Below are 57,671 nucleotides of genomic sequence, written 5' to 3'. Positions count from 1 at the left end.
CCTAAACGATGACCTGAAGTTTTATCAAATAAATGAATGGCTTGTGGTTTTACAGCCAGTTTAACTTTATCTGAAACTTTCACTTCATAATCTGAATCAATTAAGCAACGAATTTTTTGTCCTTCAACTTCAACTGTCATTAAAGTATCACGTCCAATAACCTCTACCATCGTTACCGTCGCATCCATTCCTTCATGCTCTGATAAACGCCATGATTCTGGGCGCACCCCAATGATTACTTCACCATCTGCAGCCTCCATTTCACTTAAAACAGATGAACCAATCATAATTTTATGATTTTCAACTTTACCTGTTAAAAATCCCATCGGTGGCGTTCCCATAAATGAAGCGACGAACTGATTAGCTGGTTTACGGTACATCTCTTGAGGCGCCTCTTTTTGTTGTAATACCCCGTCCTTCATTAAAACGATTGTATCCGTAATACTCATAGCTTCTTCTTGATCATGAGTTACGAAAATAGTAGTAATACCCGTTTCTTGTTGGATACGGCGAATTTCTTCTCGCGTCTCTAAACGTAAGCGAGCATCAAGATTTGATAATGGTTCGTCTAATAACAATACGCGTGGTTTTTTAGCAATAGCACGAGCAATTGCCACACGTTGTTGCTGTCCTCCTGATAATTCTCCCGGCTTTCTATCCATAAGGTGACCAATTTGAACTAAATCAGCCATTTCTTGGGCAGTCTTTAATGCTTCCGCTTTAGGAACTTTAGCATTTTCTAAAGGAAACATAATGTTTTGACGGACTGTCATATGTGGATATAATGCGTAGTTTTGGAATACCAGTCCAATTCCACGTTTTTCTGGTGGTAAATCCGTTACATCTTCATCACCAAAATAAATACGTCCACTTGTTGGTTTTTCTAATCCTGCAATCATGTACAGTGTTGTCGATTTCCCACAACCCGATGGGCCTAAAAGTCCTGCTAATGTTCCATCGTCAATTGTGACATTCAAGTTGTTAACTGCGGTAAAATCGCCAAAGCTCTTTGTAATGCCCTCTAATCTTACTTCCATTGAACTAACCTCCAAAAATATGCATCCGTTTACGACTCAACTTATAGGGATACTTTTATAATTTTTTTGCATTCATTTAGTATTCTAAAGAATAATGGTAGTTTAAGTCAACAAAATTCCCTAAAAAAATAGAGATATCCTTCAATAACTGTCGAACTATGCAGATTGTTTTTTCACTCTCTTACAATTATGCCCAATAATAAAATTATTATAATAAACAAATATTTTTTTATTAATTCTTTACGATTAATCACACTTTCGCCCACTCCTTAATAAACTATCTTAGACCGAGAAATAATGTGTCGGTAATAAGGAGGATATTATGAAAAATTTCAAATGTTTTCTATCGTTCTTTATATTATTATTTGTATTTACAGGTCTCTTAGCCGGTTGTCAAAAGGATACAAGTTCATTAACAAAAATTAAGGTAGCAGAAGTAACTCACTCTGTCTTTTATGCCCCTAGTTATGTAGCCATGAGCGAAGGATTTTTCGAGGAAGAAGGCTTAGAGGTAGAATTAACAAATGCTGGTGGAGCTGACAAAGCAATGGCAGCCCTCATTTCTGGTGAAGTTCAGGTTGGGTTTATGGGACCTGAAGCAACCATCTATGTTTATAACGAAGGTGGAAAGGATATTCCAATCAACTTTGCTCAATTAACACAACGCGATGGAAGTTTCTTAGTATCTAAAAATCCTAATCCTAATTTTACATTCGATAGTCTAAAAGGATCTGAAATCATTGGTGGACGTAAAGGTGGCGTTCCTGAAATGACGCTTGAATATGTCCTTAAATCAAAAGGTTTAGATGCACGCCCTGATGATAAAAATGCAGAAGTCAATGTCCGAACAGATATTGCCTTTGATGCAATGGCAGGCGCATTTACTGGACTAGATGCGGATTATGTAACCTTATTTGAACCTTTAGCAACTTCTATGGAAAATGAAGGGAAAGGTTATATTGTAGCTTCTATTGGGGAACAAGTGGATAACATCCCTTACACTTGCTACAGTACGACAGCTTCTTATATGAACGAAAATGGTGATCAAATCCAGGCCTTTACAAATGCCATCTACAAAGCGCAACAATGGGTCGCTTCACACAGTAGTGAAGAAATCGCAACCTCAATCCATGGATTCTTTAGCGAAATGGAGTATGACGATTTAGTCACTGTTGTTAATCGATATAAATCAATTGATGCATGGGCAGAAACCCCTATTTTAAAAGAGGAAAGTCTAAATAACCTCATGACAGTCATGGAGGAAGCTGGACAACTTGATCAACGTGCACCTTACGATGTTATCGTGGATACAAGTTATGCTGAACATGCAGTTGAATCTATAAAATAACGTCATAAAAAAGGATTTAACCTCGATGATTCGGAGTTAAATCCTTTTTTAGGTACAAACCGCTTTATTTTTAATATGATATAGTATGACATATGCGCAAAATGGAGGTGTCATTATATGTCAAACATACTCGATGTGAATCATATCTACAAAGATTTCTACTCCTTAGATGAAGAACGTCAAATTCTCAAAGATATCAACTTTTCTGTAAAGGAAGGCGAAATTTTAGTGTTACTCGGGCCTTCAGGATGCGGAAAATCAACTATCTTAAATATAATTGCCGGACTTTTAGAACCTACTGCAGGATCTATCGATACCCACGGAAAAAAAATTGGCTATATGTTTCAAAAAGATCAACTTTTTGAGTGGCGAACCATTATGAAAAATATTACACTTGGTCTGGAAATTCAACATAAGCTAGATGATAAAACGAAAGTAGAAATACAAAGGCTATTACAAATTTATGATTTATGGGAATTCAGAAATAATTTTCCACGGGAACTTTCAGGGGGAATGAAACAACGTGCCGCTCTAATTCGAACGCTTGCCCTCAATCCTGATATCCTATTGTTAGATGAATCTTTCTCAGGGCTTGATTTTCAAACGAGACTAACCGTTACAGACGATATCTATAAAATCATTAAGAAAGAAAATAAAACTGCTATTCTTGTTACCCACGACATTTCAGAAGCTATTTCACTCGCTGATACTGTTGCTGTTTTGAGTCACCGTCCAACAACTATTCAGAGTGTTCACCAAATTCACTTAACATTAGATGGTGAAAAAACGCCATTCAATGCACGAACGGCTCCCGAATTCCAACATTACTTCGATTTATTCTGGAAGGAGTTGCAAAATGATGAAAAAAGACAGTAAAGGCTCAGCTGGTTACCTTAGCTATTTAAAAAATATCAAAAAAGAGGCCCGGCATATTTTATGGATTCAACTTTTATCGTGTCTCATTTTCTTAATTCTTTGGGAAGTTGCAGCCACGATTGGATGGATTGATGACTTCTTTGTGAGTAAACCTTCTGCCATTTGGTTCTTATTAATTAAATATATTGAAACGGGAGAAATATTTAGACATATTGGAATTTCCCTCTTTGAAACCTTAATTGGTTTAGTCATCGGAACAATTGGGGGGTTATTTATTGCGATTTGTTTATGGTGGTCAGATAAACTCGCTAAAATCTTTGACCCTTTCCTCGTTGTCCTAAATGCGCTTCCTAAAACAGCACTTGCCCCTATTTTAATTGTTTGGGTCGGCGCTAGCATGAAAGGAATTATTGTCATTGCTGTGATTACCTCAATTACCGTCACGATTATGTCTGCTTATAATTATTTCGTAACGGTGGATCCCGATAAAATCAAGCTCATGCAAAGTTTCGGGGCAAATAAATGGCAAATTCTCACCAAACTCATTTTACCCGCTAACGGAATTAATATGATTAATCTTTTAAAAATTAATATCGGTATGACCTGGGTCGGTGTCATCGTCGGAGAATTCATCGCCTCTAAAGCGGGAATTGGATATCTTATCGTTTACGGGGGACAAGTTTTCAAATTAAATGTTGTCATGATGGGCGTCTTCGTTCTATCCATCCTTACCCTTATTATGTATCAAGGGGTCAACCTTCTTGAAACCTATTTAAGAAAAAAACAAAGTACAAAAAAATAAGTGCCCGTTGACGACTACCCTCTCATGAACCTCTCCTCGTTTATAGTCATGAAGGAAAGAAAACGAGTCTTAATCTTACTCAATAGATTTTTCTATATCCGAATTTATTTGATAAAAGGAAGGAGGAACACAAATTGTTCCTTCTTCCTTTTTTAATGATAGGCCTTTAACTTTTTAATCGTAGAATCTGTTCCAAAGCTCGATAAATTATATAAAAATAATGCCTGAGTAAATTCATGTTCTCTTATATAATCATACGGATTTAAATTAAAATAGCGTAAATCGATTAAATGTATTTCCTCAAAATGCATGGCGAGAAATGGGACAAAATTATGGGCATAAGAGTCCTTAAACATCACTAATTTTTGACCATTTTCAACATTACTCTTAATCACCGTCAAAGCTTGATTCCCGTTGATAAACAGAGAATATTTGTCTCGCTGATCTAAATAATCATAATTATATAATCCATCTAATGACTCCCCTGTTCCCGGAAAAGTTAGTGAAAAGTCAACGGGGTGATTCGGATAGTACACATGAATCTCATCCGGTTTTAAGCGATGATCATTTGCTTTAAAATAGTGCGTCCCATAAAAATTGTGCGTAACAGTCTCTACGTGATAATCCAAATAAGGATTAATTCCCCATTCTTTCAACAATTGTTGATACGCATAAAAGGCACCTAGCGTGGTCCAATGATGATCCGTCCTATAATAAATAGCTTCTTCTTTATGCTCCATTAAAATAGGCATGACATCGACCAGGTGAACCTTCAATTCATCCTGCGCCTGGGACAACATTTTTTCCTGATCATATGTTGGGGCAAAAAGAGGGAGTTTATCCTCATAAATCTTAACTGCTGTTGGAACAAGCATCACCGTTGTATTTAGTTGCTCCATTTTGTTGTGAAAAGAATTAATGGCCTGTAAATTAATATCAAAATACTCTCCTTTATCAGAAAACTTTTCTAATAAATAACCATCCTTTCCAAAGTACACACCATTATTCTCACTTTTGTGGACGAATTGTTCAAAATCCGATTTTAAACCAACCCAGTGGTCTTTTAAAACAAATTGATCCGTCATGTATTTATCAAAATCCCTTGTATAATCCCCTGACAATAGACGATCTAAAGAAAAGTGCGGAAATTGCTGAAGCAATCGATTCTCTGATTCTGACTTTTCGCGATCTGGCGTCAATAAATTAAGGAGGGAAAATCCAAAAATAAAGATTAAAAAAGTAAAACTGATTAATCGGTTCGTTAATTTGTTCATATAGCTATCCTTCCTTAAAACCTAAAATATAAAAATGGATTATAAGATGAGTCGACTAAATAGGCCGTTGAGGCAATTAAAATCAATAAACAAATCATAGGAACGATGAATGCTTTAATTACTGAACCATATGGGCTATTAAATAGTTTTTGCCCAATTAGACGAATCATAGGAGTAGAAGCGATCGTTAAGAGAACGAAAAGAATGATATTTTGGCTTAAATAATAGAGTGTTTCCTGGTTAACCCATGTCGCGTTCCTTAATCCAAAAAGCACCGTAAAATAATTGATTAATTGATGAAAGTCCTCAAACGCAAAAAGTCCCCATCCAATCAGTAATAAAATAATTGTATAGACATGCCGCATCCAGCGAGGAGCACGTGATAACCAAAAGAGCAAAAAGGCCTTTTCTATGATGATTAAGATTCCAAAGTATAAGCCCCATAACACAAAATTCCAACTTGCCCCATGCCACAATCCCGTTAACATCCAAACAATAAACAAATTCAAATACATTCTTTTTTTACCCTTACGATTTCCGCCTAATGGAATATACACATAGTCTCTAAACCATGATCCTAACGAAATATGCCATCGTCGCCAAAACTCGGTAATACTTTGTGAGATGTAGGGATAATTAAAGTTTTCTAATAATTCGAATCCAAATAAGTAGCCAAGACCAATAGCCATATCAGAATATCCACTGAAATCAAAGTAAATTTGAAATCCAAAAGCCACTAATCCAAGCCATGCCATTACAATTGATAAATCACTCATCTCTGTTAATTGTATTTGATTCCATAGTAATCCTATATTATTAGCCAATAACACCTTTTTACCTAACCCAATGGTAAAACGCCAAATTCCTTTGGCAAAGAGATCTTCACTCTCTACTCGATGATCTAACTGATTTGCAATCGTTTGATATCGAACGATTGGTCCCGCGATAAGCTGTGGAAACATGGTGACATAGGCTCCTAAATCAATCATATTTTTCTTTGCCTTAGCTTCCTGTCTGAACACATCAATCGTATAGGACATCGTTTGAAAGGTATAAAAGGAAATTCCTATCGGTAAGGACATTTGGGGAATATAAAAATTTGTGTGAAATAATAAGTTAATATTAGTTAATAAGAACGTAGAATATTTAAAAAACACTAATAACCCTAAATTAATAGTAATCGAAGACAACACCACAAGCTTAGCTTTTTTAGGTTGATTCCTGTACCTCTCTACTAATAGGCCGTGTACAAAGTCTGTCACCGTAGAGAAAAGCATTAAAATAATATAAATTGGCTCTCCCCAGGCATAAAAAATAAGACTCACGATTAATAAAATAGTATTTCTTAACCTTCGAGGCACACTGAAGTAGAGAAGTAGCGTAAGGGGTAAAAAAACAAATAGAAAAACTAAACTACTAAAAACCATTCATTATCATCTCCTTTCATATAAAAAGAAGATTGGGTTATCCCCAATCTAACTCTTTATTTTATTTAACAGCCTTTTCAAAAAGTTTAATAATTTTTTCAGACTCTTCACTTGTTACATATAAAATATAATTTCCTTTTGTTTTTATTTTATTGTTTTTTACCAATTCATATTGATCAGGTAAATAAGTTGACCATGTAGCTTCTTGATTTGATAAAACTTTTTCATAAGATGATTTAATACTTTCTGTCGCTTTCGCATCTTTTCCTTCAGCAACCATAATTAATTCTGATCTAACATTCATTAAGTTTTGTAAAATATATCCTGACTTAATATCTTCTGGATTAAAAATTCCTTCATACATCGCCATTTCATCTTGATTTGTCATATCGATTAACGCATATCCTGGTAAAACCCCATCTTCTAAACTTACATCGTATGCTTTTGCAAGTTCGGCTTGGATTTGATTAATAACTTCCTTAGGCGATACTTCACCCGAAGAAGGTGTTTCTTGTTTGTCCTTACTACATCCGACAGTTAATACAATCATTAATAAGGCCACTAACATTAACTTTAAGTTTTTCATCTTTGATTCCTCCATGAAGTGATTCGATTTGATTAACAAATTTCTATTCGTTTAATTAGACGATTTATTCATTAATAGTGTTCCATTATTTAAATAAATAATAACATTATTTCCACCCTTTTTTTATTTCTCAATCAAGAATGATCCTTTATCGCTTGTGGATATTCCTTAAACGTCCATCAGTATCTATTAAAGTCCCTTATTGGGTTTACGTAAAAACCTTATAAACAAACACCTTGATTTTATAAATGGAACCCGTAGGGACTTCTTTCTTTGCTAATAAATTTCTCGCACTAGCCTCGTCTATCATTTGATTTATCCTCCGAATAAGTACGATTATTTCATTAAAACGATTACCTTGATCACTTAATCTATAAAAGGAGCAGATAAAAAAAGATCCTTCTCAATGAAACAGGACCTTTTTTGGGGATCATTAAATTTGATAATTTTTTAGGGCAACAGCCAATCTTATTGGATTAACACTTTGCTCCTCCCCTTCAACATCATACTCATAGTTTTTAAATAACCTTAACAAATTAAAAAATAAGTCTAAATCATCATCTAAAACATAAGTTGAGTAGATGTTTTCATCAACCTTCACCACAATCTTTTGACGGACTAAATTTGTTACCTTTGCGTCTGCAACCTGATAGACCAATTCAACCGTTTCAAATTGTTCGGGTAAACTCTTAAGAAAACTAATTAAATTTAAGGCATCTTCATCATAAGGTTTCGGCTCATTCGAATGAATGACAATAGTATATCTAATCAAAACTGGTTTCTTAAACTGACCATTATTAAACTCGATGATGTTAAGTGTTTCAGTTTTTAACATATTCTCCCCCCTTATTCTCTGACGATGCCTACTCCTATAGGCACTACCTCAAACATTATATGCCCCTTCATTTATAAATATGTATCTTACTTATAATTAATAACTATCCACCATATAACCTCTCCTTCTGTAATACATCGCTATCATCCGCTATAACTTTCGTATCCTTAAAGTTTCTCTCCTACTCTCCCGTCCATCAGGGAATTAAGCCTCTTTTCAAATATATGATTTTCTGTTTAATCGATCAATCTAACAACCCTTTAAGTGAAAATATAGTTAACTGATTGGTCTACTATTTATGATAACTATAAAATTCAAATGCCGCTACTAATCTATAAAAAAAGTCAGCATTTCATTCTTAAAAAGAAATACTGACTTTTTTAATTTTAATACTTTTGTCGATCACGTAAGGCCTTTTCGATTTGACGATTAGCGTCCTTTGCTTTAAGGTCTTGACGTTTATCATAATTTTTCTTACCTTTAGCAACTCCAAACAATAATTTAGCATAGCCATCCTTGATATATAACTTTAAAGGAATTAATGAGTATCCTCCCATTTTTTGAACGCCAATTAAACGATCAATTTCCTTTTTATGTAACAATAACTTTCGGGTACGTAACGGATCATGATTAAAACGATTACCTTGCTCATAATGCGAAATATGCATGTTGTGAACAAATGCCTCATTACGATCGATCCTAACAAATGAATCCCGTAAATTAACCTTTCCAGCACGGATAGATTTAATTTCTGTCCCTTGTAGTACAAGTCCCGCTTCAAACGTATCTTCAATAAAATAATCATGCCCCGCTTTTTTATTCTGTGCTATTGTTGATCCCACGCCTTTTGGCATTATTACACCACCTTATAAAAACTTTATTGCTCTACCTTATCATAAGTAATATACTCTACTACTTCAACTGTTGATGAATAAGTCTCCATTAACGCCCTTACTGTCTCAAAGTACTCTGCCTGATCGGAATCAATCAATGGAATAACATCGTATTCTTGTCCAGCTTGTTTTGCATAATTATAAGTTGGCATTAACTGAGGGTGTTCAATCTCAATCGTCGTTACATTTCCAATTGTCGTCTTTTTAATATTAAATTTTAAAATAGCACCGACTAAGCGATCTAAACCTTTTTGTCCAGAAACAAAATTTCCAAGCGAATAAGCAACCAATGTCTTGTTTCCGTGTTGCCCTGTTAATAAATCCACAGGTTGTAAAACATGAGGATGAGTCCCTAAAATAATATGAACGCCTTGATCGGCTAACCATTGAGCCTGTTCTTTTTGCATCTCACTCGGAATATTTGAATATTCAACTCCCCAGTGCATCGATACGACAATAGAATCGGCCACACTTTTCGCTTTTTCTATATCAGAACGTGCAATTTCATAATCAAATTCATTGGCCAAGTATGGTTTATCCTCTGGTAGACGATGTCCATTAAACCCATAGGAATAAGATAATAAAGCAACTTTAATTCCATTTTGTTCAATAACAGGAATCTGTTCTCTTTTTTCTGCAGAATCCGTCGATCCAGACGTAATAATTCCTTCAAAGGTTTCCCAGTGTTTTTGAGCTGCTAAAACTCCGTCTTCACCTTTATCTAACGTATGGTTATTTGCACGTGAAAACATATTAAATCCAATATTAATTAAATCCCTTGCAATTTCATAAGGGCTATTAAAATTAGGATAACTCGATAGACCAATCTCAACCCCACCAATGTTTGTTTCTTGATTAACAAAGGCAAAATCAGCTGGATCAATATAAGGTTTGACATGTTCAAAAAGTGGCGCAAAGTCAAATGCCTCTCCTTCTACACGGAAATCATTATAAACCGTGTCATGTAACAAAATATCACCAATACCTACCATGCTTGCCTCATAAACATGAATCTCAGGTCCCTTAGAAAAGGTAATTCTAATTTTTTCTTCATAAGGTTCGGCATCATAACTAATAGGATACCCCTGATTTACCTCATTTGAGTATTCTGGTTCATTATATACAACTTGTTTAGAATCAATCAATTGACTAGCGATTAACTCATCTATATATGCTTTAACCTCTTCCTCAGACTGACTCGACACATCTTTTCCTTTAGAAAAGGTTAAAATGACATCGCATTTTTGTTCTTTACCGCACTTTTCTTGTTCGGTAACAGTCCCATAGGCAACTGTATCCGAATAAACAGAGCGGTAATCAATCGTTATATCATTACCCGATTCATAGTGTTTCACACGTTCAACATCCCAACCAACCATGTCTGGTAAGACGAACGATTGGGCTAATACTAATAAACCAACCATGACGAATAAAAATAAGATAACATTACGCCAATTAATTGATTTCAATTTCTTCATCATGACTTTCCTTGCTCCCTTTCAATCGATAACCTATTACTTCTTTTTCAACTTGCCATTTGAAGTAGCATTCGTTTTTTTACGTTTTGGTTTTGGATTTTTAAAGTTAGTATCCGTTGATTTATTCGTTTTACGCGAACGAACAGGACGATAATCACGGTTACCTCCTTTTCTATCACGTGAACGATCCTTTGAGCGCCCTTTACGTGACACTTCCCGTGTATCAATTCGTTTAAATCCGCGTTTTTGACGGCTTTTACTCATTCCTACTAACTGGAAGTCAATCGTACGTTCTTCTTTACTAGCTGCTAAAACGATAACTTTAACTTTATCCCCTATTTTGTACACCGTTTTAGTTCGACGCCCAATTAGAGCCAAATTATCCTCATCAAACTCATAGTAATCATCTGTTAAATCATTCACATGAACAAGACCCTCTACGGTATTTGGCAACTCCACATACATTCCCCACTTAGTGACTGAAGAAATAATCCCTTCAAACTCTTCATCAATAAATTGAGTCATGTATTCCGCCTTTTTCATATCCTCTACTTCGCGCTCTGCATCAATTGCATCCCGTTCACGCTTAGATGTCTGTTCACCAATTTCAGGCATGACCGCTGAATAATAAGCAAGGGTTTCTTTCGATAAATCTTGGTCAAATAAATAACGTCGAATTAATCGATGAACAACTAAGTCCGGATAACGTCGAATTGGGGAAGTGAAATGTGTGTAAAACTCGGCCGCCAATCCGAAATGGCCCAGACTCTCCTCACTGTACCGTGCCTTTTGTAACGAACGAAGCATCATCGTATTAATGGCTGCATGTTCTGGTTTACCATGTACCGCTTCTGTAATCATCTGTAAAGCTTTTGGATGAACATGTTCCTTCGTTCCCTTAATCTCATAACCTAATGCACGTGCTAATTTATAGAAACGTTCTAACTTTTCTGGTTTTGGATGTTCATGCACACGATAAATAAACGGAACATCCATCCAGTGAAAATGTTCTGCCACTGTCTCATTTGCCGCTAGCATAAAATCTTCGATAATTCGTTCCGCGATTTCTCGTTCACGAAGAACCACGTCAACTGGGAATCCATATTCATCCACAATAATTTTTGACTCTTCTAAATCGAAATCGATTGATCCTCGATCATGACGACGTTGACGTAAAATTTGAGAAAGTTCATACATCATTTTAAAAGTCGGAACTAACTCCTTGTAGCGCTCGCATAATTGTGGATCTTCATCAATTAAAATGCGATTAACGTGATTATAAGTCATCCGTTCAGTTGTCTTTATAATAGAAGGGAAAATTTCGTGGTTAACGACTTCACCTTTTGGAGAAATTTCCATCTCACACGTGATTGTTAAACGATCAACCTGTGGATTTAATGAACAAATTCCATTTGATAAACGATGTGGAATCATAGGAATCACACGGTCAACCAAGTAGACACTCGTTCCTCTAAAGAAGGCTTCTCGATCAAGAGGTGATCCCTCAGTCACATAGTAAGAAACATCGGCAATTGAGACTCCTAATAAATAATTCCCATTTTCAAGCATACGAACATGGACAGCATCATCTAAATCCTTCGCGTCATCCCCATCGATTGTAACGATCGTTTCCCCTCGTAAATCACGGCGTCCTTTATAACTATCATAATCAGGTTCACTCGGAATTTGCTCCGCCTGTTCTAATGCCTCTTTACTAAATTCGGGAACAATATCATACTTATACACAACCGATAAAATATCAATTCCCGGATCATTTTTATGTCCTAAAATTTCAGTGACTTCTGCTTTCACCACATTATTCTCTAAATAGTCTATAATACGAACACGCACCTTATGGTCTTTAACAGCACCCTTCGTTTTATTTTTAGGAATTGCCACAACAGCCTGATAGCGTGAATTGTCCGGTTTAACATAGCCAACCTGTTTGATTTCATAATACGTCCCAATAAAATCCGTCATTCCTCGTTCAAGAACCTGAGTAATTTCACCTTCTAAACTATCACCTTTTGAACTTGGTAAAATTTTTACGAGTACCGTATCCTTGTGTAACGCCCCGTTTAAATCCTCACTTCGAACATAAACGTCATCCATATCTTCAATTTCAACAAACCCAAATCCTTTGGGGTGAATAGAAATAATTCCTTTATAATAACCTAACTCACGCGCCAAATCATATCGATCATTTTTTGAACGCACCACGATCCCTTCATCTTCAAGAGATACCATCAATTTAACAAATTCCTTAAAAGACTTTGAATCATCAATCTGTAAATAATCCACTAATTCATCAATCGTCATTGCCTCATAGTGACTCGATCCTAATAACTCTAATACTGTATTGCGCAAATAGCACACCTCCAACTCATAACTTATATTCTATCATAACTCCATAAACATTTAACCATTTTTTACTACGAATAGATAAACTAACCAAACCTATCCTATCACTAGTTTATACAAATAGGTCTATTTTATATCACTATTATTCCCTACTCTAAAAAATTTACCCAATTTTTATAAAAAGGGCTCATCCATTACCTCTATTCCCCTCAAGCTCTACCTTACGAAAAAGAGTTTAACCGCATCCTTAACTTTTAAATCCTATTCATATCCTACTTCATTCAATAAAAAAACTCATATTCATTTTGAATATGAGCCCACAATTATTTCATAAAAACCATTAATCCTAAAACTAAAAAGGCAATTGAACAAATATATGTTGCTCGAACAACGTATACCTCTGCTCCGCGTTCCTTTTGATTTTTAAATAACTCGCTATTACCACCTGAAAGAGAATCACTTAACCCCTGTTTAGAACTTTGTAAGGCTACCAAAATAATTAGGATTACAGAAACAATCATAAATAGAATATCTACTACGCCATATTGAAACATCCTAAACCCTCCTTATACTATAACAAAACTTTATCATATCCAGTATACAATTTCAACCATTATTTAAGGAGAGTCTTAGATAATAAAAATAAATAAAAATAATCATTAAAGAGGGTAAAACATATAACAACAAATTTTTCACTTCTTTTCTTAATAACATATAAGTTAACAAAATAGACTCTAATAAACCGACAATAACTAACAATCGATTCGATGTATCTAAAAATTCAAAAATACTCCCTGATACATAACAAATATCCGACAATGCTATAATAACGAAATTAAATAGGTTACTTCCTACAATATTTCCTACCGCTAAATCATAATTTTTTAGGCGCACAAGACTTACCAAACTTGCCATCTCCGGTAGAGAAGTTGCTACCCCTAAAAACATGGCCCCAATAAAGGAAGACCCAATTCCACTTATTCGAGCAATCTTGTCTGTAACAACAGAAATAAGTAAACTTGAAACAACAATTACAATAGCAGATAAAATAAATTGATAGACGAGAACCCTGAGCCGGCACGTAACCTTTGGATTTAACAATTCCTGCTCCTCGCCATCAGCAACTAGGCGAATATTGATATAATATAAAATTAAAATAAAAAATGATGTAATTCCAATATGACCTATTCGTCCGGTTAAAAACCCATATAAGTTCAAGAAAATAAAAAAATAAACGAACGTACTCAGCACATTTGTCTTTACATTCAACTGCTTTGTCCAATTAAATAGACGCGATTTAATAAATATTAAATTTCCTACCGCTAAAATAAAAATATTAAAAGCGTTGCTCCCTAAAATATCACCCATTGCTAAATCAGCATTATTTAACACAATGGTAGAAGAAAGACTTGTAATTAATTCCGGAAGGGAAGTCACCCCTGCTAATACGATACCTGAAATAAAGGCTCCACCAATTTTAGTCCGTTTTGTAAACTCATCTACACAAGAAGAAATACGTATGGATGATACAACAACAATGATTGATAATATAAAGTACTGAGTTAATAGCATCCCCATCAAAAGCTCCTCCTACGACCATAACCAAACTCATACATCTAACCGTATGTTATAATAAACTAAAATATGCAGTAAGAGCATTTCCTTGCAACAACAGACAAAAAAAAGTTCGCTAAGCGCGAACTTTTTCTTTTTTCTCTTTCATTAATTCCCACATATATCTTCCGATAATTTTCAAAATACCTGCGATTGGAATAATTAATATCATTCCAATAACCCCAAAAAACTGTCCACCAATCATAATCAACGTAAATACAATAATCGGATGAAAATCAATCGATTTAGAAAAAACAAACGGTTTAACTAAATTTCCCTCAATCACATTCAAGGCTGCAACTCCTAAAATAACATAAATCGGGGTTAACGGCGAAACCATCAAACCAAAAATCGCAGCAGGTATCGTCCCAATAACCTGTCCCACATAGGGGATAATATTTAAAAATCCAATGAGAGTCCCAAAAACAATCGCATTATCTAATCCAATAATTGAAAAATAGATAGAGGCTATAATAGACAGAACAACAGAAACCAATAATGTTCCCGAAACATATGCGGTCACGACAGACTCACATTCTTTAAGCATTTTGAATAGTCGGTCCTGATGATGTATAAGTAATGCCTGGCGAATTCCTCCCCTTATTTCATGAAAATGGCTCAAAATATAGTACAACGCTACCGGTACCAAAAAAACCATTCCTAACACCAAGGTAAAACTACTACTAAATGAAGATAGCCACGGTCCTAAACGTGATAGAAACGATGAGAAAATTTTAATCACCTCAGAGTTTTGAGAAAACAACTTTGTAAAATCATAATGATAAAAATCGATATCGCTTAATTGCCACTTATCAACTAAAAATTGAAGTCTTTCTAATAGGGCAGGAATTCTTCCCATCACCTGCTGGATATTTACAACAAAATAGGGAATAAGGCTAAAAATAGCATAAAAAACAGTTCCTATAATCGTTAAGAATGTTAACCAGACGGAATAACTTCGCTTAATTTTAAATCGGCAAAACAATTCAACGACTGGATTTAATAAATAAGCAAGACAAATTGCAATCAAAAATGGTGACAAAATAAAATTCATGATAGCAAGAGCTGGAGTTAAAATCGGAAAAACTAATTTAATGATATGGATCAATACCAAAATACCGATTAAAATAAGAACCCCATTCAAACAAGCGTAATTGATTGATCCCTTGAAAAACTTCACTGACAATCCCCCTTTTTAAATATATAGCGAGAAGAATAATCTACGCACGCTAATTTCGGCATAAATAATCCACTTTATCCTTTGTAGAGTGTCCTCACCCTTAATCCAATTACAGTATATCCTTTAACACCTACTTGTAGACCTAGCTCCTGCAATAAGCGTTAACCTATCATTCAGATGATAAACTAAAAACCCCCTCTCTTTGTCGGAGAAAGAGAGGGGGCATAAAGTTAATCTAAACTAAAATAATTAAATTATTTTTTTAAGTTATAGAATGATTTAACTCCGTTGTAAACAGCTTGTTCACCTAATTCGTCTTCGATACGTAATAATTGGTTGTATTTTGCAATACGGTCAGTACGAGACATTGAACCTGTTTTGATTTGTCCAGCATTTGTAGCAACTGCGATGTCAGCGATTGTAGCATCTTCAGTTTCTCCTGAACGGTGAGATACAACTGCAGTGTATCCAGCTTTCTTAGCCATTTCAATAGCTTCGAAAGTTTCAGTTAATGTACCGATTTGGTTAACTTTGATTAAGATAGAGTTTGCAACGTTTTTCTCGATACCTTCAGCTAAACGCTCAGTGTTAGTTACGAAGAAATCGTCTCCAACTAATTGCACTTTATCTCCGATTTTTTTAGTTAAATAATCCCATCCAGCCCAGTCGTCTTGGTCTAAACCGTCTTCGATTGAGATGATTGGATATTTAGAGCATAATTCAGCGTAGAAATCACATAATTCTTCAGAAGTGAATACTTTTCCACCTTCTCCAGCTAAAACGTATTTTCCATCTTTGTAGAACTCAGATGAAGCAACGTCCATAGCGATCATTACGTCTTTACCTGGAACATATCCAGCTTTTTCGATAGCTTCTAAGATAACTTTGATAGCAGCTTCGTTTGATTCTAAGTTTGGAGCGAATCCACCTTCATCACCAACTGCAGTGTTTAATCCCATACCGTGTAATACTGATTTTAATGCATGGAATACTTCAGCTCCCATACGGATAGCTTCTTTAAATGTTGGAGCTCCAACAGGCATAATCATGAACTCTTGGAAGTCGATGTTGTTGTCTGCATGTTCTCCACCATTGATGATGTTCATCATTGGAGTTGGTAATTCTTTAGAGTTGAATCCACCTAAGTAACGGTATAATGGTAATCCAACAAAGTCAGCAGCAGCATGAGCAACAGCCATAGATACACCTAAGATTGCGTTAGCTCCTAATTTTCCTTTGTTTTTAGTTCCGTCTAATTCGATCATTAAACGGTCAATTCCACATTGGTCAGTAACGTCCATACCAACTAAAGCAGGAGCGATAACTTCGTTAACGTTTTTAACAGCGTTTAAAACACCTTTTCCTAAGTAACGTGATTTATCTCCATCACGTAATTCAACTGCTTCATAAATTCCAGTAGAAGCTCCAGATGGTACTAAAGCACGTCCGAATGATCCACTTTCAGTTGTTACTTCTACTTCAACAGTAGGATTTCCGCGAGAATCTAATACTTCGCGAGCATATACATCAGCAATATAAGGCATTTAAGACACTCCTTTTTCTAATTTTTTCACACTTCTTATTATAATACATTTTTTTGCATATTAAAGATATTTTTAAATTGAAAACGCTATTTTTTATATTTTTATTCATTCCTACCATAATACTAAAAAAAACGACAAACTCCTTAATTCCCCTTTTCCAAATCAGGTAATTACTTATTATTTCTAAATATCCTCCATTTATACACTTTATTATATCTCTATTAGATATCCTTTATTAAAAATAAAAGTGTCATCTTTAACCAATTAATCCCTCGCTATAAACAACTGATGCGGTAATGTAGAAAAAATCTAAATCTTCTCCTAAAGTAAAGAAATCCATTTTAATGACGATAAAAGCCTTTCAAAAATGAAAACTTAATCATCAACCTGCCGCTCCCTCTTCCCATCCCCTTATTTAATAACCATTGTGGATGAAACAATCGATAAATTCTACAAACCTCGAGATTTTTATTTTAAGTGAAGATATAAAAATTGGCGAAAAAAGCAAAAAAAAATCAGCTTCATCAAGCTGAATCAATCTTTTCATAAACTGGTGCCGGGTGCGAGAATCGAACTCGCGGCTACGCATTACCATTGCGTTGTTTTACCACTAAACTAACCTGGCCATTCACACTATTATTCTAACATATATTTCTAAAATTTCAATCCCCTATCCCATCATTTAGGAGTATTTCATAAAAAACTAAATTTCTTCAACGATCTCATTTATAATAACCTTACTCAATAATAAACCTATCAACCCATTTTGAAAAGGAGACGTCTTAAATGAAAAAAATTATCATCTCACTCCTAATGATTGGAATTCCTCTTAGTCTATACCTCCCTATTACCTTATCGTTTGTTTCAGAAGAATCCGATCCTTTTTCTTCACCTGAAGAAAATCCTTTAGTAAGGGAAGTTTCCCCACCTAGTTCAACGATCACCGAAAATGATCAAGTTTCTGAAACATCATCAGTTCCCGAGTTCACGGTAGATGACTTTTTTACCATTCAAACTCTACAAGAAAAATACGGAGACTCTCTCGCTTCCTTAATCCCAATCGATCCACAATACATTGAATATGATGACCTACGGTACCTAGAAATTCTTCATGTTGGTTTTGATGGTGAGATACACCAAGGAGAACTCATTGTAAATCAGGCGATTGCCGAAGAGGTACTACAAATCTTTAAAGAACTTTATACAATTTCTTTTCCAATTGAAAAAATGAAGGCCATCCATCATTACGATAACTCTGATGAATTATCCATGGAAGATAATAATACAAGCGCCTTTAATTTCAGGATGATTACAAATGGATCTACTCCTTCAAATCACGCCTACGGATTAGCGATTGACATTAATCCTAAAATAAATCCTTATGTGTACGCAAATAAAGTGTTACCCGCAAACGGCGAAGACTATACGGACCGGGGACAGGAGATTCCTGGTATGATTACTGCGGAAAGTGAAGTATGTGAAATTTTCAAAAAATATGGTTGGAGTTGGGGTGGTGATTGGAACCAACCAAAAGATTATCAACATTTCGAAAAAAATATATCTTAAAAGAGCATCGCGAGAAGCGATGCCCTTTTCATAAAAATTATTATTTAATAATTGATTTTCCTGTCATTTCTTCAGGTTGTTTAACATTTAATAATTGTAACATTGTTGGTGCTAAGTCTCCTAAGTTTCCACCATCACGTAACTCAATTCCTTCTTTTGTTACGATGACTGGAACTGGATTTGATGTATGAGCTGTATATGCTCCACCATTTTCGTCCACTAATTTTTCAGCATTTCCGTGGTCAGCTGTAATAATAGCGACTCCACCTTTAGCGATAATCGCATCAACTACTTTACCTAAACACTCATCAACTGCTTCTAAAGCTTTAACTGTTGCATCAAATACCCCTGTATGTCCTACCATATCTGGGTTAGCAAAGTTTAAGATAATTGTATCGTGAATATCCTTATTAATTTCAGCCACACAAGCATCTGCAACTTCGTATGCTGACATTTCAGGTTTTAAATCATATGTTGCAACTTTTGGTGAGTTAATTAATACACGTGTTGCTCCTTCGATTTCTTTGTCTACCCCACCGTCAAAGAAGAATGTAACGTGAGCATATTTTTCAGTTTCAGCGATACGTAATTGTTTTAATCCGTTTGCTGAGATAACTTCTCCGTAAGTATTAGCTAAATCCTGTAATCCAAAAACAACTGGTCCTTTTACAGCATCCCCGTAAGACATCATTGAGATGAAGTAAACATCTTTAGGTCCTTTTGAAGGATCTAATGCTTCTTTACCTTCTTTAGCAAAGCTTGCTACATTTTCAGGGTTAGATAATGCAATTGCAATTTGTTGTGCACGGTCAGGACGGAAGTTAGCGAAAATTACTGTATCTCCATCTTGAATTAATCCGTTTGCATCAACTACAAATGGAACAACGAATTCATCTAAGATATCGTTTTTATATGAAGCTTCAACCCCAGCTTTCGCTGATTCGAATTTTTCACCTGTTCCTTGAGTCATTGCATCATATGTTAATTGAGTACGGTCATAGTTTTTATCGCGGTCCATTGCATAATAACGCCCTGATACAGTCGCAATTTTTCCAATTCCGATTTCTGTTAATTTATTTTCTAATGCTTCTACATACTCTAATGCTGATTTAGGAGCAGTATCGCGTCCATCTAAGAAAATATGTACATACACTTCTTTTGCACCTTGAGCTTTAGCTGCTTCTACTAACGCGTAAATATGCTCATTATGTGAGTGAATTCCACCTGGTGATAATAATCCCATAACATGCACTTTTTTGTTATTTTCTAATGCGTGTGCACATCCTTTTTCAATAACAGGATCATTTTTTAAGTCTCCATTTTTCACAGCTAAGTTAATACGAGTTAATGATTGATAAACGATACGTCCTGCACCTAAGTTTAAGTGTCCTACCTCTGAGTTCCCCATTTGTCCATCAGGTAATCCAACTCCTAATCCAGATGCCTCTAACGTATTATGAGGATATTTATGGAATAAACGATCTAAGTTTGGCATTTTAGCTGCTTGAACTGCATTTCCAGCAGTTTCATCACGTAAACCAAAACCATCTAAAATAATTAATGCTACAGGTTTTTTAGTCATAGTATTTCCTCCTTCGTTCTTATAATAATAGTATACTAAACTTTAATTCACAAGTATACGGATATCAATTTGTAAGCGGTTGTAATTTTTTTCAGACAAAAACATTTTTTATTATCTCTAATTAAATATTTTTTATCCAAGCTTTTCTTATATTCTACTATTAATGTGCAATTTTTAAGAAAAATTTTCCAAGGAATGAAAATACACTTACCCTATGCAATTTTCAACTCTTCAAAAATGGTTTTTAATTCCACACCTTTTTGAGCTTTATGATAAATTAATTTCACTAATTCTTGTTTTTGCTTTCGTTGACACTGGCGTAAACTGTCACCCAAACAACGATTATTTAACGTTATTCGTTTTAAATAAAGGTAAACGAATTGAATCATTAACATCAATCGTTTAATCCCTTGTAAAGTTCGAATTTGATAGTTCCCCATTCCGAAATTTTGCTTCACTTCTCGGAAGAAAATTTCAATAGGCCAACGTTTAGTATAGTGTTTAAGTAGTTGTTTGGCAGACATTTTCAAATCATGACTCATAAAACAACGTAAAGCTTTTTCTTCCAAAGGAGCCGTTTGGCGAACTTAAAATGATTTGGACGACATGTCCCCCTCTTATTCGTCCCTTATATAGATACGTATAATAACGCTCAGATCCGACGGTCACTAAGTCGAGATCATGAAGGGATAATGTTTTCGCAAATTGTTTCAGTTGAATTCCGTTGGGACGGTAACCTTTAGGAAGAATGATTCGATTCGTTTTAATCGCTCCTAAATAATGAAACCCGACTTGCTTAGCCGTTTGAAGGAGAGCTTCACACGTATACCAACTATCCGCTAAGACATAGCCTTTATAGGGAGGTTTGGGTAATTCCATCAGAGCTCTTCGAACGAGTTCGATTTTACTCTGTTTCTCTTTTTCATAGGGAATGATTTGATAAGGAAGAATTAAATCCTCACATTGAAGCATCAAGGCGACAAATTGATGACCATAAACGTGTTGATGATGAAGATGAGAAAAGTGCCAGCTACATCCTTGAATAGGATGTGTTGCCCGTGACGAAGGTTTAGTTTTAACACAAGTCGTATCATCAACCATCACGTAAATAGGTTGTTGAGTTTGATAAGAACGCTGATAGATACAGGATAAAACATAGGTTTGAATCTGGTGACTGATCGCCTCCTCATCCCAAGGACTATCCGTTAAAAATCGTCCAAAACTTGTCCGATGACAGTGTTTAACGGCAGAGATTTTCCCCTGATAATTTTCCTGAATCATCAAGTTTAGAAACTGGTTAACATGATTAAACTGAGGTTTAGATAAGAATAAATCTAAATCAAGTTGTTTTAAAAATTTGAAAATTGAATTTGAATCTGATATAATACTATCCATGAACATTAACTTAATTCCCCCTCGTTAATTGGTTGTAGGAGACTTAATTATACAGGGATTTAAGTTAATGTTTTTTCTTTTTTTACTGGTATTTTATAGCTGGAAATTAATTGGAAGTAGTTTTGCACATTAATAGTATTCTAAAAAAACCTTATTCATACACATTGTACATGAATAAGGTTTAACTTTTTGTTTCTAATTGGAAACAACTAATAAGAATCATCTCACTTTAGTTTAATTTTGTTCAGCTCGTTTTTGCTGATTTTCACGAATTTCTTCGGCCATTTCTGTTAACTTTCTCATTCGATGATTAATTCCTGATTTTGTCAATTTCATCCCGCGTTGCGTTGCAACTTCACTTAAATACGTTAAATTCTCCTCAGGAAATTCTAGTCTGAGTCTAGCAACATATTGCAAACGTTCCGGCAATGAATTAATTCCGTAAACAAAGTCTATTAGTTCAATATTATCAATTTGGCGCTTTGCAGCAGCAATTGTCTTCGTTTCATTAGCAATCTCGCAATTATTCAAACGATTCTCTGAATTTCTAATATCCCTAAAAATACGAACATCCTCAAAGTTTAGTACGGCATTATATGCTTCAATCGCTCTTAAAAAATCGCTAATTTTCTCGGCCTCTTTAATATAAGTAATATAACCCTTCTTTCTTTGAAGAACACGAGCATTTAAGTCAAAAACATTAAGCAGATCCTTTAAATCCTCTGCATGCTCTTCATCAAGCGTACAAATTTCAAAATGATAAGAGGAGGTCTCCGGATTATTTACTGATCCACCTGCTAAAAAAGCTCCACGTAAATAAGCTCTTTTACAGCAATCATATTCTATTAAATGTTTAGCAATTCCTAAAACAAAGCCGGTATCTGACATAATCCCTAACTCCGTCGCAATTTCGCGGGCATTTTTCTTAATACGAATAATATAAACATTATTTTTCTTAAGTTGCATTTTTTTTCGAGATAGTAAATCTACCTCTGTATCAAACAATTGCTTAATTAATTGTAAAGTTCTCCTGGCAATCGCAGCATTTTCGGTCGCAAAGTCCAAAACTAAACCTTTACTCGATAACGAAATCACACCGTTCATCCGAATCAATGCCGATAATTCAGACTTTGCACAACAATCATCTGATTGTATTTGAACTAATTCTTTTTTTGTTTCAGAAGCGAATGACATGGTATCACCCCTCCCTTTTTTCCTCGATATCTAATAGTAGCGAAAAGATAGTTGCCGCTACTTTTTTAGCGTTATGGCGTACCTCCCCTACACTGTTATATGAAACTAAACGACTTTTAATAATCTCAATATTCATTTCTTGAAGATTACATTCATCGATTATAACAATATCCGATTTTTGATCATAATAACGCTCATATGTCTCAGTATCAAGTTCCTCATCGTTCACAATAATCTTATCAACAAAGCTTGCACCTGCATGTTCATGAAGCGCACGCACATGATCAGAAGCCGTATATCCATTTGTTTCACCGGGTTGAGTCATAATATTGCAACAATAGACACATTCAGCAGATGTTTTAACCAAAGCATCAGAAATCTCACTAAATAATAAATTAGGAATAATACTTGTATATAAACTTCCTGGACCAAGTAGAACTAAATCGGCCTCCATAATAGCTTCAACAGCCTCTTCAAGTGCCCTTGCATCCTTTTTAGTATAATAAACCCGTTTAATTTTTTTATCAACAGTCGGGATAAGTGATTCGCCTTGAATGATTGTACCATCATCATACTCCGCACACAAGCATAACGGAGTGTTACATACTGGTAATACGCATCCTCGAACTTTTAATACTTCGCTCAACTTTTGAATAGCAGATGCAAAATCTCCAGTAATATTGGTCATCGCTGCGATTAATAAATTTCCGGTAGGATGTCCCGCCAAATCGGTTTGACCAGTAAATCGATATTGAAATAACTCCTGCACAAGAGGCTCTACCTCTGATAAAGCTACGAGTACATTTCTAATATCCCCCGGAGGGGGAACATCGAAATCCGTTCTCAAACTTCCCGAACTCCCCCCATCGTCGGCTACTGTTACAATAGCAGTTAAATCAATAGGATATCGTTTTAGTCCCCTTAATATCGTTGAAAGGCCCGTTCCCCCTCCAATAACCGCTACTTTTAAATCATATTCTGCCATAATGCTTCCCCCTACTTTTTATACGCACGATGAATATCCCGATGTGTGGCATTCGTCGCATAGTCATGTTCAAATGCGTGAGATAAATACTCCGCAATTGCCACTGATCGGTGTTGTCCACCCGTGCACCCAATTCCTATAATAACTTGAGATTTTCCTTCCGCTTTATATTTTGGAATTAAAAATTGCAATAAATCAGTCAATTTCGATAAAAATGTTGTGGTCTCCTCAAACCCCATGACATACTCATAAACACTTTCATCAAGCCCGGTTTGTGGACGCATCTCCTCAATATAAAATGGATTAGGTAAAAATCGAACATCGAACATAATATCTGTGTCAATCGGTGTCCCATGTTTAAATCCAAACGACATAAATGTTACGCTAAAATAATCCTTATCGATATTCCCATACTTCGTAATGATTTGTTTCTTTAATTCTTTTGCTGGTAAACCCGTCGTATCAATTTTAAAATCAGAAATATCAAAAATAGGTTTTAGTAATTTACGTTCCTTATGAATTCCATCTAATAAGTTGGTATCTCTTGATAACGGATGTGTTCGACGTGTTTCCTTATATCGCTTCACTAACGTCTCATCATTCGCATCTAAGTATAGAACATGAACATTCACATAGTGACTATCTTGTAAAAAGTATAACATCTCATCGATAGAATCAAAATCCAATGAACGTAAATCAATAACCACCGCTAAATTAACTACATGTTCACTGGTCCCCATAATTAAATCTGTTAATTTAGGTAACAGTTTCGGTGGAAAATTATCAATACAATGATAACCAACGTCTTCGAGACTATTTAAAACGACACTCTTCCCGGCACCACTCATTCCGGTTACAATTAATAAATTAATTTTCTTCATCTAAGCACACCCCTTCATTTTCATTCGTTAACTTAAAACTTCTTTATCCTCAACATCGTAACTTGATATAACCTTAATTAGTTCATAAGTCGAAGTATAAAACTGTGTCGATACGATGGGTTCATCGTGATGAATTAAATGCTTAATGATAAAACGATCACCTTCAAACATCGGTAAATGATCTAACTCACCTACATCATGCCACTTTAAAATGCCTTCGCGATTAACCTCTTGTAATGAGCCATCGGCATCGGTCCCTTTAATTGTGTATAACATCCATTCCTTTTGTCCTTCAGCCTCTTCGACTACAACCGTCGTCACGGCACCAAGGCTAACGTGCTGTAATTGAAGGCCAGACTCCTCAAAAAATTCCCTTATTCCCGTTTGAATAACATTTTCGCTAAATTCGGCTTTCCCACCTGGTAAAAACCATTTTTGACGACTTTGTTTAAATAACAACAATATTTTGTCATCTTTTAGCAATAAACTGTTTACGACACGCATTATTCCACCCTCTTCCACTATCGCTATTATATCACACATCCGAGCGAAATAGGAAAAATGATATTGACAACGTTGATTCTAACAACTCTATATTATATGTCGGTATCCTACTTTTAATCTAAAAAAAAGAATAACTATTTTCGATTACCTACAATCCCATTTTAATCTGTACCCTTTGTCAAGGACAAAGAAAAAAACCTAAGCAACTTGAAGCTGATTTCTGTATCCTACAGGAGTCAGCTTTTTTAAATTCCATTGATATCTAAAGTTGTTATGATAATCTATATATTCTTCAATTTCAATGAGTAAATCATCAAATGTCAGTTGATTGGTTATATCTGCTTCATCTTTTAGATGCCCAAAAAATGATTCTTGTGGAGCGTTATCCCAACAATTCCCCTTCCTAGACATTGATTGTTGAATTCCTAATTCCTTTAATTGATTCGAAAATTGCGGACTCGTATAATGCACGCCCTGATCGGAGTGAATAATCGTTTCCTTCGTTAATTGGACAGTCGGATTTTCTTGAAGTTGGTTCAGTGTTTGGAGAACAAAATCTATCTTTAAATGCTCACTTAATTGAAAAGCTAAAACTTCATTTGTTGCACTATCTAAGATGGTCGAGAGATAGGCAGTCTGACCCTTTCCATATTTTAAATAAGTGATATCGGTTAATAGAACTTTATAAGGTTCTAATGGCCTAAATTGACGATTAACAAGATTTGGACAGACACGATGTGCTTGTGTCGCTTTAGCGAGTTTACGATAGGGATTGCTTCGACGAACTTGACTCAATAGTCCATACTTTTTCATGATTCGATGAATAGATTTTAGGTTAAAGATAATGTTGAATTCCCCTTTAAGAACCATCGCTACTTGGCGAATTCCCTTGTTTTTTCGTCCCTTAAAACAAATGGCCTTTTGAATAACTTCTAAACGATGTTGTTCCTCCTTTAATCGCTTTAAACGAGCTTCTTCAGCACATAACGAAAAATAACGATAATAACCTGATCTTGAAACACCAAGACTATCGCATAAATGAGAAATTAAAGATTTAAATTTAGTTGATGTCTGATTCACTACTTGATGAATCATTTGAAACTTTACTTCTTTAGAGACTATTCGAGCATTTTTCTCATGAGTCTCAACTTTTTTAATAATTCGTTCTCAATCTTTAAAACTTCTAATTCAGCCTGCGTGCGTAATAATTGTTCTTCTAGCGTTAACTCTCGTTTTAGGGACCTTCCAGAATTCTTAGTACGACTATCATCCAATCCTAATGGGCCCTGGGTTTTAAAGGCTTGTTTCCAACGTTTAGCTGCAGAATTCACACGCTGCATGCCAAGCACCGTAACATTAAATCCATAGTATTCGAATATCTCTCGCGGAAACTTTCCTTTCTCGCTCATCATAATAAAGTTCTCCTTAAATTCTTTCGTATAAGTAATCCCTTTTTCAGATACTGACTTAACATATTCGTTTTGTTTGAGTTGTTCAATCTCTTGTGGTGTAAATAACTTCTTGCTCATTTAAAATCCTCCTAAAATCTAATAGTTAATATTATAACAAAAAGGCCCTAGAAGGTAGACTTTTTTTATTTGTCTACTCTCTAGGGTACATTTTACTTTTTTATTAGTATTAGTTATCTTAATTTCGTTTCAATATATTTAAATGCCGACTGCGCTGCAATGGCACCGTCATTTACAGCAGTAACAACTTGACGAAGTTCTTTACTAATAACATCTCCCGCTGCAAAAACTCCCGGAACCGGTGTCATCATTGAATGGTCCACTACAATATATCCAGCCTCATCTGTCACTTCTAACTCTTTAATCATATCAGTGATTGGGTCTAGACCAATATAGATGAAGGCACCGTCTGCTTCAATACTAGATACTTCATCTGTTTTTACGTTCTTAACCTTAACTCCGCCTAACTTTCCATCTTTATTTACAAACTCTTCTACAACGGAATCCCATACGAACTCAATTTTGTCATCTGCGAAAGCTCTTTCTTGTAAAATCTTTTGTGCACGTAGCTCATCACGGCGATGAATAACAACAACCTTTTCAACAAGTCCCGCCAAATAAATAGCTTCCTCAATTGCGGAATCACCCCCACCAATAACGGCTACTTTTTTCCCACGGAAGAAAGCACCATCACAAACCGCACACCAAGAAATACCGCGGCCAGATAACTCACTTTCTCCTGGCACATTCAATAATCGGTGTTTAGTTCCCGTTGCCACAATAACTGTCTGTGCTTTAATATGATGATCCCCACAATCAATAATCTTAATGTCATCATCACCTAAACTAATATTCTCTACATTGCCATATGCATATTCAGCCCCAGCCGCTTGAGCGTGTTCAAACATCTTCATCGATAACTCAGGACCCGAAATTTTTTCAAAACCGGTATAGTTCTCAATCTCAAATGTATTCACCATTTGCCCACCCGGTGCACCTCGCTCAATCATTACAACTGATAAACTTGCACGTGCCGCGTAAATTGCAGCAGTCATCCCTGCTGGCCCCGCGCCAATAATAGCTAAATCATAAATCTTTTCCATTCTATATCCCTTCCTTTTTAACAATATCAACTAATTCCTTTGCCTCATTAATTATATAAGTCGGATGATACGTTTTCAAATAATCCGAACCTCGCATTGCCCATCCTACCGCAACACTCCTCACACCTGCAGCATGAGCACATTCAATATCATGCGAATTATCCCCAACCATTAAACATTCATCAACCGAAAAATGATAGTAATCTAACACGCGTTGAATTGGTTCCTGATGTGGCTTAGGATTTGTTACGTCGTCAGATGACACAATTAAATCGAAAAATGAGAGCAAATTCAAATAAGATAATCCCTTAATCGCCATGTCACGTTTTTTTGAAGTCACAATGACTAATTTTAATCCCATTTCTTGAAGCATCTGCAACATCCCGACAATTCCCGGAAATGCCTCAATCATCTCATCATGATCTTGTTGATAATATTTACGATAGCAATGAACAAATTGCTCCGCATTATCTTGAAAATACTTCTCACCCGTTTGATGAAGAGTCGGACCGATACAGTCCATAATTTCCTCATCACTTAATACACGATGACTCATTAATTCCGAAAATGCCTGTCTAAAAGAATTAAAGATCAGGTGATTTGTATTAACTAACGTTCCATCCAAATCAAATAAAACAGCCTTTAACATCCCTTCTATCACACCTCCTAAATAGATTGAAATCTCATCGATTCCAAGACTTATGATTTATAAAAGCTCCTATATGAAATTAATTCCTTCTTCATCATGCGACGTCCAATCACGATAGAAAAAACAACAAGGATAATCATTAATGAAATAAACTGTGCTACCCTGATGGAATCTGTTAACATTAGACTATCTGTTCTCATTCCTTCAATAAAATAACGTCCAACCGAATACCAGATAGCGTAAAAAGCCGCAATCTCTCCAACAAGTACACGAGATAGTTTACGGAGAATAAAAATAATAATTAAAAAACCTATTATATTCCATAAAGATTCATATAAAAATGTTGGATGATAATATACCCCATTTATATACATATTATTCACAATAAAATCAGGAATAAATAAAGATTTTAAAAACTCCCGTTGAGCATCTAACGTTGATCCGGGAACTGCTCCACCGTGCGCCTCTTGGTTCATAAAATTACCGAAACGCCCAAGTGCCTGCGCAATAAGAAAGCTTGCCCCTGCGATATCAGCGACTAGCCAAAAATTAACCTTTCTCTTTTTACAAAACATATAGCCAAAAATGACTGCTCCAATTACTCCACCATGAATCGCTAATCCACCTTGCCAAATTTTAATAATATCGCCTGGATTAGCTAAATAATAATCAAGACTAAATAAAACATAGTAAAGTCTAGCACACACAATTGAGATAGGTAATCCATAAGTAACGAGATCATAAAAAAACTCTGATCCAATTCCCATTCTCTTCCCTTCACGCACTGCTAAAAAGAGGCCTAAGCCAACCCCTGACATGATAAAAACAGCATACCAATAAATCGTAAGTGGGCCAAGTTGCAAAAATACTCTATTAAGCGGTTCAATTGTTGAATGATCCAATACCCTTCCTCCATTCTATCTGATTTGAAAAGTGAGGATAACTCATCCTCACTTTTTAATGATTACTCTTTGACTGAATAAACTGATTTAATTGATTAGTAAATGCTTCTGCCGCATTATACCCCATTACCTTTAACCGATGATTCATAGCAGCAACTTCAATTAATGAAGCAATCGAACGTCCCGGACGAACTGGAATCGTGATTTTTGGAATGTCCGTATTGAATAAGCGAGTCGTCTCATCTGACAAACCAATGCGATTATATATTTTTTCATTATTCCAATCTTCTAGTTCAATCATTAAAGTTACACGTTTCTTATGACGGTAAGCACGCGCCCCAAACATCTCAACGACATTGATAATTCCGATTCCACGTACCTCGATAAACTGTTGTAACAATTCTGGAGCACGCCCTACTACTAAACCTGGTTCTTTTTCAAAAATATCAACACGATCATCTGCAATTAACTGATGTCCACGATGGATTAACTCTAACGCAGTCTCACTTTTCCCAATACTACTTTTACCTGTAATTAAAACACCGATTCCATTGACGTCCACTAATACTCCATGAACTGACTCGATAGGAGATAATGCCTCCTCTAAATAGTTAGAAATAGATGTAAATAAAACGGTCGTTTCTTTTGCACTTCTTAAAAGTGGAACCCCTGTTTCCTCAGAAAGTTCAATCATCTCTTGTGGAATATTGAAATTTTTTGAAAACACAATGACAGGCGTTTCCTCAGTGAATAAAACACGGGCTCTTTCACGTCGAACCTCGCTATCGAGCGACTCTAAGTATAACCATTCCTTAGTCCCAATAATTTGTACACGACGCTTCGCACTATCTCTAAAGTACTCAACAACACCTGTTAATTCCATTCCAGGACGTGACAACATCTGCTCTGTAATCGGACGATTCAATTTATCCTTCCCTGTCACGATCTCTAGCTCTAATTCCGCTACTAAATCTTCAACTGTTACTACGTTCATCAACTATTCACCACCAAATTATAATATAAACTAACCAGCCTCACGGATTGTTTCCAAAGCTTCCTTTAATAAATAGGGATTAAATTCTTTCAATAAGATAGAATGTACATGAATTAGACTAAAAAATTCCCCCAAACACGATTTCCCTTCAATAGTCTGTAACCGACTCCAACAATTCATTCACCATTCTAGTAAATAATCTAGAAGTTGGAATAATGACAAATTCACTCTGCAATGAAAATACTTTATATTAAAGTAAAAATAAAATCATCTTCAACAAACCTTCGTATTAATTATACCTCTACTGAATGATTGCTATTAAGAATATGCTCCCTCTACTCATAAATAAATGAATCTGACTAATTATTCTGAACACGCTATCTAGAAATTATCTTCCTCTTGAATTTAACTTAGGAATGCTTATTTTTAAATATTGACCTACTTTAACCTTTAAATCATCTTTATAAAACAAAGAAGGATCTTTCTTTAATCCAGATCAATTTAATATAGTTCGCGCCAATAATCTAATTCTATTCTATCATAAACTTTTAGTAATTGTTGTAAATTAGATTACTTTTTTACAGATGTCTCTTAATAACAAAAAAAGGTCTCCTGACTTTAACCGATCGACGTTAAAATCAGAAGACCCTTTTCATACTATTTACGCAACGACGTTTCTCGCCTTTTATATGACTTCAGCTAATGACCTAAATTATTGATTGTCGTAAGAACTTTCACTAACTGTCCATCCCTCTACAAGCATATAAAATTTTGATGACGATTACGTTTCGTAAACGAAAGATTACCAGCCCAATCTGAGGACTTTAGTTTGTTTGTATTTGCGGCCAAAATCCCATGGATTTGTATTGACCAATAAATCTAAATCATTTCCGGTAACAGCACCACCGCGATCTAAAACAATCGCTTTACCGATTCCGTCAATGTCTACGATTGTTCCACATGGATAATCTTTTCCAGCGGCAACAATCCGAACTGAACCATATGTACTATCATTATAGTAAATGGTTGAGCTAATATCTGTGTATGGTTTACACGCCACTCGTGTTCCACATCCTGCACAATGAATATCATAGGCAGTCATATTAGCAACGAAAGATGTAATTGGACCCGTTCCAATTGCAATCGTTTTGGTTTGACCTTCGTCAACCACATTCGTCTTTACTTCAGTTTGTTCGATCTGTTCTCCATTCTTATAAACCTTTTCGATGACGCGTTCGACTACTTTTGGCGAACCTTCATTCCATACTTCTTGTTCCCCTTGTGGAATGTCCTCCGTGTAAACATACTCTGTATCTAAATTAATTTCTTCAAATACGGATTCATATGCTTTTTCTACACGTGTAATTTCAATTTCCATATCTCCCTCAACCAAAGAAGATTTATCGACTGAAATTTCATCTGTTGAACTAAGTTCAATACTACGTTGTTTTAATACATCATCTACTGTTGATTCTGTTGTCATGACTAAAGTTTTGATTCCACCATCATTAATAACGACTGACTGGGCACGATTAATCTCAATGTCCATTCCATCGTAAATTTCTTCATCAAAACTTACATTCATATCATCAAAATTTCCAACTCTTATTCCTTGCTCTTTTAACAAGGCATCCACCGTCTGTTGATATGTGGTGAATGTATTCAGCTCTCCGTTATCATTGATGTTTACTTCCTTCAAGTTGGATTGCATGACAGCGTAGATTCCAACTACAATTACGCATAATGACATAATAAATGCAATTAGATCTCGTTTCATCTCATGCGCCTGTTGCCTAAAACAAATCCTAACGACTTTCATCGATAGCCCATTTTAGCAACAGTTCACCTCCTTCTTTACGTCCGATAAACAAGCAAGTAATCTTTCTAGAGTGAGCTTACGACGTGCCTATCATAGCACGCGTACAAAAAAAAGGTCAACCTTCTAAACCGGTTAACCCTTTGTTTAATACACTTTTTACACAAAAAGAACATAATTAGACCCGAAAAAGACACAAAATGTTCGGTTTTCGATATTTTTCCTTATTTTACTAAGACTTTTTGTCTAAAGAAGAAAAAATTTAAATATTAATCTGTTTACTCTATTATTGGTCCTTTTTTAATACACTATACAGAATACATTAATTTTTAAAAATATTTTTTATTAATACACCTAATCCCTCATTTAAAAACCATTCACATTTATCCCTCTTATGCTGCTAATATCATCGACTAAAAAAAGAGAGAGGACATTTTTACGTCTTCTCTCCTTTGTATCCTCAAAAACATAACTTTCTTCTACAATTCAAATCGAACTGCCTAGTGTGGTTACTTCAAGTAAGTAGGATTGCCTATCTAGCATAAAAAATTAGATGGGAACAACAATCCATATCTATATATAAATTTAAAAATTTATCTTATCCAATGTTACTAAAACACCAAATACACCGTAAGACTAATCCTAGTCTCGTTAATTAACTAAGATTTTTTTGTCTTTCCCGATCACGTACTAAAATTTTATTTAAGTATTTACCCGTATATGATTCTGGTACCTTAGCCACCTCTTCCGGGGTTCCTTTAGCCACAATAGTTCCGCCCCTTGTTCCGCCTTCTGGACCTAAATCAATAATATAATCAGCCATTTTGATAACATCTAAATTGTGCTCAATCACAACAATCGTTGCACCTTCGTCAATCATGCGATTTAAAACTTTTAACAGTCTTTTCACATCCTCGATATGTAACCCCGTGGTCGGTTCATCCAAAATATAAACCGTTTTATCCGTAATACGACGATGTAATTCGGATGCTAATTTCACACGTTGTGCTTCTCCCCCAGATAGGGTCGATGCAGGCTGTCCTAATTTTAAATAACCTAATCCTACATCAGAAAGTGTTTTTAATTTTCGTGCTATTTTCGGATGATGTTCAAAAAATATATAAGCATCCTCGACTGTCATATCTAATACATCTGATATATTTTTTCCTCTATAGGTAACCACAAGTGTCTCACGATTGTAACGTTTTCCATGGCAAACTTCACAAGGCACATAAACATCTGGTAGAAAATGCATTTCAATTTTTAATACGCCATCGCCATGACAAGATTCGCATCTTCCGCCTTTCACATTAAACGAAAAACGGCCTTTTTGATATCCTCGAACCTTTGCCTCATTAGTTGACGCAAAAAGATCTCTAATATCATCAAAAACTCCCGTATAAGTGGCAGGATTTGAACGTGGCGTTCGACCAATCGGTGATTGATCAATATCAATGATTTTATCAATATACTCCATGCCCTTTAACTCCTTATGTTCACCCGGCTTATCCTTAATCCGATAAAGCTTAGAGGCAATGGAACGATATAATATATCATTAATAAGCGTTGATTTTCCTGACCCTGATACGCCCGTCACCACATTTAAAATTCCCATCGGAATTTTTAGGTTAATATTTTTAAGATTGTTTTCCTTTGCACCCTTTATCTCTATAAATTGTCCATTTCCTTTTCGACGTTCCTTTGGTAAATAGATTTGCTTTTTACCGCTCAAATACTGACCTGTAATTGAATGATCATTTTGCATAACTTCTTCTGGTGTTCCCTGAGCTACGATTTCCCCACCGTGTATTCCTGCACCGGGACCGATATCGATTAAATAGTCACACGCCATCATCGTATCTTCATCATGCTCAACAACAATTAACGTATTTCCTAAATCCCGCATGGACTTTAGGGTATCAATTAATCGATCATTATCCCGCTGGTGAAGACCAATAGAAGGTTCATCTAACACATACAAAACTCCTGATAGGCGTGACCCAATTTGAGTAGCTAATCGAATCCTTTGAGCTTCTCCTCCTGACAGGGAACCCGCGGAACGATTTAAAGTTAAATAATCTAAACCAACATTAACTAAGAAGAGCAAACGCTCCTTAATCTCTTTTAAAATTAAATGGGCAATCTTTAAATCCTTTTCACTTAACCTTAACTCCTGAATAAAATCTAAAGCTTCCTGAATCGATAATTCCGTAAAGTCATCAATATTTTTTCCATCAATTAATACGGATAATGCTTGTTCAGAGAGTCGTTTTCCATGACATCTATTACATTTTAATTCAGACATAAACCCTTCAATCCATTCCCGCATAAATGAAGAGCTCGTTTCCATATATCTTCGTTCTAAATTGTTAATAACCCCTTCGTAAGTATCCACCTTCTCATGTTTAACTCCACTCTCTGATTGAAGTTGAAAATGAATAGGCTCTGATGTTCCATAAAAAATAATGTTCTTTTCCTCGTCACTCAATTCTTCAAATGGTTTATCTAAATCAATCCCATAATGTTGACATACGGTATCTAATAACTTACGCCCATGAGTTTCTTCTTTTTCCCATCCACGAATAGCCCCTTGACTAATAGATAATCGCTGATCTGGGACTAATAGGTCAATATCAATTTTCTTTTGTACCCCTAGGCCACTACACTCAGGACAAGCACCAAAAGGAGAATTAAATGAGAACATGCGCGGCTCAAGTTCATCGACGGAGAAATCACAATAAGGACACGAAAAGTGCTCACTAAAGATTAATTCTTCACGGCCTACAACATCAATTAATACTTTACCTGCTCCAAGTTTCAAAGCAGTTTCTAATGAATCCGCAACCCTTGAACGAGTATCTGGCTTTAATGAAATGCGGTCAACGATAACCTCAATCGTATGCTTTTTATTTTTATTTAACTTAATTTCATCATCTAAATCCAGCATCTCTCCGTCAACACGTACACGTACATATCCATCTTTTTTTAATCCTTCAAGCGTTTTGACGTGACTACCCTTTTTACCGACAATAACGGGAGCTAAAATTTGCATTCTTGTCCGTTCCTCGTACTGATATAGGCGATCAACCATTTGCTCAATCGATTGCGCCTGTATCTCAATTCCATGAACAGGACAAGTGGGTTTACCAATCCTTGCAAACAATAAGCGAAGATAATCATAGATTTCCGTTACAGTTCCGACGGTTGATCTTGGATTACGATTCGTCGTCTTTTGATCAATCGAAATAGCCGGAGACAACCCTTCAATTGAATCAACATCCGGTTTTTCCATATTACCTAAAAACTGTCTTGCATAGGCTGATAAACTCTCTACATAACGCCTTTGTCCCTCAGCATAAATTGTTTCAAATGCAAGAGAGGACTTTCCAGACCCCGATAAACCAGTCAATACAACTAACTGATTACGTGGGATTTCAACATCAATATTTTTTAAATTCTGTTCACGTGCACCTTTTACAATAATTTTGTCATTCATGATTAGTCACCTCGTGCATTTACGTTAAATGTCTTGCTCTTCCACTAAAGATTTCGAAAGTGGTAAAAATAGAGTAAACGTTGATCCAATATCAACCGTACTTTCAACGGTTAACCGTCCCCCCATTGCCTCAGCTAATCTTTTTGAAATACTTAATCCTAAGCCTGTTCCACCGAAACGTCTTGATATCGTATTATTCTCTTGAGTAAATGCCTCAAAAATCGATTCTAATTTATCTGGGGCTATTCCTTTTCCAGTATCCGTAACCTTAATACTTAAATAGGCATCTGATTCATTTTGATAATCCAAGGTAAGGTCAATCCTGATTTCTCCCTGCTCAGTGAACTTAATCGCATTTGAAACTAAATTGATAATAATCTGTTTAATTCGTCCCTCATCACCGTACAATTCAGTTGGAATCGTCGAATCCGTATTCACAATAAACTTAATTCCCTTATTGGCTGTTTCTACAAAAAATAGCTCTTTAATAGTGTCTACCATGTGGAAAACATTAATTTGCGTAACCGTAAGTTTCACCTTTCCATCCTCGATCATTGAAAAGTCTAATAATTCATTAACATGCTTTAATAAAATATCACTCGAATGTTCAATAATTTCTAATTGTTTTCTTTGCTTAGGTTGCTCAATACTTAACTTCAATAACTGTACATAACCTTTAATCGCATTTAATGGCGTTTTTAATTCATGAGACACTTTAGCTAAAAACAACGTCTTCGCCTGGCTAGCGAGCAAGGACCGTTGCCAAGCAAGCTCTAATTCCTGACTTTGATTATCCTTAACCTTTAATAAGCGTTCATTTTCTAAATAAGCATTACGGACCATTAAGAATGATGTCTTCCATGCTGGATTAATTCTAGGTGGCATAGAATAATCCCCATTTCCACAACGTTCAACGTATTCAATTAATAAATAACATGGCTTAATAATTACGATAAATAATGTATACGCTGCAAAGAAAAATAGTAAAGTTAACAAAATTGTACTAAATTCAAATAGACTAATTGTTTCCCTCAATATAGCTTTCCTTAAATCTTTATTGGCAACGTAATAAATCATTTTAATATTATTTTTGGATGAAATATACCGATTCGTATAATACCCATTATCCTTTAATAACTGAGATGCTTCCTCAAAATTTGATTCCTTAATTCGGGAACTTAACTTTGTAGGTAATTCTTCGTCGATATATTGATTATTACCAATATAATAAATCATTTCAACAATCTGATCACTATTAATCCCATACGTACCCGGACCAATCGATACAACTGATAATTTTATATACCCAAATAATATTCCTTGACTTTCGATAAGCTTGTAGATTGTCCAATTCCGTTTATCCGCAAATTTATCATTGACCAGATAAAGGGCATCACCTACCTTAATTGTTTCAGTCCCTTCTGGATAGTTATTAGACATAACATCCGAATATCCCTGATCGAATATCGGTACGATTTGAAAATCTAATACTCGATGATCGTCCACGTAAAGTTCCCGATTTTTTTGTAAGATATCATTCATACTATTAATCGCACTTAGGTACGCAGATTCAAATAAATCGTCAGACTCTACAAAACCCCCATCCTTCATTAGTTGATGACGTGCTTCATCATTTAAGGATTCCAACACCCTTAAATTATCTTCGGTTAATGTTAAAAGTTTATACTCCTCTGTTTTAAGCAACCGTTCATATGAAACGATATTACGATCTATTTGAGTTCCTATTTTATTAACGTCTCTATCAATCTCTAACAATTTTTGAGAATAAATTTTTTCATAATTCCAATAGAAAGTTAGCGTAAAAGAGACGACAACGATTCCGAATAGAACCCAAAACGTCATTGTTATACGCCAAAATAATTTTTTCATTTTAACCTCTTCCTAAATAATCCTTTATTTCCAACCTGTAAGTTTTAATGTTACCTCGCGTTCATTAGCTGATTTTTTTAATATTCCATAAATTTCATCACTAGAACGAATGACCACATCAATGTCATAGTCCGATGAAAAAGAATCGGGAATTAACTGAGCCACTAACTGGTGAAAAGACAATTTTTCGGCTAAACCATAAAAATCTATATTAATAATAATCTCCAAATTATCTACTTTATTATTTAAAACATGAGCAAGACCTATGACTCCATAATAATGTGGATAATATTCTTTAATCGTATCTTTAAAGGAACTAAACTGATTAGATAAGTTAGCATCTACCGCCAATATCGCGCTATCTGGTAACAAATAATACTTCTCATTCACTGATTCCCAATTTTTTATCGTTGAACTATTTTTACCAACTAAAGTCTTCGCCACCATATGTCCTGGCGTTACCGCACTTTCCTCTTGAACGATAAATAAGCCAATCATAATTGGAACATCCTTGAAAGCTTCTTCCTGTCTGAGAATATCTATTAATCTAGTAGCAATCTCTTTTCCTTTTTCAATTAAGGCTTCTTCATCCAATACAATCGTCTGATCGTAACCTAATTCATTTTTCCAATTTTGATAAGGATTTAAAGCTAACCCTATGGTTACCCCTTCGAGAACCGTATTCTCATCTTTTGTCACCACGTAATCCTGTTCAAGTAAATATGCTAGGTAAACAGGATTGACATCCATTCCATCAATATTAATTCCCTCATCTTTCGTAGGATTTAACCCGATATCCTTATAATTAGCGTCTACTTCTAATTCTTGAGCTAATTCCGCCTCGGTTAAACGTTTAGATAAGAGTCGTTGAACCATCGCTTTTGTCAGGTTTTGCCCTTCTTGGAAATAGACTTGATCTGGAGAAAAATATGATTGTGATTCTCGCATTAAGGCAAGTTCAAATGCGTCAATATCATAACGGTTATTCATTTTAGAATATCGTGAATAAACTAATCCCCTCGTTGGACTTGTCTTATAGGGAAGCATCGTCCGATAATATTCCGCCGTTGCCTCGTTAGACAAGAGTTGGCGTTTCATGGAATCATCTTCTGAACCCCCTTCTTCTACCTTAGGTGTTGGGGGCGCAGAACACCCCACCAAAACAACTAAACAACAGATAACAGCTAACAAAAATCCGCGTTTTAATTTCATTGTATACCCCTCCTATTCACCAATCATTTTTAACATCGTTTCTTCATCAATCACCGTGATTCCAAGCTCCTGTGCCTTTTTAAGCTTTGAACCACTTTTCTCACCTGCAACTAAGAAATCTGTTTTAGCACTTACACTTCCTGAAACTCTTGCCCCTAATTCCTCCAACTTCATACTCGCTTCCTTACGCGATAAGGTTGTCAATGTTCCAGTCAACACCACGCTTTTTCCGTAGAAGGCACTTTCCTGCGTATTAGCCACTAATTTATTTCCTGTATAAAGCGTATTTAATCCTAATGTCTTTAATTCTTCGATCAACATTTTATTTGATTCATCCGCAAAGTAATGAATAACGCTCTTTGAAATAACTTCACCAATCTCAGGTATTCCTTTAAAATCTTCGAAAGTGGCCCCTATTAATTTATCTATCTCTTCAAAGTGAGTTGCCAAAACTTTAGCCGTTTTACTCCCCACATGACGAATTCCTAATCCGAACAATAACCGTTCTAAACTATTCTGTTTACTATTTTCAATAGCCGCTAATAAATTCGAGACCTTTTTCTCGCCCATACGTTCAAGCGGTAATAACTGATTTCGCTCTAGTTTATAAATGTCGGCCACATTTTTTATTAACTGTTGCTCATATAATTGCTGTACTACCTTAATCCCTAATCCATCAATATTCATCGCATTACGTGATACAAAGTGGCATAAACTTTCCACAATACGTGCCGGGCAGTCAATGTTTAAACAATAGTAATCCGCCTCATTTTCCTCGCGAACTAGAACACTTCCACAGCGTGGACATTCATGAATCATCTCAAAAGGTACCTCATCACCGTTTCTTTCTTCGATTAAAGGCTTCACTACTTCAGGAATTATTTCCCCTGCCTTCCGAATAATTACACGATCATTAACGCGAATGTCACGTTCCTTTACATAATCCTCATTATGTAACGTCGCACGACTTACCCGTGTTCCCGCTACACGAACAGGCTCTAACACGGCATTAGGCGTCACCATCCCCGTTCGACCAACTGTAAAAATAATATCTTTTAAGACAGTCTCAACCTCCTCGGCAGGAAACTTATATGCAATGGCCCATCTAGGACTTTTAACCGTATTACCTAAAATCTCCTGATCATCCAATTGATTCACTTTAATCACAATTCCATCAATCTCATAAGGTAATTCCGTTCTCATCGTAGACCACTTTTCAATATACGCTAATACTTCATCAATAGACTGGCATACTTCATAATTTGGATTAACATTAAATCCCATTTCCTTAATTTTATCTAAACTTTCAGCATGCGTTTTACATCCTAATTGTTTAGCACTAGGCACAGCATAACAAAACATACTTAATTCACGTTTAGACGTCACTTTAGAATCTAATTGTCGTAGTGACCCTGCAGCCGCATTACGGGGATTGGCGAATAACTCTTCTCCATTCTGCGCACGGCGCTTATTTAACTTTTCTAGCGTCTCTTTTGACATATACGCTTCTCCACGAACCTCCAATAAATCACTATAAGGTATCGTTAACGGAATCGCCCGAATCGTTTTTAAGTTTTCACTAATATCCTCTCCAGTTGTCCCGTCCCCACGTGTCGCACCGCGAACAAACTGGCCATTCTCATAATGAAGTGTCACTGCTAACCCATCAATCTTTAATTCACAAACATAATTAATATTAGGCGTCACTTTCCTTATCCGTGAATCAAATTCTCTTAAATCACCTTCATTAAAAGCATTTCCTAACGACAACATTGGATTCGTATGTAACACTTTATCAAAACCTTCTAAAACGGCGCCTCCAACACGCACTGTCGGGGATGTTGGAGTCTTAAGTTCAGGGTTTTTTTGTTCTATTTCAATTAATTCCTGTAAAAGCCGGTCATACTCGCGATCGCTAACACTTGGATTATCGAAGACATAATACTCTGTGTTATATTGATTTAATAGCTTTGTTAACTCTTCCACACGCTGCTTCAACATCATTAAATCCTCCAATCAAAAATAATATTCTTTAATTTCTATCTATCCTAGTGGCGTTCAATTATCCTATTTCCCCCTATTAAGTAAAAACGTGATTTCAATAAAAACTTACTCAGTCTATACCCTATTAAAAATAATGATTTATACCTATATAAGGTTATCCTCCCTACAGATACACCCGGATACATTTAGGTTGATTATATGCCTTATCCTCGTTTTTTCAAAGCGGGATGTGATCCCATTAATTTTTTTATCCCATGTGGGGAACTAAATGCAATCGAAACAATTTCACCTTTAACTCCGACAACGACTCCTTCTCCAAAACTATCATGTAAAACCTTATCCCCGCTTTTCCAAGATGAATCTGTTGTGAGGGTTATCGTTTGGATAGTCTTTTTCGGACTTCTATTATCTAGTGCTTCCTGTAACGTAAATGATGGGCGTTTTGAACGAGTTTCGATTCCTGTTTTATTTAAATACTTATCAGATATTTCATGAATAAACATCGATTCTCGATTTGCGGAACGTCGACCATACTGATAGCGACTTTGTGCATTTGTAATAAATAAAATGTCTTCCGCACGAGTAATAGCTACGTATGCTAACCGTCGCTCTTCTTCAAGTTCGTCTCCTCCTTGTTCTAAAGCCGAATGTAATGGGAAAATTCCATCTTCAAATCCGCAAATAAACACAACTGGAAACTCTAATCCCTTAGCCGCGTGAATCGTCATTAAGGTAACTTTGGATTCATTTGCCTCCTCTTCCGTTTCGGTATCGGTTTGAAGCATTAAATCATTAAGTAATATGACAAGTTTAGTCATAGTTGAGAGTTCATCAGCGCGTTCCTCACTCTCTTCCTCAGCCAAAATTTCATTTAAATCTACCTCTTCAAACTGGGTCGCCATCGATTGAAACTCACCTAAGTTATCAATACGGCTATCCGCCTCAATCGTGTTTTCATTTTCAAGCATCTCTAAATATCCAGTTTGTCTTAAAACTAAATCAATGAATTCCGCGATAGAGTAAGCTTCGATTTGAGAACGTAGCATATAAATCATCTGTTTAAAATCAATAAATTTATTTAAAGTTGCTCGGGCAATGCCGTTGTCAACCTCATCAATTGAAGCCATTAATGATAATTCGGCCTCATTCGCAAACTGAGTTAATTTTTCAATTGAAGCTGCACCAATTCCACGCTTAGGCTCATTGACGATACGTTTAAATGATAAATCATCATCAGGATTACAAATTAAACGTAAATAAGCCATTAAATCTTTAATCTCTTTTCGTTTAAAATAACTCTGTCCTCCTATTAAACGATACGGAATATTTTGTCTTAAAAATGCCTGTTCAATCGCTCGTGATTGTGAATTTGTGCGATATAAAATAGCGAAATCATGATAATCATAACTATCTCGGCGCATATATGAAATTTTATCCGCGATATAGGTTGCCTCAACATCCCCATCTAGCGCTCGATAATATTCAATTTGATTCCCTTCACCACGATCGGACCATAATCTTTTGTCCAGGCGGCCACTATTATTTTGAATCACATCATTTGCTGCATTAAGAATCATCTGCTTTGAACGATAATTTTGCTCTAATAATACAACCTTTGCATCAGGATAATCGTGTTCAAATGATAAAATATTTTCAATATTTGCTCCGCGCCAACTGTAGATAGATTGATCCGAATCGCCAACGACGCAGATGTTTCTGAACTTTTGAGCCAATAATGAAACAATTTGATATTGTGCATTATTCGTATCTTGGTACTCATCAATGTGAATATACTGAAACTTATTTTGATAAAATGTTAACACTTCCGGATGCTTTTCAAATAAGTGGACCGTAAGCACTAATAAATCATCAAAATCAACACGATTATTTTTAAATAAAATCTGTTGATATCTTTCATATACACGAATTACGTCTTCATTTTCAAATTCTTTGCTCAAATCACGTGGAGATTTAAGTTCGTTTTTAGCGTTACTAATTTGAGATAAAAAATATTTTGGAGATTGTCTCTTAGGATCAAGATTTAAATCTTCCATTACAGTCTTTATCACACTTAATTGATCCGCATCATCTAAAATTCCAAAATTCAAATCGTACCCAATTAAATCAATATCTCTCCTCAGAATACGAACACACATCGAATGGAAAGTAGAAATCCATACATCTTTTCCGCGTTCCCCAATTAGTTTTTCTACGCGTTCCTTCATCTCTCTTGCTGCCTTATTCGTAAAAGTTATCGCCAAAATATTGTAAGGAGAAACCTGCTTTTCCGACATTAAATAAGCGATTCGATGGGTTAAAACACGGGTTTTCCCAGATCCCGCCCCGGCCATCACTAAAAGCGGTCCCTCAGTTGTTAAAATTGCCTCTTTCTGTTGAGGGTTCATATTATGTAGTAATTGATTCATTATTTCACCTCTATATAAAAGTCATCTGCACTATCAAAGTTTCAACATTATTAAACATAATCTGTTTTATTATAACAATTTTAGTATTCAAATTAAATAAACAGTCATTCCCTAATTAATGTTTTATCAAAATATTAATAAAAATTCTAACTCTACCTATTAGTCTAGGAAAAATAAAGTAAGCTTATGCAATGTCAGAATGAAACTTTTTCTTTCCTAACCATTTCTTATCCATAAAAAAGCTCGCAGATTAAATAAATAGATTTAATCTACGAGCTTTTCATTAAAATTAATAAATAAATTAAATACGGAAGCTTGATTTTAATGAAACGATACGATTAAACGATAACTTACCGTCTTGAGTACGTTTTGGATCAACATTAAAATAACCATGGCGGAAAAATTGGAATTTATCTTGCGCTTTTACATCCTTCATGTTTTCTTCTACAAAACCATGAACAACCTCTTCTGAGTTTCTATTGATACGTTCTAAGAATGGTAATCCTTCTGTTTCTTCATTTTCAATAAGTAACGGTTCATATAAATGGAAGTCAGCTGGAATATTATGATTCGCATCCACCCAATGGATTGTTCCTTTTACTTTACGACCCGTAAATCCTGATCCCGATTTTGTATCCTTATCATAAGTTGCGTGAATCTCAATCACATTTCCGTCCTCATCCTTAATCACATCTGTACACTTAATAAAATAAGCATGTTTTAAACGGACTTCGTTTCCAGGGAATAAACGGAAATATTTTGGAATTGGATTTTCCATGAAATCTTCTTGTTCAATATAGATTTCACGTGAAAAAGGTATTTTGCGTGTTCCCATTTCTGGAACCTCTGGATTAATTTCTGCATCAAGGTATTCAACTTCACCCTCTGGATAATTAGTAATAACTACCTTTAATGGGCGTAAAACTGCCATTGTACGTGGTGCTTTTAACTTTAAATCCTCTCGCACAAAGTGTTCTAACATTTGAGGATCCACTGTACTTACTGCCTTAGAAAGACCTACCTCTTGAATAAAATTAGTAATTGATTCTGGTGTATAACCTCTTCTACGTAATCCTGCTACTGTTGGCATACGCGGATCATCCCAACCAGATACCACGCCTTCATCCACTAACTGTTTAAGATATCGCTTAGACATAATAGTATTTTTCATATTAAGACGTGCAAACTCAATTTGTCGTGGTTTTGCTTCAGTCTCACAATTTTCAATCACCCAATCATATAATGGACGATGATCCTCATACTCTAATGAACAAAGGGAATGAGTAATTCCTTCAAAGGCATCTTCAAGTGGATGAGCATAATCATACATTGGATAGATACACCATTTATCCCCTGTATTGTGATGTGAGGTATGTAAAATACGATAAATAGCTGGGTCACGAAGATTCATATTCGGAGAACTCATATCAATTTTAGCACGTAAAACCTTCTCACCATCTTTATAAAGTCCGTTACGCATATTCTCAAATAACTCTAAATTTTCCTCAACTGTACGATTTCGATAAGGAGATTCTACTCCCGGTTGTGTTAAGGTTCCACGATTTTCACGCATTTGTTCAGGCGTTTGGTCATCGACATATGCCTTCCCTTTTTTGATTAACTCAACAGCATGCTCATACATCTTTTCAAATGTATCGGAAGCAAATAATAATTGATTATATTCTACACCTAACCATTTAATATCATTTATAATCCCTTGAACGAACTCATCATCTTCCTTTACGGGATTTGTATCATCAAAACGTAAATTCATTTTTCCATTAAACTCTTTAGCTAATAAGTAGTTAGTTAAAATGGCTTTTGCATGTCCAATATGGAGATAACCATTTGGTTCTGGTGGAAAACGTGTAATAATTTCTTTATGTTTACCACTTTCTAAGTCTTCCTTCATAATCGTCTTAATGAAATTGGAATTTTCATTAATCATTTCCATAAAAAAACACCTCGCTTACATATCAAAAATGTAAAATTAAACATTTTTTGTATAAAAATCTATTTTAAAATTATATCATAAGTCTGTCCTACATAGTACCTTATTCCACTATTTCAACTGAAAAATTTGATGAGACACTAAATCTAGAAAACAGCTCTTTAGCTAACTCCACATCAGTCACCAATCCTTCTGTACCGTTAAAGGAAGTAATAAACAATAATATCTTATGGGTATTTTCCGTAATGCGGGTTCTAGGTGTATCCGACGTCGGTGTACCAAAGGGTCCCTTTTTATCACAATATACGGGTATATTCTTTATATTTATATTTCCTCGACCAATTCCCTCATACGGTTCATCTTCCCCAATTCGAATTAAAATATCTCCCATTATTTTATCCTCATCTAGTACTGCTACACTTCTTTGAGTACGTACAGATAATATATTTCCAATATCGACAGCATTATTGATATGATATAAACCATTTCCCTTTATGAGTCGGCGTAACAAGGCCTCTGTTGCCAGTCGATAACGAGAAGGATCCTTTCCCAAGCTTCTATAACCGACTCGTGCAGCCTCAATCCGTGGTTGTTTTAATAGGTTTTCTAACGTTAGCATTTGTTGCACTTCACGCTCTAAATTAGTCATCTCTTCTTTTAAAGCATCCGAGGTTAACTCAATTTTGATATCAAAAGATAACACTGCTAAACAATACCCCGGTACTTTTTCTTTTAAATTCTTACTTACAGTTACTTTTCTCATGAAAACCTCCGTCACGTTATCCAATTCAATCATCCCTCATAAAATAATAGTCCTACTCTTTTTTTAGGGAATCATTCTCACGCTCCTGCTCTTCCTTTTGCAGTAGGGCGTATGCTATTGCCAGTTCTTTCATTTTATTTTCTCTTTCTTTATCAATACAATATTGATGAACATAAATAATCATACCAAATGATATAATAATTAGCACGCTCAAATTCACCACGTCTACCATTAAATAGTTGACTTTATCAAAATAGTACTGGTTAGATGATAATACATAATAAACAATGAGACATAGCCCATACCACTTTAACCATGAAAATAAGTGATTCAAAGAAATTTGTGCAATTCTTAATTGATTAAGGAAAAATAAAAGTAAAATAGGTACTGATAGTACTAAAAATAAAGTAACAATCATTTCATCACCTCAAGACTCTGATTACTAATAGAATGGTCTTTTCAATGGGCTTTTATTCCATTCAGATTTTCCCGTATAAATAAAAATCTTTAAATCATTAGACGGCCCCCACCATCTAGTAATTTAAAGATTTTATAATATTATAATTTAGGACAACAAATTTGAACGCGGTGTTGTAAGCTTCTAATGTGTACACTTTTTAGTACCCCACCGTCTTCACCGTCTAACGTCCATTTTACATCTTGTTCACTCTCTACAGTTATCCGATCTGTCTTTAGGGTAACTACATACTCCGGATCATACGTCGTATTTAAAAAATCAGTTAAAATTCGGTGTATATCCAATAAATTTTTAGGGGCACGAATTAAAGTGACCTCGAATAAGCCATCACTTAAATCAGCATGATTTCCAAACGCATTTTTAATTCCCGCAACAGAATCCGAATTTGAAATCATTCCAAAAATATAATCGCCTTCAATCACACCACCGCTGTATGTGATTCGACATTTATAAGATTGAATAGCTGGTAACTTTAATAACCCCTCTATTAAGTATGCTAATCCCCCTAACATATTTTTACGAGGTTGTGGAGTTTCATAAGCAACATCGGTAAACGCTCCAAATGCTGCGACGTATGTAAAGTATCTTTCATCAAACTGCCCGATATCAATAGGGGCAATTTTACCCTCTGTACATAATTTAACAGCTCGCGGGATATTTTTAGGTATCCCCAATGTTGTAGCAAAATCATTCGTTGTCCCTGTTGGAATGTAGGCAATTGGTGTATTGGCATTTGCTTTAATTAAACCTGTAATAACCTCATTTAAAGTACCATCCCCTCCACTGGCAACAATTAAATCATAGGATTTTGCCTCTTTCATTTTATTGGTTGCATCATTTTTGGACTTAGTCGGATATACAACTACCTCATATCCTGCCAAACTTAACTCCTTAATGATCAATAATAAGTAGTCTTTTATCATCCCACGTCCAGAAGTAGGATTAATAATAAGTAATAACCTTTTAAGCACAGAGGCACATCCTTTCAAACATCAAACAGTAATTTTATACTATATTATATCACCAATTAAATAAAAAATGTAAATTTATATCCTACGATTTTATAATTAAACGGTTCTATAATATTTAGTGTTGCTGATTAAGCAGCACTTTTTTCATAGGATAAAAAAAAGAGACTTCAAGTCTCAATCCTGTTACAATGTTATCGACTAAAACAATATTGAAAGGATAAGATTTAATGTCTCACTCATATTTTACTAGAAAACTTTTAAATATTAAAGATAAAAATATTACATTTTCAGAAGATTATCTTGAGGAAGTGAAGTTGAACGGAATTACTAGCTTTATCTTTAAAGGTATTCTTACGTATCAACCGACTCATTGTCAAAAATGCGGAACCCTATTTGATTCAAAATTTAAGAAGCATGGATTTAAAACCTCTCGAATTGTCATTCCAAAAGTCTCTCTTCACGATACCTACTTAGACCTAAAAAAACAGCGTTATTATTGTGGGCATTGCCAGTCTACTTTTACACTAAGTACTTCAATTGTTGAAAAGAACTGTTACATTTCTTATCATACGAAACACGCCATTGCTTTAGAGGCCTAAAATAAAATTTCTGAATGTGATATCGCACGTCGCCATCAGGTCTCTCATTCAACCGTCAATCGAATCATCCATAGCTTTTATGAATCTCAAACCTTAAACCTTAATTATTTACCTGAAAATCTCTGTTTTGATGAATTTAAATCCGTTAAGTCTGCTGAGGGGCATATGTCTTTTATTTTTTGCGATGCTGACTCAAAACAAATCATCGATATCGTTGAAGATCGTCGTTTAAACTCCCTTCAAGCTTATTTTAAACGATACACAAAGGAAGCACGTCATCGAGTAAAAAATATTGTGATTGATATGTACGCTCCTTACATCAGCCTCATTAAGGATCTTTTTCCTCATGCCCAAATTATCATTGATAAATTTCATCTCGTTCAACATCTCTCTCGTGCACTGAACAAAACTCGAATCCGATTCATGAAAAAGTTCAAAAAGCATGGTCGTAAATTCAAACGTTATTGGCGCTTATTTTTAAAATCTCACGCTTTACTTAATACCACCACTTATCGATCAGTTTACTGCTTTAAACAACCCATGCGTGAAATTGATATCTTAAACTTTCTACTTGATTTATCTCCTGAATTAAAAGCAACCTATGATTTATATCAAGAGTTACTTTTCGCTCTTCAGACAAAAAACTTAAAACGATTTAATCATTTACTCGAAACGGAACATCCGCTTGTTTCTCCTGAGTTTCAAACGGCTTTCCAAACCTTTAAAACTTATCAATCCTATATTAAAAATACACTCTCAACTCATTACACAAATGGTCCCATCGAAGGAATTAATAATAAAATTAAGGTCATTAAGCGTATTGCCTTTGGATATCGTAGTTTCTATCACTTTAAATCTCGTATTCTCATGGTTCAAAATCTAACAAAGCCTAAAACGAAAATCCTAGCAGCATAGCTACTAGGATTTCGATTTGAATTTTCGTTGTAACAGGTTACAAATTAATCAGCAACACTATTTGACAAAGAACCAATTAAACCTACAAAAAAAGAGTCTAGTTTTATTTTTAACCAGACTCTTTTTTAACAATTATAATTGCTCTTTTAAAACTTCAACCTTGTCTAAACGCTCCCAAGGAAAGTCTACATCACTGCGACCAAAATGTCCATAAGCTGCTGTTTTTCGATAAATTGGTTTTCTTAAATCTAACATATTAATAATACCAGCTGGGCGTAAGTCAAAATTACGACGAATAATCTCCACAATCTTTGCATCGGATAATTTCCCCGTTCCAAATGTATCTACCATGATAGAGGTAGGCTGTGCTACTCCGATTGCATATGAAAGTTGTATTTCAATCTTATCTGCATATCCGGCAGCAACTAAGTTTTTCGCTACATAGCGGGCAGCATAAGCAGCTGATCGGTCAACTTTCGTTGCATCTTTTCCAGAAAATGCACCTCCACCATGTCTAGCATATCCTCCATAAGTATCAACAATAATTTTTCGTCCCGTTAATCCCGCATCCCCGTGTGGTCCACCAATAACAAAACGTCCTGTTGGATTAACTAAATAACGTGTCTTATCAGTCACTAAATGTTCGGGTAAGACAGCATCAAATACATATTTTTTTATATCTGACTCAATTTTCTCATGACTAACTTCTGGTGAATGTTGTGTTGAAAGTAACACAGTATCTATCGCTACTGGTTTTCCATCTTCATTATATTCGATCGTTACTTGTGTTTTTCCATCAGGTCTTAAATAATCTAATGTTCCATTTTTACGTACCTCTGTTAATCGGCGAGCTAATCTATGCGCTAATGAAATAGGTAATGGCATATAATCCTCTGTTTCATTTGTTGCAAACCCAAACATCAGACCTTGATCACCAGCACCAATTGCTTCAATCTGCTCATCGGTCATAACACCATTTCTTGCCTCAAGTGCATTGTCAACTCCCATAGCAATATCTCCTGATTGCTCATCAATAGCAGTTAGTACAGCACATGTATCGGCATCGAACCCATACTTAGCACGATCATATCCAATTTCACGAATTGTTTCACGCACCACCTTTTGAATATCCACATAAGACGAAGTAGTAATCTCTCCAAAAACTAAAACTAATCCAGTAGTAACTGATGTTTCACATGCCACACGGGCCATCGGATCCTTACTTAAAATGGCATCTAAAATAGAATCTGAAATTTGGTCTGCAATTTTATCTGGATGTCCTTCTGTTACAGATTCTGATGTAAATAAACGACGTTCTGACATTATAATGTCCTCCTTTAATTTTGCTACGCTATACTCTATCCTAATACTTCATTAACGATAATAAAACGGGTCATCACTCATGTAACATTCTTAGTTAATAAAAAAAAGCCCGCCATAAGCGGACTTGAATAACTAATTCATTCAAACCCTCTTATTGTTCAAGTTAAACTCGCTTGGGTTGGCACCTTCCTTTATAAGGAGGTTGCCGCGACTTCATAGGCCCCTATGCCTCCATCGCTCTGAATAAGAGTATATTCTATATATTTTAATTTTCTCTATCATTATAAGTATAAAATCACATTTTGTCAATTGTAAAAATTATTCTTTAAAATCTAACTCAACATTTGAAATAGAATCAAATCTAGTCCCAATTTTTTCGGTTGTAATATGTATTTCTTTTACATCCTTAGAAACGGTGTCGATATGTTTACTTAACTTATCCCATCTCTCCTTATATCTTTTGAATTCGTCTCCTAGTTTATTAAGTTCTTGCTGAATCACTAGCGCATGGCGATCACGCTCAATATTATTTAGAATTACCTGAATGGTGGTCAATGTGGACATTAATGTAGTAGGTGATACCAACCAGACCCTTCTTTGTTGTGCATAATCAATTAAATCGGAATGATATGCATTTATCTCCGCAAAAATAGCCTCGGCTGGCATAAACATGATCGCCTGATCTGAAGTTTCCACAGCCTGAACGTATTTTAATGCAATGTCATCAATATGTTTTTTAACATCAGATTTAAATTTTTTAGTGGCTACCTGTCTCTCTAACTGAGATAAGCTGCGATCCATCATGCGTTGATAATTTTCCAAAGGGAATTTTGAATCGATAGGTAAATTATCTAATGGAGCGGGTGCAAATAAAATAGCATCTACAATGGTTCCATTAGATAGACGATATTGCATTTGATAAAGCCGATCATTTTTATCTCCGAAAACTGAGGCAAGTATTTGATAGAGTTGAATTTCCCCATAAGTTCCTCTGCTTTTTTTGTCCGTTAATAAATTTTGTAATGAGACAATATCTGTTGATAAACTTTCAATTTTTTTTTGAGCCTCATCTATTTTTGCTAATCGCATTAAAATACTCTGAAATGTCTCATTTGTTCTATTGAATGAGTTGTCTAATCTTTCATTCACTTTATCATTAATACGTGTTAAATTTATTTCAATTCGTTCATTTAATTGTTCAAAATCTTTTTGTAAATTCTCCGTAACCATCGTACTATGTTGTAATAATTGCCCACGTATCGTACGTTCAAATTGAGCATATCTTTCGATAATACGTTCATTATTTTGACCAATCGTATCAATCATTTGAAAATTGGCTTGTTGTAATCTTTTTTCCATACGTTGTTGCTCATCCAATAACTGTTTATGTTGATTTTCAATAAGCGAATAGGAATGCTCACTATTCTTTAAACTTTGATTTCTTAGCCCCATTACAACTAATACAATTAAAATAATTATTAAAAGATATAACCCAATCATTATCTTATCCCCTCTTTTACTATTAGTCCTATCACTTATAAACATATATAAAAAAAACATCCCAAAGGATGTTGATTGGCTATTTGGAGCGGGTGAAGAGAATCGAACTCTCACAGTCAGCTTGGAAGGCTGAAGTTCTACCATTAAACTACACCCGCGTTTTTTTATGGCCTAGCGACGTCCTACTCTCGCACTTGCGTACTACCCTCGGCGCTAAGGAGCTTAACTTCTGTGTTCGGTATGGGAACAGGTGTGCCCTCCTTGCCCTTATCACTAGACCTTCTGTCAGATCTTATCAATCTCACAAAACTAGATATCTTCTGCTTACTTCCTTATTAGTTAAGTCCTCGATCGATTAGTATCAGTCCGCTTCATCTGTCACCAAACTTCCACTCCTGACCTATCTACCTCGTCGTCTTCAAGGGATCTTACTTCTTTCGAATGGGAAATCTCATCTTGAGGGGGGCTTCACGCTTAGATGCTTTCAGCGTTTATCCCTTCCACACGTAGCTACCCAGCTATGCTCCTGGCAGAACAACTGGTACACCAGCGGTGTGTCCATCCCGGTCCTCTCGTACTAAGGACAGCTCCTCTCAAATTTCCTACGCCCACGACGGATAGGGACCGAACTGTCTCACGACGTTCTGAACCCAGCTCGCGTACCGCTTTAATGGGCGAACAGCCCAACCCTTGGGACCGACTACAGCCCCAGGATGCGATGAGCCGACATCGAGGTGCCAAACCTCCCCGTCGATGTGAACTCTTGGGGGAGATCAGCCTGTTATCCCCGGGGTAGCTTTTATCCGTTGAGCGACGGCCCTTCCATTCGGTACCGCCGGATCACTAAGCCCGACTTTCGTCCCTGCTCGACTTGTTGGTCTCGCAGTCAAGCTCCCTTCTGCCTTTACACTCTTCGAATGATTTCCAACCATTCTGAGGGAACCTTTGGGCGCCTCCGTTACTCTTTGGGAGGCGACCGCCCCAGTCAAACTGCCCACCTGACACTGTCCCCTGACCAGCTCATGGCCACGGGTTAGAACCCCAGTAACACAAGGGTAGTATCCCAACAGCGACTCCTCCAAGACTGGCGTCCTGGTCTCTTCGTCTCCTACCTATCCTGTACATGTGTCACCAGTGCTCAATATCAAGCTACAGTAAAGCTCCACGGGGTCTTTCCGTCCTGTCGCGGGTAACCTGCATCTTCACAGGTACTATGATTTCACCGAGTCTCTTGTTGAGACAGCGCCCAGATCGTTACGCCTTTCGTGCGGGTCGGAACTTACCCGACAAGGAATTTCGCTACCTTAGGACCGTTATAGTTACGGCCGCCGTTTACTGGGGCTTCAATTCAAAGCTTCGCTTGCGCTAACCTCTCCTCTTAACCTTCCAGCACCGGGCAGGCGTCAGCCCCTATACATCACCTTGCGGTTTAGCAGAGACCTGTGTTTTTGATAAACAGTCGCCTGGGCCTTTTCACTGCGGCTTGCTTTCACAAGCACCCCTTCTCCCGAAGTTACGGGGTCATTTTGCCGAGTTCCTTAACAAGAGTTCTCTCGCTCATCTTAGGATTCTCTCCTCGCCTACCTGTGTCGGTTATCGGTACGGGCACCTAATAAATTATCCCTAGAAGCTTTTCTTGGAAGCGTGACATCAGCTGACTTCACCCTTTCGGGCTTTCGGCATCACAGCTCAATGTTTCGCCATGCGGATTTGCCTACATGACCACCTCACTGCTTACACGTGAATCCATTCACACGCTCAACTTAGCCTTCTCCGTCACTCCTTCAGTTTATTAAGTGGTACAGGAATCTCTACCTGTTGTCCATCGGCTACGCCTTTCGGCCTCACCTTAGGTCCCGACTTACCCAGGGCGGACGAGCCTTCCCCTGGAAACCTTAGGCTTTCGATGGATAGGATTCTCACCTATCTTTCGCTACTCACACCGGCATTCTCACTTCTAACCGCTCCACAGCTCCTTCCGGTACTGCTTCTCCGCTGTTAGAACGCTCTCCTACCACTGACACTTCGTGTCAATCCGCAGCTTCGGCGGTCCGTTTAGCCCCGGTACATTTTCGGCGCAGAGTCACTCGACTAGTGAGCTATTACGCACTCTTTAAAGGATGGCTGCTTCTAAGCCAACCTCCTAGTTGTCTGTGCATCTCCACATCCTTTTCCACTTAACGGACACTTGGCGGCTTCAGCTGGCGGTCTGGGCTCTTTCCCTTTTGACCATGGACCTTATCACCCACAGTCTGACTCCCGATCATATCTATCTGGCATTCGGAGTTTGATTGAGATCAGTACCCCGAGGTGGGGCCATCACCCATTCAGTGCTCTACCTCCAGTAGACTCTTATCGAGGCTAGCCCTAAAGCTATTTCGGAGAGAACCAGCTATATCCGTGTTCGATTGGAATTTCACCCCTAGCCACAAGTCATCCAAGCACTTTTCAACGTGCCCTGGTTCGGCCCTCCAGTCAGTGTTACCTGACCTTCAGCCTGCTCATGGCTAGCTCACACGGTTTCGGGTCTACAACATCGTACTCCTCGCCCTATTCAGACTCGCTTTCGCTTCGGCTCCGTCTCTTCAACTTAACCTTGCACGATATCGTAACTCGCCGGTTCATTCTACAAAAGGCACGCCATCACCCTTTAACGGGCTCTGACTAGTTGTAGGCACACGGTTTCAGGTTCTCTTTCACTCCCCTTCCGGGGTTCTTTTCACCTTTCCCTCACGGTACTGGTTCACTATCGGTCACTAGGTAGTATTTAGCCTTACGAGATGGTCCTCGTTGCTTCCGACGGGATTTCTCGTGTCCCGCCGTACTCAGGATCCCTTCCCTGCTTCACACAATTTCACCTACGGGACTCTCACCCCCTCCGGTTGGCCTTCCCAGACCATTCGGCTATCATGTTCAGTCATTTCTGAAGGTCCTTCTACCCCGGATTACTCCGGTTTGGGCTCCTCCCTGTTCGCTCGCCGCTACTTGGGGAATCGATGTTTCTTTCTTTTCCTCCAGGTACTTAGATGTTTCAGTTCCCTGGGTCTGTCTCCTCTATGGCTATTGATTCACCATACGGTGCTAGCGTATGACCACTAGCGGGTTTCCCCATTCGGATATCCCCGGCTCTTTGCTTACTTACAGCTCCCCGAGGCGTTTCGCCGTTTGTCGCGTCCTTCTTCGACTCCTAGTGCCTAGGCATCCTCCGTGCGCCCTTTATTACTTAACTTTTCTTCTTCAGAAGATATCTAGTTTTCAAAGATCAATTCTAGGAAAATCGAAATTCTCCCAAAACTAAACAGAACGTCTCTTTCTCCATAGAAAGGAGGTGATCCATCCCCACCTTCCGGTAGGGATACCTTGTTACGACTTCACCCCAATCATCTACCCCACCTTAGGCAGCTCCCTCCTTGCGGTTAGGCCACTGACTTCGGGTGTTGTAAACTCTCGTGGTGTGACGGGCGGTGTGTACAAGACCCGGGAACGTATTCACCGCGACATTCTGATTCGCGATTACTAGCGATTCCAACTTCATGTAGGCGAGTTGCAGCCTACAATCCGAACTGAGATTGGCTTTATGAGGTTTGCTCCACGTCACCGCTTCGCTTCTCTTTGTACCAACCATTGTAGCACGTGTGTAGCCCAGGTCATAAGGGGCATGATGATTTGACGTCATCCCCACCTTCCTCCAGTTTGTCACTGGCAGTCTCGTTAGAGTCCCCATCTTACTGCTGGCAACTAACGACAGGGGTTGCGCTCGTTGCGGGACTTAACCCAACATCTCACGACACGAGCTGACGACAACCATGCACCACCTGTATCCATTGTCCCCGAAGGAAACCCTCTATCTCTAGAGGCGTCAATGGTATGTCAAGACCTGGTAAGGTTCTTCGCGTTGCTTCGAATTAAACCACATGCTCCACCGCTTGTGCGGGTCCCCGTCAATTCCTTTGAGTTTCAGTCTTGCGACCGTACTCCCCAGGCGGAGTGCTTAATGCGTTAACTTCAGCACTGAGGTTCGACCCCCAACACTTAGCACTCATCGTTTACGGCGTGGACTACCAGGGTATCTAATCCTGTTTGCTCCCCACGCTTTCGCGCCTCAGTGTCAGTTGCAGACCAGGAAGCCGCCTTCGCCACTGGTGTTCCTCCATATCTCTACGCATTTCACCGCTACACATGGAATTCCACTTCCCTCTTCTGCACTCAAGTCAACCAGTTTCCAATGACCCTCCACGGTTAAGCCGTGGGCTTTCACATCAGACTTAATTAACCACCTGCGCGCTCTTTACGCCCAATAATTCCGGATAACGCTTGCCACCTACGTATTACCGCGGCTGCTGGCACGTAGTTAGCCGTGGCTTTCTCATAAGGTACCGTCAATTGATAGTCATTTCCTCCTATCACCTTTCTTCCCTTATAACAGAATTTTACAACCCGAAAGCCTTCTTCATTCACGCGGCGTTGCTCGGTCAGGCTTTCGCCCATTGCCGAAGATTCCCTACTGCTGCCTCCCGTAGGAGTCTGGCCGTGTCTCAGTCCCAGTGTGGCCGTTCACCCTCTCAGGTCGGCTACGCATCGTCGCCTTGGTAGGCCTTTACCCCACCAACTAGCTAATGCGCCGCAGGCTCATCCACCAGTGATGCCAGGAGCATCTTTAAACTTTCGTCCTATCCGGTATTAGCGATCGTTTCCAATCGTTGTCCCCGTCTGATGGGCAGATCACCTACGTGTTACTCACCCGTTCGCCGCTTCCCACCGAAGTGGTTCGCTCGACTTGCATGTATTAGGCACGCCGCCAGCGTTCATCCTGAGCCAGGATCAAACTCTCCATAATTGTTTGTTTCCTTAGCTTGCGAAATTTCTTTCGCTCATGATTCTTGACGTTCTGTTTAGTTTTCAAAGAACCTCTCTCGCCTTTTGGCGACTCATTTATCTTACCACATTCGACTTTTTTTGTCAAATGTTTTTTATCTTTTTTGTAAGATTTCTTGTCCACCTCTCTTGGCGACTTTTCTAGTTTATCATGTTCAACCGTTTCTGTCAAACACTTTTTAACTTTTTTTGTTTTCTTTTCCATCGCCCTTTTGGCGACTCATTTATAATAACATCTTGTCATCTAGTAGTCAACCGATTTTTTATATTTTTTAATAAATTAAATAAGATATCGTCGAAATAAAATATTTTTTCATTATTTAATATTTTTTTATACCATTCAAGGGTCCTATATAATCAGCTTTCACATAAAGGATTCTATCTCCTACACTCTATGAGGGTATTTTTAAAAGCTTTAATCACGAAAACTATTCTCTCACGTACACGCGTACATCTGATCTACACTACAAAATATTTTTTTACAATGAACCATTTTCCGTGACATACTCATCCAGTTGATAGTTATCATGCCAGGTTACCTACTAATCATCCATCTCTCGTATAATCCTTAAATTGCTATCTAACTAAAATTCATTTCCTATATGTTCGGAATCTTATGCGTGCATGAGCTTTTCATCTCTCAACTTGTAATATTCTGCGTGTTTGACTCTAAAATCAAAAAGAGCGGTATTAAGCTAACTAGCCCTACCACTCTTTCAATCTATTCCTCAGGTGCATTCTCAGGTTCTACAACCTCAATTTTAACCCTAATAATTCGGCGATCTTCTACTTCAATAATCGTAAATATCAGGTTATGATACTGATACATATCTCCGATTTCCGGGATATCTTCTATTTTAGAATACATCCAACTTCCTAATGAATAAGCGTCTTCTGGAATATCTAAATCAATATCCATGATATCAAATAATTCATCTAACTCTATTTCGGCCTTCACCTCATAGAGAGTATC

General features: G+C 36.6%; 43 protein-coding genes, 2 tRNA genes, 3 rRNA genes and 1 riboswitch (2 of these 49 running past the window's edge). Of the genes, 6 read left to right on the top strand and 42 right to left on the bottom strand.

Features of this window, described 5'->3' with window-relative positions:
• Nucleotides 1-1,037 carry the 5' portion of an ABC transporter ATP-binding protein gene (locus AACH31_RS01580; RefSeq protein WP_161831817.1) on the bottom strand. It extends 4 nt beyond the left edge of the window, so the window shows 1,037 of its 1,041 coding nt (coding positions 1-1,037); the start codon lies at nt 1,035-1,037; its stop codon lies off the left edge, out of view.
• Between the two features lie 322 nt (nt 1,038-1,359).
• On the opposite strand from AACH31_RS01580, the gene AACH31_RS01575 reads away from it, so the two are divergent.
• From AACH31_RS01575 to AACH31_RS01565, 3 genes are all read left to right on the top strand, one after another.
• The gene (locus AACH31_RS01575) at nt 1,360-2,385 is read left to right on the top strand and encodes an ABC transporter substrate-binding protein (protein ID WP_161831816.1); all 1,026 of its coding nucleotides are present in this window, start codon (nt 1,360-1,362) and stop codon (nt 2,383-2,385) included.
• A 117-nt stretch (nt 2,386-2,502) separates the two neighbouring features.
• Nucleotides 2,503-3,261 carry an ABC transporter ATP-binding protein gene (locus AACH31_RS01570; protein WP_161831815.1) on the top strand — a complete coding sequence of 253 codons (759 nt, stop codon included), beginning with the start codon at nt 2,503-2,505 and terminating at the stop codon, nt 3,259-3,261.
• A complete protein-coding gene (locus AACH31_RS01565; protein WP_161831814.1) occupies nt 3,245-4,063 on the top strand; it encodes an ABC transporter permease in 819 nt (272 codons plus the stop codon). Before AACH31_RS01570 ends, AACH31_RS01565 begins: the two co-directional genes overlap by 17 nt.
• Nucleotides 4,064-4,215: 152 nt before the next feature.
• Here the strand turns inward: AACH31_RS01565 and AACH31_RS01560 are convergent, their stop codons facing one another.
• The 12 genes from AACH31_RS01560 to AACH31_RS01505 all read right to left on the bottom strand — a co-directional run bounded on the left by AACH31_RS01560 (nt 4,216) and on the right by AACH31_RS01505 (nt 17,880).
• Nucleotides 4,216-5,337 (bottom strand): DHHW family protein, encoded by a 1,122-nt coding sequence (locus AACH31_RS01560; RefSeq protein ID WP_161831813.1) that lies wholly within the window; start codon nt 5,335-5,337, stop codon nt 4,216-4,218.
• Nucleotides 5,338-5,351: 14 nt separating this feature from the next.
• Complete coding sequence (locus tag AACH31_RS01555; protein WP_161831812.1) at nt 5,352-6,764, bottom strand: MBOAT family O-acyltransferase; 1,413 nt, start codon at nt 6,762-6,764, stop codon at nt 5,352-5,354.
• 61 nt (nt 6,765-6,825) lie between these two features.
• Entirely contained in the window at nt 6,826-7,350 is a 525-nt protein-coding gene (locus AACH31_RS01550) for a DUF4358 domain-containing protein (RefSeq protein ID WP_161831811.1), read from the bottom strand.
• Nucleotides 7,351-7,783: 433 nt separating this feature from the next.
• Entirely contained in the window at nt 7,784-8,185 is a 402-nt protein-coding gene (locus tag AACH31_RS01545; protein ID WP_161831810.1) for a hypothetical protein, read from the bottom strand.
• A gap of 386 nt (nt 8,186-8,571) precedes the next feature.
• The gene (gene smpB, locus AACH31_RS01540) at nt 8,572-9,039 is read right to left on the bottom strand and encodes an SsrA-binding protein SmpB (protein ID WP_161831809.1); all 468 of its coding nucleotides are present in this window, start codon (nt 9,037-9,039) and stop codon (nt 8,572-8,574) included.
• A gap of 23 nt (nt 9,040-9,062) precedes the next feature.
• Nucleotides 9,063-10,556 carry a CapA family protein gene (locus AACH31_RS01535; RefSeq protein ID WP_338617772.1) on the bottom strand — a complete coding sequence of 498 codons (1,494 nt, stop codon included), beginning with the start codon at nt 10,554-10,556 and terminating at the stop codon, nt 9,063-9,065.
• A 36-nt stretch (nt 10,557-10,592) separates the two neighbouring features.
• Nucleotides 10,593-12,923 (bottom strand): ribonuclease R, encoded by a 2,331-nt coding sequence (gene rnr, locus AACH31_RS01530; RefSeq protein ID WP_161831807.1) that lies wholly within the window; start codon nt 12,921-12,923, stop codon nt 10,593-10,595.
• 317 nt (nt 12,924-13,240) lie between these two features.
• The gene (secG, locus tag AACH31_RS01525) at nt 13,241-13,471 is read right to left on the bottom strand and encodes a preprotein translocase subunit SecG (RefSeq protein WP_161831806.1); all 231 of its coding nucleotides are present in this window, start codon (nt 13,469-13,471) and stop codon (nt 13,241-13,243) included.
• 52 nt (nt 13,472-13,523) lie between these two features.
• The gene (locus tag AACH31_RS01520; protein ID WP_338617771.1) at nt 13,524-14,495 is read right to left on the bottom strand and encodes a sodium:calcium antiporter; all 972 of its coding nucleotides are present in this window, start codon (nt 14,493-14,495) and stop codon (nt 13,524-13,526) included.
• A gap of 112 nt (nt 14,496-14,607) precedes the next feature.
• Complete coding sequence (locus tag AACH31_RS01515) at nt 14,608-15,711, bottom strand: AI-2E family transporter (RefSeq protein ID WP_161831804.1); 1,104 nt, start codon at nt 15,709-15,711, stop codon at nt 14,608-14,610.
• Nucleotides 15,712-15,965: 254 nt separating this feature from the next.
• Entirely contained in the window at nt 15,966-17,255 is a 1,290-nt protein-coding gene (eno, locus tag AACH31_RS01510; protein WP_161832335.1) for a phosphopyruvate hydratase, read from the bottom strand.
• Between the two features lie 551 nt (nt 17,256-17,806).
• Nucleotides 17,807-17,880: transfer RNA gene (locus AACH31_RS01505), tRNA-Thr, on the bottom strand.
• A 161-nt stretch (nt 17,881-18,041) separates the two neighbouring features.
• Between AACH31_RS01505 and AACH31_RS01500 the strand changes: the two genes are divergently transcribed.
• Nucleotides 18,042-18,821, top strand: coding sequence for a M15 family metallopeptidase (locus tag AACH31_RS01500; protein ID WP_161832334.1), 780 nt, complete (start codon nt 18,042-18,044; stop codon nt 18,819-18,821).
• Between the two features lie 40 nt (nt 18,822-18,861).
• Here the strand turns inward: AACH31_RS01500 and gpmI are convergent, their stop codons facing one another.
• The 22 genes from gpmI to AACH31_RS01390 all read right to left on the bottom strand — a co-directional run bounded on the left by gpmI (nt 18,862) and on the right by AACH31_RS01390 (nt 47,486).
• Entirely contained in the window at nt 18,862-20,403 is a 1,542-nt protein-coding gene (gene gpmI, locus AACH31_RS01495) for a 2,3-bisphosphoglycerate-independent phosphoglycerate mutase (protein ID WP_161832333.1), read from the bottom strand.
• 212 nt (nt 20,404-20,615) lie between these two features.
• A complete protein-coding gene (locus AACH31_RS01490) occupies nt 20,616-20,945 on the bottom strand; it encodes a transposase (protein WP_338617288.1) in 330 nt (109 codons plus the stop codon).
• Nucleotides 20,935-21,804 carry a transposase gene (locus AACH31_RS01485; RefSeq protein WP_338617769.1) on the bottom strand — a complete coding sequence of 290 codons (870 nt, stop codon included), beginning with the start codon at nt 21,802-21,804 and terminating at the stop codon, nt 20,935-20,937. Before AACH31_RS01485 ends, AACH31_RS01490 begins: the two co-directional genes overlap by 11 nt.
• 228 nt (nt 21,805-22,032) lie before the next feature.
• Nucleotides 22,033-22,992 carry a DNA-binding protein WhiA gene (gene whiA / locus AACH31_RS01480; RefSeq protein WP_161832332.1) on the bottom strand — a complete coding sequence of 320 codons (960 nt, stop codon included), beginning with the start codon at nt 22,990-22,992 and terminating at the stop codon, nt 22,033-22,035.
• Nucleotides 22,993-22,996: 4 nt separating this feature from the next.
• Nucleotides 22,997-23,977: a gluconeogenesis factor YvcK family protein gene (locus tag AACH31_RS01475; RefSeq protein WP_161832331.1), complete on the bottom strand. Its 981-nt coding sequence runs from the start codon at nt 23,975-23,977 to the stop codon at nt 22,997-22,999.
• An 11-nt stretch (nt 23,978-23,988) separates the two neighbouring features.
• On the bottom strand, nt 23,989-24,858 hold the full coding sequence (gene rapZ, locus AACH31_RS01470) for an RNase adapter RapZ (protein ID WP_161832330.1): 870 nt from the start codon (nt 24,856-24,858) through the stop codon (nt 23,989-23,991).
• Between the two features lie 27 nt (nt 24,859-24,885).
• Nucleotides 24,886-25,362 carry an NUDIX domain-containing protein gene (locus tag AACH31_RS01465; RefSeq protein WP_262950709.1) on the bottom strand — a complete coding sequence of 159 codons (477 nt, stop codon included), beginning with the start codon at nt 25,360-25,362 and terminating at the stop codon, nt 24,886-24,888.
• Between the two features lie 198 nt (nt 25,363-25,560).
• Nucleotides 25,561-26,891 (bottom strand): IS3 family transposase gene (locus tag AACH31_RS01460; RefSeq protein ID WP_411040339.1). Its coding sequence is split into 2 segments (ribosomal slippage): nt 25,561-26,487 and nt 26,490-26,891, totalling 1,329 coding nucleotides; the frame shifts between segments, so codons are not numbered across the junction.
• Nucleotides 26,892-27,004: 113 nt separating this feature from the next.
• Nucleotides 27,005-27,934: a thioredoxin-disulfide reductase gene (gene trxB, locus AACH31_RS01455; RefSeq protein ID WP_161832328.1), complete on the bottom strand. Its 930-nt coding sequence runs from the start codon at nt 27,932-27,934 to the stop codon at nt 27,005-27,007.
• 1 nt (nt 27,935) lies between these two features.
• Nucleotides 27,936-28,583 carry a pyrophosphatase PpaX gene (ppaX, locus tag AACH31_RS01450; RefSeq protein WP_161832327.1) on the bottom strand — a complete coding sequence of 216 codons (648 nt, stop codon included), beginning with the start codon at nt 28,581-28,583 and terminating at the stop codon, nt 27,936-27,938.
• A gap of 50 nt (nt 28,584-28,633) precedes the next feature.
• The gene (gene lgt, locus AACH31_RS01445; RefSeq protein ID WP_161832326.1) at nt 28,634-29,485 is read right to left on the bottom strand and encodes a prolipoprotein diacylglyceryl transferase; all 852 of its coding nucleotides are present in this window, start codon (nt 29,483-29,485) and stop codon (nt 28,634-28,636) included.
• A 55-nt stretch (nt 29,486-29,540) separates the two neighbouring features.
• Nucleotides 29,541-30,479: an HPr(Ser) kinase/phosphatase gene (gene hprK / locus AACH31_RS01440; RefSeq protein ID WP_161832325.1), complete on the bottom strand. Its 939-nt coding sequence runs from the start codon at nt 30,477-30,479 to the stop codon at nt 29,541-29,543.
• Between the two features lie 802 nt (nt 30,480-31,281).
• Nucleotides 31,282-32,298, bottom strand: coding sequence for a 3D domain-containing protein (locus tag AACH31_RS01435; protein ID WP_237658955.1), 1,017 nt, complete (start codon nt 32,296-32,298; stop codon nt 31,282-31,284).
• A gap of 652 nt (nt 32,299-32,950) precedes the next feature.
• Nucleotides 32,951-35,791 (bottom strand): excinuclease ABC subunit UvrA, encoded by a 2,841-nt coding sequence (gene uvrA, locus AACH31_RS01430; protein ID WP_262953678.1) that lies wholly within the window; start codon nt 35,789-35,791, stop codon nt 32,951-32,953.
• 24 nt (nt 35,792-35,815) lie between these two features.
• Nucleotides 35,816-37,681 carry a sensor histidine kinase gene (locus AACH31_RS01425; protein ID WP_262953679.1) on the bottom strand — a complete coding sequence of 622 codons (1,866 nt, stop codon included), beginning with the start codon at nt 37,679-37,681 and terminating at the stop codon, nt 35,816-35,818.
• 24 nt (nt 37,682-37,705) lie between these two features.
• Nucleotides 37,706-38,893 (bottom strand): CamS family sex pheromone protein, encoded by a 1,188-nt coding sequence (locus AACH31_RS01420; protein WP_262953680.1) that lies wholly within the window; start codon nt 38,891-38,893, stop codon nt 37,706-37,708.
• A gap of 12 nt (nt 38,894-38,905) precedes the next feature.
• Nucleotides 38,906-40,894, bottom strand: coding sequence for an NAD-dependent DNA ligase LigA (ligA, locus tag AACH31_RS01415; protein ID WP_338506324.1), 1,989 nt, complete (start codon nt 40,892-40,894; stop codon nt 38,906-38,908).
• A gap of 206 nt (nt 40,895-41,100) precedes the next feature.
• A complete protein-coding gene (gene pcrA, locus AACH31_RS01410; RefSeq protein WP_161832320.1) occupies nt 41,101-43,323 on the bottom strand; it encodes a DNA helicase PcrA in 2,223 nt (740 codons plus the stop codon).
• Between the two features lie 301 nt (nt 43,324-43,624).
• On the bottom strand, nt 43,625-45,277 hold the full coding sequence (locus AACH31_RS01405; RefSeq protein WP_161832319.1) for a glutamine--tRNA ligase/YqeY domain fusion protein: 1,653 nt from the start codon (nt 45,275-45,277) through the stop codon (nt 43,625-43,627).
• A gap of 100 nt (nt 45,278-45,377) precedes the next feature.
• Nucleotides 45,378-46,037: a B3/B4 domain-containing protein gene (locus AACH31_RS01400; protein WP_161832318.1), complete on the bottom strand. Its 660-nt coding sequence runs from the start codon at nt 46,035-46,037 to the stop codon at nt 45,378-45,380.
• Between the two features lie 52 nt (nt 46,038-46,089).
• Complete coding sequence (locus tag AACH31_RS01395) at nt 46,090-46,455, bottom strand: hypothetical protein (RefSeq protein WP_161832317.1); 366 nt, start codon at nt 46,453-46,455, stop codon at nt 46,090-46,092.
• Nucleotides 46,456-46,595: 140 nt separating this feature from the next.
• Nucleotides 46,596-47,486: a diacylglycerol/lipid kinase family protein gene (locus tag AACH31_RS01390; RefSeq protein ID WP_262950885.1), complete on the bottom strand. Its 891-nt coding sequence runs from the start codon at nt 47,484-47,486 to the stop codon at nt 46,596-46,598.
• A gap of 227 nt (nt 47,487-47,713) precedes the next feature.
• Here AACH31_RS01390 and AACH31_RS01385 point away from each other — a divergent pair, with 227 nt between their 5' ends.
• Entirely contained in the window at nt 47,714-48,085 is a 372-nt protein-coding gene (locus AACH31_RS01385) for a transposase family protein (protein ID WP_338617262.1), read from the top strand.
• Between the two features lie 6 nt (nt 48,086-48,091).
• The gene (locus AACH31_RS01380) at nt 48,092-49,000 is read left to right on the top strand and encodes an ISL3 family transposase (protein ID WP_338618079.1); all 909 of its coding nucleotides are present in this window, start codon (nt 48,092-48,094) and stop codon (nt 48,998-49,000) included.
• A gap of 132 nt (nt 49,001-49,132) precedes the next feature.
• On the opposite strand, the gene metK is transcribed toward AACH31_RS01380, so the two are convergent.
• From metK to AACH31_RS01345, 7 genes are all read right to left on the bottom strand, one after another.
• Nucleotides 49,133-50,323 (bottom strand): methionine adenosyltransferase, encoded by a 1,191-nt coding sequence (gene metK, locus AACH31_RS01375; RefSeq protein ID WP_161832933.1) that lies wholly within the window; start codon nt 50,321-50,323, stop codon nt 49,133-49,135.
• 148 nt (nt 50,324-50,471) lie between these two features.
• Nucleotides 50,472-50,573, bottom strand: a riboswitch (SAM riboswitch).
• Between the two features lie 68 nt (nt 50,574-50,641).
• Nucleotides 50,642-51,823 carry a DNA recombination protein RmuC gene (locus tag AACH31_RS01370; protein ID WP_161832934.1) on the bottom strand — a complete coding sequence of 394 codons (1,182 nt, stop codon included), beginning with the start codon at nt 51,821-51,823 and terminating at the stop codon, nt 50,642-50,644.
• Nucleotides 51,824-51,907: 84 nt separating this feature from the next.
• Nucleotides 51,908-51,981: transfer RNA gene (locus tag AACH31_RS01365), tRNA-Gly, on the bottom strand.
• Between the two features lie 11 nt (nt 51,982-51,992).
• Nucleotides 51,993-52,101: ribosomal RNA gene (gene rrf / locus AACH31_RS01360) — 5S ribosomal RNA — on the bottom strand.
• A gap of 57 nt (nt 52,102-52,158) precedes the next feature.
• Nucleotides 52,159-55,052: ribosomal RNA gene (locus AACH31_RS01355) — 23S ribosomal RNA — on the bottom strand.
• Between the two features lie 92 nt (nt 55,053-55,144).
• A 16S ribosomal RNA gene (locus AACH31_RS01350) occupies nt 55,145-56,660 on the bottom strand.
• Together the 16S, 23S and 5S rRNA genes with 1 tRNA gene alongside form the textbook arrangement of a ribosomal RNA operon.
• A 759-nt stretch (nt 56,661-57,419) precedes the next feature.
• Nucleotides 57,420-57,671: the 3' end of a hemolysin family protein gene (locus tag AACH31_RS01345; RefSeq protein ID WP_161832291.1), read on the bottom strand. It continues 1,026 nt past the right edge of the window; only the last 252 of its 1,278 coding nucleotides appear in the window; its start codon lies beyond the right edge, outside the window; it ends in the stop codon at nt 57,420-57,422.

The sequence above is a fragment of the Turicibacter faecis genome (assembly GCF_037076425.1).
GTDB classification, from domain to species: Bacteria; Bacillota_I; Bacilli_A; order MOL361; family Turicibacteraceae; genus Turicibacter; species Turicibacter faecis.
This window is presented reverse-complemented; position numbering and strand designations above follow the sequence as displayed.

Bases quoted from the DNA above. Each gene is read 5' to 3' on its own strand.
- AACH31_RS01395 (WP_161832317.1), bottom strand. From the start codon at position 46,455: ATGATTGTTACTTTATTTTTAGTACTATCAGTACCTATTTTACTTTTA.
- hprK (WP_161832325.1), bottom strand. From the start codon at position 30,479: ATGAACGTAGTAACAGTTGAAGATTTAGTAGCGGAATTAGAGCTAGAG.
- whiA (WP_161832332.1), bottom strand. From the start codon at position 22,992: ATGTCATTCGCTTCTGAAACAAAAAAAGAATTAGTTCAAATACAATCA.
- AACH31_RS01485 (WP_338617769.1), bottom strand. From the start codon at position 21,804: ATGTTCATGGATAGTATTATATCAGATTCAAATTCAATTTTCAAATTT.
- eno (WP_161832335.1), bottom strand. From the start codon at position 17,255: ATGCCTTATATTGCTGATGTATATGCTCGCGAAGTATTAGATTCTCGC.
- AACH31_RS01405 (WP_161832319.1), bottom strand. From the start codon at position 45,277: ATGGAAATGATTAATGAAAATTCCAATTTCATTAAGACGATTATGAAG.
- AACH31_RS01545 (WP_161831810.1), bottom strand. From the start codon at position 8,185: ATGTTAAAAACTGAAACACTTAACATCATCGAGTTTAATAATGGTCAG.
- trxB (WP_161832328.1), bottom strand. From the start codon at position 27,934: ATGGAAAAGATTTATGATTTAGCTATTATTGGCGCGGGGCCAGCAGGG.
- AACH31_RS01385 (WP_338617262.1), top strand. From the start codon at position 47,714: ATGTCTCACTCATATTTTACTAGAAAACTTTTAAATATTAAAGATAAA.
- AACH31_RS01425 (WP_262953679.1), bottom strand. From the start codon at position 37,681: ATGAAAAAATTATTTTGGCGTATAACAATGACGTTTTGGGTTCTATTC.
- secG (WP_161831806.1), bottom strand. From the start codon at position 13,471: ATGTTTCAATATGGCGTAGTAGATATTCTATTTATGATTGTTTCTGTA.
- AACH31_RS01370 (WP_161832934.1), bottom strand. From the start codon at position 51,823: ATGATTGGGTTATATCTTTTAATAATTATTTTAATTGTATTAGTTGTA.
- AACH31_RS01475 (WP_161832331.1), bottom strand. From the start codon at position 23,977: ATGGCAGAATATGATTTAAAAGTAGCGGTTATTGGAGGGGGAACGGGC.
- smpB (WP_161831809.1), bottom strand. From the start codon at position 9,039: ATGCCAAAAGGCGTGGGATCAACAATAGCACAGAATAAAAAAGCGGGG.
- AACH31_RS01400 (WP_161832318.1), bottom strand. From the start codon at position 46,037: ATGAGAAAAGTAACTGTAAGTAAGAATTTAAAAGAAAAAGTACCGGGG.
- AACH31_RS01490 (WP_338617288.1), bottom strand. From the start codon at position 20,945: ATGAGTCATGATTTGAAAATGTCTGCCAAACAACTACTTAAACACTAT.
- AACH31_RS01500 (WP_161832334.1), top strand. From the start codon at position 18,042: ATGAAAAAAATTATCATCTCACTCCTAATGATTGGAATTCCTCTTAGT.
- AACH31_RS01555 (WP_161831812.1), bottom strand. From the start codon at position 6,764: ATGGTTTTTAGTAGTTTAGTTTTTCTATTTGTTTTTTTACCCCTTACG.
- ligA (WP_338506324.1), bottom strand. From the start codon at position 40,894: ATGTTGAAGCAGCGTGTGGAAGAGTTAACAAAGCTATTAAATCAATAT.
- AACH31_RS01465 (WP_262950709.1), bottom strand. From the start codon at position 25,362: ATGCGTGTCGTAAACAGTTTATTGCTAAAAGATGACAAAATATTGTTG.
- AACH31_RS01435 (WP_237658955.1), bottom strand. From the start codon at position 32,298: ATGAAAGTCGTTAGGATTTGTTTTAGGCAACAGGCGCATGAGATGAAA.
- uvrA (WP_262953678.1), bottom strand. From the start codon at position 35,791: ATGAATGACAAAATTATTGTAAAAGGTGCACGTGAACAGAATTTAAAA.
- AACH31_RS01520 (WP_338617771.1), bottom strand. From the start codon at position 14,495: ATGGGGATGCTATTAACTCAGTACTTTATATTATCAATCATTGTTGTT.
- AACH31_RS01550 (WP_161831811.1), bottom strand. From the start codon at position 7,350: ATGAAAAACTTAAAGTTAATGTTAGTGGCCTTATTAATGATTGTATTA.
- metK (WP_161832933.1), bottom strand. From the start codon at position 50,323: ATGTCAGAACGTCGTTTATTTACATCAGAATCTGTAACAGAAGGACAT.
- AACH31_RS01535 (WP_338617772.1), bottom strand. From the start codon at position 10,556: ATGAAGAAATTGAAATCAATTAATTGGCGTAATGTTATCTTATTTTTA.
- pcrA (WP_161832320.1), bottom strand. From the start codon at position 43,323: ATGAATCAATTACTACATAATATGAACCCTCAACAGAAAGAGGCAATT.
- AACH31_RS01575 (WP_161831816.1), top strand. From the start codon at position 1,360: ATGAAAAATTTCAAATGTTTTCTATCGTTCTTTATATTATTATTTGTA.
- AACH31_RS01565 (WP_161831814.1), top strand. From the start codon at position 3,245: ATGAAAAAAGACAGTAAAGGCTCAGCTGGTTACCTTAGCTATTTAAAA.
- gpmI (WP_161832333.1), bottom strand. From the start codon at position 20,403: ATGACTAAAAAACCTGTAGCATTAATTATTTTAGATGGTTTTGGTTTA.
- ppaX (WP_161832327.1), bottom strand. From the start codon at position 28,583: ATGTTAAAGGCTGTTTTATTTGATTTGGATGGAACGTTAGTTAATACA.
- AACH31_RS01570 (WP_161831815.1), top strand. From the start codon at position 2,503: ATGTCAAACATACTCGATGTGAATCATATCTACAAAGATTTCTACTCC.
- AACH31_RS01560 (WP_161831813.1), bottom strand. From the start codon at position 5,337: ATGAACAAATTAACGAACCGATTAATCAGTTTTACTTTTTTAATCTTT.
- AACH31_RS01420 (WP_262953680.1), bottom strand. From the start codon at position 38,893: ATGAAATTAAAACGCGGATTTTTGTTAGCTGTTATCTGTTGTTTAGTT.
- rapZ (WP_161832330.1), bottom strand. From the start codon at position 24,858: ATGAAGAAAATTAATTTATTAATTGTAACCGGAATGAGTGGTGCCGGG.